Source organism: Amycolatopsis sp. NPDC051128, from assembly GCF_040682715.1.
Lineage (GTDB): Bacteria > Actinomycetota > Actinomycetes > Mycobacteriales > Pseudonocardiaceae > Amycolatopsis.
The window spans coordinates 1-55,955 of sequence record NZ_JBFBBN010000042.1 but is presented as its reverse complement, the minus strand read 5'-3'; the positions used below and the strand labels follow the sequence as shown (position 1 = coordinate 55,955).

53 protein-coding genes (1 of these 53 running past the window's edge) are annotated in these 55,955 nt (G+C 71.4%); 23 read left to right on the top strand and 30 right to left on the bottom strand.

What is annotated here, in order from left to right; genetic code table 11:
* The 3 genes in view from AB0M82_RS33315 to AB0M82_RS33305 are tightly spaced (at most 4 nt apart) and all read right to left on the bottom strand, a layout consistent with a single transcriptional unit that may run on beyond the window.
* Positions 1-498, bottom strand: partial view of an acetyl-CoA acetyltransferase gene (locus AB0M82_RS33315; RefSeq protein WP_364730523.1) — the start only. The gene continues 696 nt to the left of window position 1, outside the view; 498 of the gene's 1,194 nt are visible here — the first part of the coding sequence; the start codon lies at positions 496-498; the stop codon falls past the left edge of the window.
* A gap of 4 nt (positions 499-502) precedes the next feature.
* Positions 503-2,200 carry a class I adenylate-forming enzyme family protein gene (locus AB0M82_RS33310; protein WP_364730520.1) on the bottom strand — a complete coding sequence of 566 codons (1,698 nt, stop codon included), beginning with the start codon at positions 2,198-2,200 and terminating at the stop codon, positions 503-505.
* Positions 2,197-3,669: a carotenoid oxygenase family protein gene (locus tag AB0M82_RS33305; RefSeq protein WP_364730518.1), complete on the bottom strand. Its 1,473-nt coding sequence runs from the start codon at positions 3,667-3,669 to the stop codon at positions 2,197-2,199. Before AB0M82_RS33305 ends, AB0M82_RS33310 begins: the two co-directional genes overlap by 4 nt.
* Positions 3,670-3,806: 137 nt before the next feature.
* Between AB0M82_RS33305 and AB0M82_RS33300 the strand changes: the two genes are divergently transcribed.
* The gene (locus AB0M82_RS33300) at positions 3,807-4,763 is read left to right on the top strand and encodes a winged helix-turn-helix transcriptional regulator (RefSeq protein ID WP_364730516.1); all 957 of its coding nucleotides are present in this window, start codon (positions 3,807-3,809) and stop codon (positions 4,761-4,763) included.
* 82 nt (positions 4,764-4,845) lie between these two features.
* The gene (locus AB0M82_RS33295) at positions 4,846-5,031 is read left to right on the top strand and encodes a DUF5302 domain-containing protein (RefSeq protein ID WP_364730513.1); all 186 of its coding nucleotides are present in this window, start codon (positions 4,846-4,848) and stop codon (positions 5,029-5,031) included.
* Positions 5,032-5,089: 58 nt separating this feature from the next.
* Here the strand turns inward: AB0M82_RS33295 and AB0M82_RS33290 are convergent, their stop codons facing one another.
* Positions 5,090-6,016, bottom strand: coding sequence for an MBL fold metallo-hydrolase (locus AB0M82_RS33290; RefSeq protein ID WP_364730510.1), 927 nt, complete (start codon positions 6,014-6,016; stop codon positions 5,090-5,092).
* Between the two features lie 84 nt (positions 6,017-6,100).
* Between AB0M82_RS33290 and AB0M82_RS33285 the strand changes: the two genes are divergently transcribed.
* Complete coding sequence (locus tag AB0M82_RS33285; protein WP_364730507.1) at positions 6,101-7,048, top strand: LysR substrate-binding domain-containing protein; 948 nt, start codon at positions 6,101-6,103, stop codon at positions 7,046-7,048.
* Here AB0M82_RS33285 and AB0M82_RS33280 read toward each other — a convergent pair.
* From AB0M82_RS33280 to AB0M82_RS33260, 5 genes are all read right to left on the bottom strand, one after another.
* Positions 7,033-7,845: a serine hydrolase gene (locus tag AB0M82_RS33280; protein ID WP_364730505.1), complete on the bottom strand. Its 813-nt coding sequence runs from the start codon at positions 7,843-7,845 to the stop codon at positions 7,033-7,035. The two genes, AB0M82_RS33285 and AB0M82_RS33280, sit on opposite strands and share 16 nt — an antisense overlap.
* Positions 7,842-8,915 (bottom strand): Glu/Leu/Phe/Val dehydrogenase dimerization domain-containing protein, encoded by a 1,074-nt coding sequence (locus AB0M82_RS33275; protein WP_364730502.1) that lies wholly within the window; start codon positions 8,913-8,915, stop codon positions 7,842-7,844. The genes AB0M82_RS33280 and AB0M82_RS33275 overlap by 4 nt, the downstream gene beginning before the upstream one ends.
* Before the next feature lie 122 nt (positions 8,916-9,037).
* Positions 9,038-10,231, bottom strand: a complete 1,194-nt coding sequence (locus tag AB0M82_RS33270; RefSeq protein WP_364730499.1) for a kynureninase — start codon at positions 10,229-10,231, stop codon at positions 9,038-9,040.
* Complete coding sequence (locus AB0M82_RS33265; protein ID WP_364730496.1) at positions 10,228-11,022, bottom strand: tryptophan 2,3-dioxygenase family protein; 795 nt, start codon at positions 11,020-11,022, stop codon at positions 10,228-10,230. The genes AB0M82_RS33270 and AB0M82_RS33265 overlap by 4 nt, the downstream gene beginning before the upstream one ends.
* Positions 11,019-11,834: a PaaX family transcriptional regulator C-terminal domain-containing protein gene (locus AB0M82_RS33260; RefSeq protein WP_364730493.1), complete on the bottom strand. Its 816-nt coding sequence runs from the start codon at positions 11,832-11,834 to the stop codon at positions 11,019-11,021. Before AB0M82_RS33260 ends, AB0M82_RS33265 begins: the two co-directional genes overlap by 4 nt.
* 48 nt (positions 11,835-11,882) lie before the next feature.
* On the opposite strand from AB0M82_RS33260, the gene AB0M82_RS33255 reads away from it, so the two are divergent.
* Genes AB0M82_RS33255 through AB0M82_RS33240 form a run of 4 tightly spaced genes read left to right on the top strand, consistent with a single transcriptional unit; the run spans position 11,883 to position 15,652 of the window.
* Entirely contained in the window at positions 11,883-12,635 is a 753-nt protein-coding gene (locus tag AB0M82_RS33255; protein ID WP_364730490.1) for a creatininase family protein, read from the top strand.
* The gene (locus AB0M82_RS33250; protein WP_364730489.1) at positions 12,628-14,139 is read left to right on the top strand and encodes a benzoate-CoA ligase family protein; all 1,512 of its coding nucleotides are present in this window, start codon (positions 12,628-12,630) and stop codon (positions 14,137-14,139) included. The genes AB0M82_RS33255 and AB0M82_RS33250 overlap by 8 nt, the downstream gene beginning before the upstream one ends.
* On the top strand, positions 14,136-14,828 hold the full coding sequence (locus AB0M82_RS33245; protein WP_364730486.1) for an SDR family oxidoreductase: 693 nt from the start codon (positions 14,136-14,138) through the stop codon (positions 14,826-14,828). The genes AB0M82_RS33250 and AB0M82_RS33245 overlap by 4 nt, the downstream gene beginning before the upstream one ends.
* A complete protein-coding gene (locus tag AB0M82_RS33240) occupies positions 14,825-15,652 on the top strand; it encodes an enoyl-CoA hydratase family protein (protein WP_364730483.1) in 828 nt (275 codons plus the stop codon). Before AB0M82_RS33245 ends, AB0M82_RS33240 begins: the two co-directional genes overlap by 4 nt.
* Before the next feature lie 103 nt (positions 15,653-15,755).
* Here AB0M82_RS33240 and AB0M82_RS33235 read toward each other — a convergent pair whose 3' ends face one another.
* Genes AB0M82_RS33235 through AB0M82_RS33220 form a run of 4 tightly spaced genes read right to left on the bottom strand, consistent with a single transcriptional unit; the run spans position 15,756 to position 19,156 of the window.
* Entirely contained in the window at positions 15,756-16,667 is a 912-nt protein-coding gene (locus AB0M82_RS33235) for an SMP-30/gluconolactonase/LRE family protein (RefSeq protein WP_364730480.1), read from the bottom strand.
* A gap of 10 nt (positions 16,668-16,677) precedes the next feature.
* On the bottom strand, positions 16,678-17,334 hold the full coding sequence (locus AB0M82_RS33230; RefSeq protein ID WP_364730477.1) for a histidine phosphatase family protein: 657 nt from the start codon (positions 17,332-17,334) through the stop codon (positions 16,678-16,680).
* Positions 17,334-18,407, bottom strand: coding sequence for a phosphotransferase family protein (locus tag AB0M82_RS33225; RefSeq protein WP_364730474.1), 1,074 nt, complete (start codon positions 18,405-18,407; stop codon positions 17,334-17,336). Before AB0M82_RS33225 ends, AB0M82_RS33230 begins: the two co-directional genes overlap by 1 nt.
* Positions 18,404-19,156: an SDR family oxidoreductase gene (locus AB0M82_RS33220; protein WP_364730471.1), complete on the bottom strand. Its 753-nt coding sequence runs from the start codon at positions 19,154-19,156 to the stop codon at positions 18,404-18,406. The genes AB0M82_RS33225 and AB0M82_RS33220 overlap by 4 nt, the downstream gene beginning before the upstream one ends.
* A gap of 429 nt (positions 19,157-19,585) precedes the next feature.
* Here AB0M82_RS33220 and AB0M82_RS33215 point away from each other — a divergent pair, with 429 nt between their 5' ends.
* The 3 genes from AB0M82_RS33215 to AB0M82_RS33205 all read left to right on the top strand — a co-directional run bounded on the left by AB0M82_RS33215 (position 19,586) and on the right by AB0M82_RS33205 (position 21,778).
* Positions 19,586-20,515: a hypothetical protein gene (locus AB0M82_RS33215; protein WP_364730469.1), complete on the top strand. Its 930-nt coding sequence runs from the start codon at positions 19,586-19,588 to the stop codon at positions 20,513-20,515.
* Between the two features lie 62 nt (positions 20,516-20,577).
* Positions 20,578-20,904: a helix-turn-helix transcriptional regulator gene (locus AB0M82_RS33210; RefSeq protein ID WP_364730466.1), complete on the top strand. Its 327-nt coding sequence runs from the start codon at positions 20,578-20,580 to the stop codon at positions 20,902-20,904.
* A gap of 1 nt (position 20,905) precedes the next feature.
* On the top strand, positions 20,906-21,778 hold the full coding sequence (locus tag AB0M82_RS33205; RefSeq protein ID WP_364730464.1) for an HD domain-containing protein: 873 nt from the start codon (positions 20,906-20,908) through the stop codon (positions 21,776-21,778).
* Between the two features lie 6 nt (positions 21,779-21,784).
* Here AB0M82_RS33205 and AB0M82_RS33200 read toward each other — a convergent pair whose 3' ends face one another.
* Positions 21,785-23,419, bottom strand: coding sequence for an acyl-CoA synthetase (locus AB0M82_RS33200; RefSeq protein ID WP_364730462.1), 1,635 nt, complete (start codon positions 23,417-23,419; stop codon positions 21,785-21,787).
* A gap of 151 nt (positions 23,420-23,570) precedes the next feature.
* Between AB0M82_RS33200 and AB0M82_RS33195 the strand changes: the two genes are divergently transcribed.
* Positions 23,571-25,259 (top strand): bifunctional 3'-5' exonuclease/DNA polymerase, encoded by a 1,689-nt coding sequence (locus AB0M82_RS33195; protein ID WP_364730459.1) that lies wholly within the window; start codon positions 23,571-23,573, stop codon positions 25,257-25,259.
* Between the two features lie 185 nt (positions 25,260-25,444).
* On the opposite strand, the gene AB0M82_RS33190 is transcribed toward AB0M82_RS33195, so the two are convergent.
* The 6 genes from AB0M82_RS33190 to AB0M82_RS33165 all read right to left on the bottom strand — a co-directional run bounded on the left by AB0M82_RS33190 (position 25,445) and on the right by AB0M82_RS33165 (position 35,068).
* Entirely contained in the window at positions 25,445-27,226 is a 1,782-nt protein-coding gene (locus AB0M82_RS33190; RefSeq protein ID WP_364730456.1) for a sialidase family protein, read from the bottom strand.
* Between the two features lie 97 nt (positions 27,227-27,323).
* On the bottom strand, positions 27,324-31,211 hold the full coding sequence (gene hrpA, locus AB0M82_RS33185; protein ID WP_364730453.1) for an ATP-dependent RNA helicase HrpA: 3,888 nt from the start codon (positions 31,209-31,211) through the stop codon (positions 27,324-27,326).
* Between the two features lie 185 nt (positions 31,212-31,396).
* Positions 31,397-31,693 carry a hypothetical protein gene (locus tag AB0M82_RS33180; RefSeq protein ID WP_364730451.1) on the bottom strand — a complete coding sequence of 99 codons (297 nt, stop codon included), beginning with the start codon at positions 31,691-31,693 and terminating at the stop codon, positions 31,397-31,399.
* Between the two features lie 127 nt (positions 31,694-31,820).
* A complete protein-coding gene (locus tag AB0M82_RS33175; protein ID WP_364730448.1) occupies positions 31,821-32,984 on the bottom strand; it encodes a lactate 2-monooxygenase in 1,164 nt (387 codons plus the stop codon).
* A gap of 48 nt (positions 32,985-33,032) precedes the next feature.
* Complete coding sequence (locus AB0M82_RS33170) at positions 33,033-33,599, bottom strand: GNAT family N-acetyltransferase (protein ID WP_364730445.1); 567 nt, start codon at positions 33,597-33,599, stop codon at positions 33,033-33,035.
* Positions 33,596-35,068, bottom strand: a complete 1,473-nt coding sequence (locus tag AB0M82_RS33165; protein ID WP_364730442.1) for an APC family permease — start codon at positions 35,066-35,068, stop codon at positions 33,596-33,598. The genes AB0M82_RS33170 and AB0M82_RS33165 overlap by 4 nt, the downstream gene beginning before the upstream one ends.
* Positions 35,069-35,240: 172 nt before the next feature.
* Between AB0M82_RS33165 and AB0M82_RS33160 the strand changes: the two genes are divergently transcribed.
* The 4 genes from AB0M82_RS33160 (at position 35,241) to AB0M82_RS33145 (ending at position 39,050) form a co-directional block, all read left to right on the top strand.
* On the top strand, positions 35,241-35,882 hold the full coding sequence (locus tag AB0M82_RS33160; RefSeq protein ID WP_364730439.1) for a GPP34 family phosphoprotein: 642 nt from the start codon (positions 35,241-35,243) through the stop codon (positions 35,880-35,882).
* Positions 35,883-36,180: 298 nt separating this feature from the next.
* The gene (locus AB0M82_RS33155; RefSeq protein WP_364730436.1) at positions 36,181-37,350 is read left to right on the top strand and encodes a saccharopine dehydrogenase NADP-binding domain-containing protein; all 1,170 of its coding nucleotides are present in this window, start codon (positions 36,181-36,183) and stop codon (positions 37,348-37,350) included.
* Positions 37,351-37,450: 100 nt separating this feature from the next.
* Positions 37,451-38,041 (top strand): TetR family transcriptional regulator, encoded by a 591-nt coding sequence (locus AB0M82_RS33150; RefSeq protein ID WP_364730433.1) that lies wholly within the window; start codon positions 37,451-37,453, stop codon positions 38,039-38,041.
* A gap of 163 nt (positions 38,042-38,204) precedes the next feature.
* Positions 38,205-39,050 (top strand): chitosanase, encoded by an 846-nt coding sequence (locus AB0M82_RS33145; protein ID WP_364730430.1) that lies wholly within the window; start codon positions 38,205-38,207, stop codon positions 39,048-39,050.
* Between the two features lie 101 nt (positions 39,051-39,151).
* On the opposite strand, the gene AB0M82_RS33140 is transcribed toward AB0M82_RS33145, so the two are convergent.
* The 3 genes from AB0M82_RS33140 to AB0M82_RS33130 are packed head-to-tail and all read right to left on the bottom strand — an operon-like array spanning position 39,152 to position 41,301.
* Positions 39,152-40,138, bottom strand: coding sequence for a PHP domain-containing protein (locus tag AB0M82_RS33140; RefSeq protein ID WP_364730428.1), 987 nt, complete (start codon positions 40,136-40,138; stop codon positions 39,152-39,154).
* A 9-nt stretch (positions 40,139-40,147) separates the two neighbouring features.
* Positions 40,148-40,651, bottom strand: a complete 504-nt coding sequence (locus AB0M82_RS33135; RefSeq protein ID WP_364730425.1) for a metallophosphoesterase — start codon at positions 40,649-40,651, stop codon at positions 40,148-40,150.
* Positions 40,648-41,301 (bottom strand): GntR family transcriptional regulator, encoded by a 654-nt coding sequence (locus tag AB0M82_RS33130; RefSeq protein ID WP_364730422.1) that lies wholly within the window; start codon positions 41,299-41,301, stop codon positions 40,648-40,650. The genes AB0M82_RS33135 and AB0M82_RS33130 overlap by 4 nt, the downstream gene beginning before the upstream one ends.
* A 76-nt stretch (positions 41,302-41,377) precedes the next feature.
* On the opposite strand from AB0M82_RS33130, the gene araD reads away from it, so the two are divergent.
* The 3 genes from araD (at position 41,378) to AB0M82_RS33115 (ending at position 46,295) form a co-directional block, all read left to right on the top strand.
* The gene (gene araD / locus AB0M82_RS33125; protein WP_364730419.1) at positions 41,378-43,105 is read left to right on the top strand and encodes an L-arabinonate dehydratase; all 1,728 of its coding nucleotides are present in this window, start codon (positions 41,378-41,380) and stop codon (positions 43,103-43,105) included.
* 129 nt (positions 43,106-43,234) lie between these two features.
* Entirely contained in the window at positions 43,235-45,022 is a 1,788-nt protein-coding gene (locus AB0M82_RS33120) for a VanW family protein (RefSeq protein ID WP_364730416.1), read from the top strand.
* Positions 45,023-45,095: 73 nt separating this feature from the next.
* Positions 45,096-46,295 carry an MFS transporter gene (locus AB0M82_RS33115; protein WP_364730413.1) on the top strand — a complete coding sequence of 400 codons (1,200 nt, stop codon included), beginning with the start codon at positions 45,096-45,098 and terminating at the stop codon, positions 46,293-46,295.
* A 34-nt stretch (positions 46,296-46,329) separates the two neighbouring features.
* Here the strand turns inward: AB0M82_RS33115 and AB0M82_RS33110 are convergent, their stop codons facing one another.
* Positions 46,330-46,587 (bottom strand): hypothetical protein, encoded by a 258-nt coding sequence (locus AB0M82_RS33110; RefSeq protein WP_364730410.1) that lies wholly within the window; start codon positions 46,585-46,587, stop codon positions 46,330-46,332.
* A 208-nt stretch (positions 46,588-46,795) separates the two neighbouring features.
* On the opposite strand from AB0M82_RS33110, the gene AB0M82_RS33105 reads away from it, so the two are divergent.
* Positions 46,796-48,073, top strand: a complete 1,278-nt coding sequence (locus AB0M82_RS33105; protein ID WP_364730407.1) for a diguanylate cyclase — start codon at positions 46,796-46,798, stop codon at positions 48,071-48,073.
* A gap of 63 nt (positions 48,074-48,136) precedes the next feature.
* Here the strand turns inward: AB0M82_RS33105 and AB0M82_RS33100 are convergent, their stop codons facing one another.
* Complete coding sequence (locus tag AB0M82_RS33100; RefSeq protein ID WP_364730404.1) at positions 48,137-49,489, bottom strand: TrpB-like pyridoxal phosphate-dependent enzyme; 1,353 nt, start codon at positions 49,487-49,489, stop codon at positions 48,137-48,139.
* 74 nt (positions 49,490-49,563) lie between these two features.
* On the opposite strand from AB0M82_RS33100, the gene AB0M82_RS33095 reads away from it, so the two are divergent.
* Positions 49,564-50,259, top strand: coding sequence for a dienelactone hydrolase family protein (locus AB0M82_RS33095; RefSeq protein WP_364730402.1), 696 nt, complete (start codon positions 49,564-49,566; stop codon positions 50,257-50,259).
* 335 nt (positions 50,260-50,594) lie between these two features.
* Here AB0M82_RS33095 and AB0M82_RS33090 read toward each other — a convergent pair whose 3' ends face one another.
* The 5 genes from AB0M82_RS33090 to AB0M82_RS33070 form a co-directional block, all read right to left on the bottom strand.
* On the bottom strand, positions 50,595-51,092 hold the full coding sequence (locus AB0M82_RS33090) for a TetR/AcrR family transcriptional regulator (RefSeq protein WP_364730399.1): 498 nt from the start codon (positions 51,090-51,092) through the stop codon (positions 50,595-50,597).
* On the bottom strand, positions 51,085-51,480 hold the full coding sequence (locus AB0M82_RS33085) for a DUF4260 family protein (RefSeq protein ID WP_364730396.1): 396 nt from the start codon (positions 51,478-51,480) through the stop codon (positions 51,085-51,087). Before AB0M82_RS33085 ends, AB0M82_RS33090 begins: the two co-directional genes overlap by 8 nt.
* Positions 51,481-51,623: 143 nt before the next feature.
* Positions 51,624-51,848 carry a translation initiation factor IF-1 gene (gene infA, locus AB0M82_RS33080; protein ID WP_364730393.1) on the bottom strand — a complete coding sequence of 75 codons (225 nt, stop codon included), beginning with the start codon at positions 51,846-51,848 and terminating at the stop codon, positions 51,624-51,626.
* A complete protein-coding gene (locus tag AB0M82_RS33075; RefSeq protein ID WP_364730390.1) occupies positions 51,848-52,639 on the bottom strand; it encodes a GNAT family N-acetyltransferase in 792 nt (263 codons plus the stop codon). Before AB0M82_RS33075 ends, infA begins: the two co-directional genes overlap by 1 nt.
* A gap of 149 nt (positions 52,640-52,788) precedes the next feature.
* Positions 52,789-53,835 carry a GNAT family N-acetyltransferase gene (locus AB0M82_RS33070; protein WP_364730388.1) on the bottom strand — a complete coding sequence of 349 codons (1,047 nt, stop codon included), beginning with the start codon at positions 53,833-53,835 and terminating at the stop codon, positions 52,789-52,791.
* A 95-nt stretch (positions 53,836-53,930) separates the two neighbouring features.
* Between AB0M82_RS33070 and AB0M82_RS33065 the strand changes: the two genes are divergently transcribed.
* The 3 genes from AB0M82_RS33065 to AB0M82_RS33055 are packed head-to-tail and all read left to right on the top strand — an operon-like array spanning position 53,931 to position 55,838.
* Positions 53,931-54,557, top strand: coding sequence for a glyoxalase (locus tag AB0M82_RS33065; RefSeq protein ID WP_364730386.1), 627 nt, complete (start codon positions 53,931-53,933; stop codon positions 54,555-54,557).
* A gap of 31 nt (positions 54,558-54,588) precedes the next feature.
* On the top strand, positions 54,589-55,020 hold the full coding sequence (locus AB0M82_RS33060) for a DUF1801 domain-containing protein (protein ID WP_364730384.1): 432 nt from the start codon (positions 54,589-54,591) through the stop codon (positions 55,018-55,020).
* Positions 55,021-55,037: 17 nt separating this feature from the next.
* Positions 55,038-55,838: a DNA-formamidopyrimidine glycosylase family protein gene (locus tag AB0M82_RS33055; RefSeq protein ID WP_364730381.1), complete on the top strand. Its 801-nt coding sequence runs from the start codon at positions 55,038-55,040 to the stop codon at positions 55,836-55,838.
* Positions 55,839-55,955 lie beyond the last annotated feature (117 nt).

Here is a 55,955-nt window from a genome sequence, read left to right as displayed (position 1 = left end):
GTGCTCGAGGCCGTAGCGCGCGTCGTAGGCGTCGGCGACCTCCGCGAACAGCGCCGGCCACGGAAACTTCGCCTCGACCGCCTCGTGACCGGCCCACGCGGCGGACCCGAGGTGCTCGGCGGCGCGCTGCCCGTCGGTGTTGCGCATCAGCTCGACCCCGACGACCAGCGCCAGGTCGTAGCGGCCCGCCTCGAGGTCGGCGCACGCGGCGAGCACCGCGGTGCTGCCGGACGCGCACGCGGCTTCGTGCCGGGTGCTCGGCACGCCGTCGAGCTCGGGCACCGCGGCCACCAGCACCCCGCCCAGCTGGGCCTGGCCGGTGAACAGCTCCGCCGCGAGGTTCCCGACGTGTGCGACCTCGACGTCTTCGGCGCTCACGCCGGCGTCGGCCAAGGCATCGGGCACGACCTCGGCGAACAGCTCGAGGATCCCGCGCCCTTCCTTCGCGAAGTTACGCGCGAAGTCCGTCTGCGCTCCGCCCAGCACGAACACCGTCATGGCCTCACCCCAGGCTTTCCCGCAGCCGCCGCTTCAGGATCTTCCCCACCGGGTTGCGAGGCAAGGACTCCGCGTACTCGAGCCGTTCCGGCAGCTTGAACGCGGCCACCTGGCGCTCGCGCAGGTACGCGACCAGTTCTTCGAGCGACGGCTTGCGCGCGCCGGGCACGACGACCGCGCACACCCGCTCCCCCATGACCTCGTCGGGCACGCCGACCACCCCGACGTCGGCGACGTCCGGGTGCCCGGCCAGCAGACCCTCGACCTCGGCGGGCGAAATGTTCATCCCGCCGCGGATGACGAGGTCCTTGGCCCGGTCGACGTACCGCAGGAACTCCCCGCGCCGCCCGGCGATCTCGAAGACGTCGCCGGTGCGGAAGTGCCCGTCTTCGTCGAACGCCGACGTGTCCAGGGGCTCCCCCACCGAGGTCAGGTACCCGGCGAACACCGTCGGCCCGGCGATGCGCAGCTCACCGGGGCGCCCGGGTCCGGTCACCTGCTCGCCGGTGACCGGGTCGTGCAGCCGCACCGACGTCCATCCGGCGACCGGGGTCGACCAGGTGACGTCGGAGGCGTAGTTCGGGAAGTAGCTCGCCCGCTGCTCCGGGTCCGGGATGTCCACCGGGCCGGACAGCAGCGCGGTGCCTTCGTTGGAGCCGAAGAAGTTGATGATGTCGATGCCGTGGCGCTCGGCCCAGGTGCGCACCAGCCACGGCGAGAGCGGCGCCGACCCGGACCCGATCTTCCGCAGGGCCGCGATGTCCACTCCGGACAGGATCTTTTCGTTGTGCAGCAACATGGTCAGCAGTGCCGGCGGCGCGAGGGTGTACGTCACGCGCTCGGCCGCGAGCTGGCCCAGGAACACCGGCAGGTCGAACGGGTGGTGCGGGACGAACACGGCGCCGGTCAGCAGCCACGGCAGGAACATCCCGCCGATGCCGGCCATGTTCGTCATCGGGAACGGGGAAAGCAGGACGTCGTCGCGGGTGATCCCCGCGGCTTGGACGCAGCCCGCGGCCGTCGCCAGCCAGTCGCCGTGACAGCGCGGAACGGCTTTCGGCTCGGCTTCGGTACCGGACGTCCAGCAGATCGTCACGCAGTCGTTCACGTCGGTTTCGAGCGTCCCGAGATATTCGTCCAAAGTGGATCGCCCGGCCGCGTCCAGCGGGTCTTCGGGCCAGGCCAGGGCGCCGGCCGGTTCGTCGTCCCCCCTCGCGACGACGAACCGGACCGACAGCGCCGAAGCGCCTATTAGCCCAAGGGCCGCCCCGGCGAGCGGGTGCTCGCCGTATCTGGATGCGGTGATCACCCCGACGGCCCCGGTGCGCCGGCACATCGGAACCATCTCGTGTTCCCGGTAGGACACCGGGAACGGGGTGACGACCGCGCCGATCCGCACGATCGCGAGGAACGCCTGAACCAGGGCCGAGCAGTTCGGCAGCTGCACAGCCACTACGTCGCCTGCTCGCACCCCTCTGGCGAGCAGGAACGCGGCCAGGACGTCGACGCGTTCGTCGAGCCGGCTCCAGGTCCACCGCACCGGGTCGCGTCCGACCAGTGCGGTGGTGTTCGGTGGATCGACCAGCGCGAGCCCCTCCGGGTCGGCACCTACCCGCTCCTTCACGAGCCGGTCGATCGTCTCCGCACTCCACCATCCCCGCGCCCGGAAGTCCCGGGCGCGACCCTCTCGATGGCATCTCATGCGCGGAGAGTGTCCAGCTGGTCCGCCCGGACCCACGTCGCGTGGAAACCGAGCGGGACACGCTGGGGAAGCAGGACCCTGGCCACGGGTCCGGCAGCGAGATCGGCGGCGTCGAAGATGTCCAGTTCCGAGCGTCCCTCGCGCTCGTCCTGCACGAACGTCACCAGATAACCGTCCGCCGAATCGACGGATGCTCCTTCGCGGGGTGCGAACGGAGCCTCACTGCCCCACCGGCCGGGACCGAACCGGTATTCGGTCTTGGAGCCGGCAAGATTGTCGTGGCGCACGAGCCCGTCGAACTTCAGCGTCGACTCGGGCGAGATGTGCACCGTGTAGGAGTACCGGTTCCGCCGTCCGACGCCGCGGGCGTCGACGGTCGGGAACTCGGTGTTGCCGTCGTCGAGCGGCGCCTCGCGGCACCCGCCGGTCCGCAGGTCGAAGCGGTAGCGGTGCAGTGACGCGTCCAGCCGCAGGTAGGACAGCATCTTCGCGAGCGGGGTGTGCGCGTCCGGCCGCGGCGCCGGTTTCTGCACGCGGCAGACGTCGAGGACGACCTCTTCGCCGTCCTCCCAGGCGTTGACGACGTGGTAGATGTAGCACGGGCTCGCTTCGAACCACCGGATCTGGCTACCGTCTCCGTAGCGTGGCAGGACGCCGAAGCGGCTCGGCATCGAGCGGTCGAAGTGCAGCTTGTGGCGGCCCAGCTTCGCCGCTTCCAGGTCCTGGACCAGCGGCAGGTCCATCAGCACCGCGTAGTGCTCGGTGATGGCCATGTCGTGCGGCAGGCGCGGGCCCGGCAGGTCGATCGCCGTGGTGTTCACGACCTTGCCGTCCGCGCTGATCACGCCGTAGCGCAGGTAGGGCGGGCGCGGGCCGTAGTCGAACCAGAACAGCTCACCGGTCGCCTCGTCCACCTTGGGGTGGGCCATCATGTCGCCGACCAGCGTGCCGAGGAAGTCTTCGGCGCCCAGCGTCTCCAGCGAAAGCGGGTCGACCGAGTACGGCGAGCCGCACAGGTACCAGGTGGCGAGGACGCGGCCGCGGTGGAAGATCACGTCGGTGTTGGCGTTGTCCTTGAGCCCGAGGCCGTGCGTGTTGCCGAACGGGTTGTCCTTCGGGTTCTCCATGACGCCGGTCCAGAGCCCCTTGCCCGCCTCGGACTCGGCCTCGAAGGCCTTCGTGCGGATCCAGCGGTTGCGGTATCGGGCCTTGCCGTTCTCCAGGTGGACGGCGTGGATCATGCCGTCGCCGTCGAACCAGTGGTAGCGGCCTTCCGGGGCGAACCGCGGGTTCGGGCCGTTGCGCAGGTAGACGCCGTTGAGGTCCTTCGGGATTTCGCCGATGACCCGCAGGTCTGCGGCGTCGATCTCGGTGCTGACCGGGGCGTAGACGCCCAGCAGGTAGGGGTTGGCCTCGCCGGTGCCCGCCGTCCGGGCCACCATCAGCGGCTGTTCGGAGGTCCTGCTCATCGGGCTGCTCCCTGGGTCTTCGGGCTCACCGCGCTGGCTGATGGGGATGAGACTATGATTTGTGTACCCAGGTGTCAATAGGCTTCTTTTGGTGTAGTCAGGTATACGCTGAGGCCGCACGCAACGAGGGGGAACCGGTGACCGAAGCGACCGCACACCGCATCCGGCCGGCGGGTGATCCGCTCCGGAGAGCACTCGAACTGGTCGGCGACCAGTGGACGCTGCTCATCCTGCAGAGCCTGTTCCTGCGGTTCCGCCGCTACGAGGAACTGCGGCTGCGGCTGGGCATCTCGCCGACCGCGTTGTCCGGGCGGCTGCGGGACATGGTGGACGCGGGCATGCTCACGCGCGTGCCGTACCGGGACGCGCGCCGCACCCGCCACGAGTACCGGCTCACCGAGCGCGGCCTGGAGCTGTGGCCGCTGCTGATCTCGATCTGGGCGTGGGAACGCGAGTGGGTCGATGGCCGCCGCGAGGTGCTGCCGACGCTGATCCACCTCGACTGTGAGCTGGCTACATCAGCACCCCTCGGCTGCGCCGCCTGCGGGCGCCGGGTCGACGCGCGTGACGTCCGCGCCGAACGCCTCGACAGCACCGGCGTCGCCGCCGCGACCGCGTCCAAGCGCTTCCGCCGCAAGGACGCCGAGTCGCTGGCCGGCGACCCGCTGATGTTCTTCCCCGACACGATGGAGCTGCTCGGCGACCGGTGGTCGACCGGCCTGCTGGTGTCGGCGCTGCTCGGCTGCCGGCACTTCTCCGAGTTCGAACGCGAGCTGGGCATCGGGCCGAGCGTGCTGTCGGGCCGGCTGACCAAGCTGGTCGAGGTCGGCGTGCTGCGCACCGGCACGGCGGCCACGCGGACGGACGCGCGCGACTACCGGATGACGGCGAAGGGGCTGGCGTTCTTCCCGGCGCTGGCGTTCATCGCCGAGTGGTCGCGCGGCTTCGAGGTGGTGGGCCAGGAGCCGGACATCACGCTGCACCACGTCGAATGCGGCAACCGGCTGCGGCCGATGCTGCTGTGCGACCACTGCGGCCGCCCGCTGACCCGGAAGTCGGTACAGTTCGGCGGCGTGCCGTCGCCCAAACGCTGACAACGTGAGCAAATCGACTCGCCAAGCGCTCCGGCCGATGCCAGGCTGGAGCAGTCACACGTCGTCATCTTCGGAGGTAAGAATGAGTGAACCGGATTCGTCGCCCAGCGGCGAGGAGGACGACGTCAAACGCAAGTTCCGGGAAGCGCTGGAGCGCAAGCAGGCCCACGCGCGGTCCGGTGCGTCCCACGAGAACGCCGGTGGCAAGAACCAGCACGCCCACGGCCCCGCGGCGAACAAGCGGACGTTCCGCCGCAAGAGCGGCTGAGGATCGACTCTCGAAGGCCACCGTCAGGGCACTGCCCTGACGGTGGCCTTCAGAGCGTTCACGGTACGAACGAACCCAGGTGGTCCAGCACCACGAACTCGCTGCCCGGGCTCGCCGCGGCGACCGCTTTGCGGAGGATTTCCAGGCCACCGTTGGGGTCCTTCGCCTGTCCCAGCGGCAGGTCGAAGTCGTCCCAGTGCGTGGCGGCCACGTACCGCGGGTGGCCGAGCGTGCGCAGCAGCCGCGGCACGTACTGCGTCACCTTGGTTCCGCCGGGCGGCAGCAGCACCACGTCCGGGCGGAGCCCCGCCAGCTCCGACTCGATGTAGTTCGACCCGCCGAAGTCCAGGACGCTCGCCCCGCCGCCGGTCACCTGGTAAGCCAGCGTGCCCCCCTCGACCAGGTCTTCGATGACGCACGGCCGGTCGCGGCGGGACAGCGGCCGCGAGCCGGGGAACGCCACCTGCGCCCGGTCGCCGGTCGCCGAGTGCAGCGACCGGAGGATCCGGATCGAGTAGCCGTCGAACGTCAGGTCCTCCCCGCCGCTCGCGACCGCCAGCTGATCTTCCGGCGCCCCCAGCGCCGCCATGAGACTCAAATGCGTCTCGGTGCCGAACACCGTCGCTCCGGTGCGTTTGGCCAGGTAGGGGACGTCGGTGAGGTGGTCGTAGTGGCCGTGGGTGACGAGGATGTGGTCCGCCCGCAAACCTCGGTCGAGGTACCCGTCGATCAACGCGCGGTTCACCGAGAGCGGCGTGCGCGGGTCCGCGCCCGCCGGGGTGTACGTCCCCGTCTTGAACCTCGTCAGCCACGGGTCGATGAGGATCGTCTTCGTCCCCACGCGGATCTCCCAGCTGTTGTTTCCCCACCACCGCAACGTCATCCCCGATGCCTCCCGGGCGGCTGCCACCGGAGCGCCCGCCAGGATGGCCGCGGCCGCGGCGCTCGCCCCGAAGAGCCCCCGTCTGCTGAATCCGTTGTTCATACCGGGCACCAGACCACGAACCGCGCGGCGCTGTCCAAGATCGAGACGTCGGCATGTCGATACGCGAGCGGCTATCGTCGCTGCGTGGACCACCTCCGTTCGCTCCGGTACTTCCTCGTCGTCGCCGAAGAACTGCACTTCGGGCGCGCCGCCGACCGGCTCGGCATCGCGCAGCCGCCGTTGAGCCAGCGCGTCAAGCGGCTCGAAGCCGAGCTGGGCGCGAAGCTGTTCGACCGCGGCCGCCGCGTCACGCTGACCGAAGCCGGCGAAGTGCTCCGCGCCGAAGCGCGGGACCTGCTCGCCCGCTGGGACCGGATGACGGCACTGGTCGCGAAGGCCGACCGCGGCGAGCTGGACGCGCTGCGCGCGGGCGTGCCACCGGAGCTGCCCGGCCGGGTGCTCGCCGCGCTGCTGACGAGGTTCGCGGAGCAGCACCCTGCCGTCCGGCTCGACCTGCAGGAGCTGACCACCGCCGAACAGGCGCGGCTGCTCGCCGGCCGCGAACTGGACGCGGGTCTGCTGCAGTTGCCGGTGGACGTCGTCGGGCTCGACCTCGGCCCGGCCGTCGATACTCCGCTCGGCGTCGTCCTCCCCCGCGACTCGCCGCTCGCCCGCCGGGCGTCGCCGGCGCTGGCCGACCTCGCGGGCGAAGGACTGGTTCATTCCCCGCGCGCCGCCGCGCCCGGAAGCTACGACGCGCTGCTGCGCACGTGCTGGGACCACGGCTTCCGGCCGGCGTCCATCCGCCACGCCCGCAACCCCGAGTTCGTGCTCGGCCTGGTCCTGGCCGGTCACGGCGTCGCGTTCGAACCCCGCGCCCGCAAGGAACCCCGGGTGGTCTGGCGGCCGCTCGCGGACGACGTCCTGCGGTCGCGGATGGCGTTCGCGTGGCCGTCGTCGAGCCCGCACCCCCAGGCCGCGAAGCTGGCGGAGATCGCGGCGGAGGTGCTCCGCGACGACGGGGTGTCGCGGCTCGTGCCGCCGGACCCGGGTGGGGCGCGGCCGTGGGACGTCTTCTACGAGCGCAGCTGATCGACCGCCGCGCGGGCCGCCTCCCCGATCGCGCGGTCGATGTCCGGCCGCCTCAGCGTTTCCGCGCCGCCGACCGTGAACACCGCGACCGCGTACGACGTCCCATCGGGGTAGCTCGCGACGCCGATTTCGTTGCGGATCCCGGGCATCGTGCCCGTCTTGCCCGCCACCGCCACCTCCGGCGGGAACGCCGCGGTCAGCCGGTGCCAGCTGACCTGGGCCGCCATCAGCTCCCGCACCTGGGCGCACGCCGCGGCGCCGACCTCGTCGAGCCAGATCGCCGACAGCAACCGGGTCATTTCGCGCGGCGTACTCGCGGAAGTCCGCACCGGATCGAAGGCCCGGAGCGGCCGCCCGGCCTCGTCGTCCTCGATGATCGTGCGCAGCAGGTCCCGCGGCGCGCCGATCACCGTCGTGCGCGTCAGGCCCAGCTCGGCCAGCAGGGACCGCACGTTCTCGACGCCGACGCGGTCGAACAGCAGGTCCGCGGCCGTGTTGTCGGACACCGAAAGGGCCAGCAGCGCCGCGTCCCGCAGGCTGTACTCGGCGTCGTCGGCGAACCCCGCCGAACCGCTGCCGCCGAGGCGGTCGGCGGCCGTGGCCCGCACCCGGTCCGCCGGGTCGAGCAGGCCGTCGGCGACCTGCCGGGCGAACTCCAGCACCAGCGGCACCTTCACCACCGACGCCAGCACGACGAGCGAGTCGGCGTCGACACCGACGGAAGCCTCGGAATCGAGACGGCGGGCGTGCAGGAAGCCCCGCACACCCGCCGCCGCGAAGATCTCTTCGGGACTCACCCGGTCATGATGGACCGCAGCCGCCCGACCTCCGCCATCCGCCGCTCGGCGAGCCGGTCGGCCGCCGTCGCCGGCGGCACGCCGTCGGCCTCGGCCAGCGCGAACACGGCCTTTGTGGTGTCGTAGATGGCTGTCGTCTTCCGCTTCGCGCGGTCGAAGTCGAAGCCGTGGCGCTCGTCGTCGACCTGGATCACGCCCCCGGCGTTCACCAGGTAGTCCGGCGCGAACAGGACGCCGCGGTCGGCGAGCTGCTTGTCGATGCCCGCGTGCGCGAGCTGGTTGTTCGCCGCGCCGCAGACGATCCGGGCGCCGAGCACCGGCACGGTCTCGTCGTTCAAGACGCCACCCAGAGCACAGGGCGCGAAGACGTCCAGCTCGGTGCGCAGCAGGGTGTCCACATCGGACACGACCTGGACGGTCGGGTACGCCGACCGGGTCCGCTCGATGGCGGGCGACCAGACGTCGGTGATCGTCACCCGCGCGCCGGCCTCGACGAGATGCCCGACGAGGATGTGCCCGACCTTGCCGACACCGGCCACGCCGACGCGCCTGCCGGCCAGGTCCGGGCTGCCCCAGACGTGTTCGGCCGACGCGCGCATGCCCTGGAAGACGCCGAACGCGGTGAGCACGGACGAGTCGCCGGCCCCGCCGTCCTCGGGCGAGCGGCCGGTGACGTACCGGCATTCGCGGGCCACGACGTCCATGTCCCGCACGAACGTGCCCACGTCGCACGCCGTGATGTAGCGGCCGCCCAGGGACTGCACGAAGCGTCCGTACGCGCGCAGCAGCGCTTCGGACTTGAGCGTCTTCGGGTCGCCGATGATGACGGCCTTGCCGCCGCCGAGGTCGAGCCCGGCCAGCGCGTTCTTGTACGCCATGCCCTTGGACAGCGCGAGCACGTCGTCGAGCGCGTCCGCTTCGGTGGCGTAGGGATGGAAGCGCGTCCCGCCCAGTGCGGGACCGAGCGCGGTGGAGTAGATGCCGATGATCGCCTTCAGGCCACTGGCCTGGTCGTGGCAGTACACGACTTGTTCGTGCCCGGTGCCCCGGGCGAACACTCCTTCGGTCACGGTGGTGACTCCTTTGTCTCCCGCGCCCGGTTCGTGGCCGGGACGCGCTTCGGGGTGGTCGGGACCCGGCGTGCGGAGGTCGTCCGCCCGGTGGGTGCCCGGCACCAACCTAGTGGCGTGGCTCAGCCACGCACAACGCGGCCGAGCGCGCTCATCGCCGTCTCCAGCTGGGTGTCGGAGAGGTATGGCGCCGGGCCGAACCGCAGGTAGGAGCCCCGGCTGTCGGTGCGGACGCCGTCGGCGGCCAGCGCCGCCTGAAGCCCGGCGGCGTCGGCGCACCGCAGGGAGAGGAACCCGCCGAGCCGGCCGAGCGGCGTCTCGCGGTCGCGGGTGACGACGTCCTCGGGCAGACCGAGCTTGTCGAACACCGACGCGAGCAGGCCGACCTGGTGCTGCGAAACCTCGCGCAGGAACTCCGGGGTGAGCCCCTGCTCGACGAAGAACCGCTGGACGCGAACGCCGCGGTAGTGGCTGGCCGGGTCGTACGTGGCGCCGGCGAACCGGTCGCCGCCGGTGGCGTAGGCGACCTTGCCGGGGTCGCGTTCGTCGGCGAGCGCGCCGAACTCGGCGTACCAGCCGGTGATCACCGGCCGCAGCTCCTGGGCGTGCGCGGGCAGCCGCAGGAAGCAGTTGCCCTCGCCCAGCTGGAGGTACTTGTAACCGCCGCCGAGCACCCAGGCGTTGGTGAGCCCGAGGTCGTGCAGCGCGAACGGCACGGCGCCGAGCGCGTGGTAGGCGTCGACGAGGAGCTCGATCGAGCGGTCGCGGCAGACGTCGGCGAGGTGCGCGAGCCCGGGCACGAGCCTCGACGTCTCGAACAGCACGGCCGACACCAGCACCGCGGCGGTGTCGCCGTCGACCTCGCCGGCGACGCGCTCGGCGAGCGTGGTCACCGGATCGAGCGGCACCCGCACGACCTCGACGCCCTCCTCTTCGAGGCGGGCGAGCTGACGGCGCAGCGTGTGGAACTCGCCGTCGGTGGTGACGAGCCGTGGCCTCCGCGGCAGCTCCATCGCCGACAGGAAGCGGAGCACCAGGTCGTGCGTGCTCGCGCCGAGCGCGTACTCCCCGTGCGGGTCGCCGAGCAGCAGGCGGAAGCCCGCGCGCAGCTCACCGGCCTTCGCGAACGCGCGCTCCCACTTGGCGTCTACGTCACGCGCGGCGTCGGCGAAGGACTCCAGCAGCCCCTCCTCCGCGACGTCCGGCCACGCCTGGTGCGAGTGCCCGGACAGCAGCAGCCGCTCCCGGACCGCGAAGCGCGAGTAGTGCGGGGCGAGCGCGTTGTCGTCCGCGCGCAGATCGTCCAAGGTGGTCACAGTCGGCTCCGTACTGCCCAGAGATCCGGGAACATCGGCTGGAAAAGCGTGGTACGCAGGTAGGTCGCGCCGGATGATCCTCCCGTCCCGGTCTTGTCGCCGATGGTGCGTTCGACCATCTTCACGTGCCGGTAGCGCCACTCCTGCATCCCTTCGTCGAGATCGACCAGACATTCCGCGACGACCGACGGTCCGCCGTCGTCGCTGTACACGTCCAGCAATATCGCCTGCAGGGCCGGGGACGGCTCCACCGGTCGAGTGACGTCTCGCTCACAGTCGACCGCGTAGCCAGAAGCCTTGAGGTACGCGAGAAAAGAGTCGAACAACGACGGCCGCGCCATCGCTTCGGAGATGCGTTTCCGCTGCTCGCCGCCTTCGGGATAATGCGCGAACACCCGCTCGTCACGACGCCCGAGCACGGCTTCCAGCTCGCGGAACTGGGCCGACTGGAAGCCGCTCGAAGCGTCCAAACGGGCGCGGAAACTCGTGAACTGGCTGGGCGTCATGGTTTCCAGCACGTCGATCTGCGCGACGGCCACCTTCAGGATCGTCAGGATGCGGCGCAGGACGCGGATCGAGTGCGCGGTGTTGCCCTCGGTCAGGTTCTCCTGGAGAAACGCGGCCTCGTGCAGGATCTGCTTGAACCACAGCTCGTACACCTGGTGGATCACGATGAACAACAGCTCGTCGTGCTCGTCGGACCGGGTGCGCTGGGCGTTGAGCACTTCGTCCAGCGCGAGGTACGAGGTGTAGCTCAGCGCCTCCTGGGTCGCTTGGCTGGTTTCGTTCATCCTTGGGTCACCTCGTCGAAATGGCGCTGCGCCGGACCGGCGAGCGCGGTGTACAGATCGTGGAACAACTCGACGGCGGCCGCCCGGTGGTCCGGCGCGGGCACCAGGTCGGCGGGCAGTTCGGGGTCGAGCGACGGGAACGCGCGGAAGGTGTGCACCAGCCGGGTGCGGACCTCGAACGCCTCGGCGTCCGCCAGGTTCCGTCCCGCGCACCCGCCGAACTGGTCGACGAACGCGGTGTACCGCGCGGCCAGGTCGTCGAGGTCCCAGGCCCGGCCGGCGAACCGGCGGACGTCCAAGGCGGCCGACGGCCGGCCGAGCAGCAGCCCGGCGTGCTCGGTGACGTCGAGTTCACCGAGCAGCGCGACGACTTCGGCTTCGCGGTCGTGCGGGGCGATCCACGTGCCGTCCTGGTACGGCCCGAACCCGAGGAACCGCAGCCGCCGCACCAGGCGTTCCCTGGCCTGACGACGGCTCTCCGGGATGCTCTGCCACAGCACGGTCCACTCGCCGGCCACGCGCTCGCGGCGGCCGAGGGAGAAGATCCGGTGGTCGCCGTCGGCGAGCAGCGCGACGGTGCGCCGGGTCAGCGAGTAGTGCACGGTGCGGCCTTCGCGGTGCCGCGCGAGGAGGCCGCGGCGCACCAGGCGGGTCAGCGCGATCCGGGCCGCGCCGTCGGAGAAGCCCAGCTCGGCGAGCACCGCGACCAGGCCACCCGACCACACCCGGCGGCTGTCGCGCGGGTGGACGTAGCTGCCCAGCAACGTCACGACCAGCTCTTGAGGGCTGGCTTCGAAGGCGGCGGCAGGCATGCCGGCAACTCTATACACCTCAGGCCGCTGCGGTGTAGCTTGATTTGCGTGACGTACTTCGCGGACCTCAGCTCGCGGCAGGTCGCTGCGTTGGCTTCGGCTGATCGCGTCCCGGTGCTGCTGCTCCCGCTGGGCGCGATCGAGCCGCACGGCCCGCACGCGCCGCTGGGCACGGACCCGCTGATCTCGCGCGGGATGTGCGAGCGCGCGGCCGACCGGCTGGCCGCCGACGAGGACGTCCACGTGCTGGTCCTGCCCGAGGTGCAATACGGCGTGACGCGGTTCGCGGCCGGGTTCGCCGGCGGCATCCACATCGGCGAGGAGACACTGCACTCGCTGCTCGTCGACATCGGAGCGTCGCTCATCGGCCAGCGCCTGCGCCGGATCCTGCTGGTCAACAACCACTTCGAACCCGCGCACCTGGTGACGCTGCGGCGAGCGGCGGAGACGCTGAACTTCGCCTACGACGGGCGCGTCACCCTGCTCGACCTGGTCCGGCGGCGGCACGCGCGGCGGCTGACCGAGGAGTTCCGGTCCGGTGAGTGTCACGCCGGGCGCTACGAGACGTCGCTGGTGCTGGCCGACCGGCCCGAACTGGTCGACCAGCCGCTGATGCGGACGCTGCCGCACGTTCCGGTCAGTCTCGCTTCGGCGCCGTCCGACGGAGGTTTCCTGGCGATGGGGATGACCGACGCGTACTGCGGCGCCCCGGCCGAGGCGACCGCGGAAGAGGGCGAGACGACGTTCTCGACGTTGACCGACCTGCTGGTGGAAGCGATCCGGGAGCTGGCCCGTGAGTGAGCCGTTCAACCTCGCCACGCACTTCCTCGACCGGCACGTGGCCGAGGGCCGCGGCGACCGGACCGCGCTGCTCGCCGGGGACCGCGCGGTCAGCTACGCGGCGCTGGCGCGGCTGGCCAACCGGATCGGGAACGTGTTTCTCGACGCCGGTGTCCGAAAAGGACAGCGAGTGCTGCTGGCGTTGAGCGACGGCGACGAGTTCGTCGCGGCCTGGTACGGCGCGCAGAAGATCGGCGCGGTGACGGCCGAGGTCTACCCGTTCCTGCAGCCCAAGGACTACGCGTACTACCTCGGCTACACCGAGGCCGTCGCGGTGCTCGCGGACGCCGTCACGCTCCCCGCGCTGCGCTCGGCGGGGGCGCGGAACCTGCTGGTCACCGGGGTACCGGCCGATGAGCTGCTGCCGGGCGAGCGTCCCTTCCGGACACTGGTCGACGCGGCGCCGGACTCGCTGGAGGCCGCGCCGACGACGCTCGACGACGTCGGCATCTGGAAGTTCACCACCGGCAGCACCGGCGCGCCCAAGGCGTGCGTGCATCCGTTGCGCAGTCCGCTCGAGAGCTTCGAGCGGTACGCCGCCGGAGTGCTCGGCCTGCGGGAGGACGACCGGGTCCTCGCCGTGCCCAAGCTGTTCTTCGGGTACGCGCGCGACCTGGTGGCGCTGTTCCCGTTCGGCGTCGGCGCGGCCGGGATCGTGTTCCCCGAGCGCAGCACGGCGGACCTGATCTTCGAGCTGATCGCCCGGTACCGGCCGACCGTGCTGGTCAACGTGCCGACCATGATGAGCGCGATGGTCGCGCACCCCGCCGCGGCGGAACAGGACCTGAGCTGCCTGCGCATGACGACGTCCGCGGGTGAGGCGCTGCCCTCCGAGTTGCACCGGAAGTGGGACGCGACCTTCGGCGTGCCGGTGGTGGACGGGATCGGCTCGTCCGAGGCGTACCACATCTACCTCTCGAACCGGCCGGGCGCCGCGCGCGTCGGCACGCTCGGCACCGAGGTGCCCGGCTACACCGCGCAGGTCGTCGACGAGCTGGGGAACCCGTTGCCGGACGGCGAAATCGGCCCGCTGCGCGTGACCGGGCCGACCATCGCGCTGGAGTACTTCGGCGACCCGGAGAAGTCGGCGCGGACGTTCGACGGCGACACGCTGACGTCGAGCGACCTGTTCAGCCGTTCCGGGGGTTTCTTCCGCCACCACGGCCGGGCCGACGCGCTGCTGAAAGTCGGCGGCGTGTTCGTCGCGCCCGGCGAGATCGAGGACTGCCTGCTCGGCCACCCGGACGTCACCGACTGCGCGGTGGTCGGCCACGAGGTCGGCGGCCTGGTCGTCCCCCGCGCGTACGTCGTGGTGCGGGCTTCGGTATCCGCGGAAGAGCTGAAAGAGCACGCGAAAGCCCATCTGGCCAAGCACAAGTACCCTCGCGAAGTGGTGTTCATGACGGAACTTCCCCGTACCGCCAACGGCAAGCTCGACCGCCGCGCGCTGGCGGACCGCCCGTGAGCCGCCTGGTCGTCGTCACCGGCGGCACCCGCGGCATCGGCGCGGCGATCACGGCCCGGTTCCGCGCGGCCGGCGACACGGTGCTCGCGCCGGGCCGGGCCGACTGCGACGTCACCGACGAGGACGCTGTCACGGCGTTCTTCGCCGATGCGGGTCCGGTGGACGTGCTGGTCAACAACGCCGGGATCTCTTCCAGCGCACCGGTTTCGCGCACTTCGCTGGACGACTGGCGTGCGCAGATCGAGGTCAACGCGACCGGCGCGTTCCTCTGCACCCGCGCGGTGCTGGACGGAATGCGCTCGCGAGACAGCGGCCGGATCGTCACGGTGGCGTCGACGGCGTCGCACGTCGGATACCGCTACACGGCGGGGTACACCGCGTCGAAGCACGCGGCCGTCGGGCTGATGCGGGCGGTCGCGGCGGAACTGGCCGGCACCGGCGTCACGGCGAACGCGGTGTGCCCGGCGTTCGTGCGCACCGACATGACGGCGACCTCGGTGGCCCGCATCGCCTCGCGGACGGGACGTGACTCCGCTTCGGCGGAATCGGCGCTGGCGGCGGCGTCCCCGCTGGGCAGGCTGCTGGAGCCTTCGGAGGTGGCGTTCGCTGTCTCCTTTTTGGCGGCACCCGAAGCCGCCGCGATCAACGGCCAGACCCTCGTACTCGACGGCGGAGGAATCCAGTCATGAGCCCGTTCCGCGCGACCGCACCGCTGACGAAGGAGTGGGAGCACTTCGAGTTCACCGTGGCCGACGGCGTCGCCACGGTCACCCTCGACCGGCCCGAGAAGCTGAACGCGCTGACCTTCGACGTCTACGCGGACCTGCGGGACCTGATCATCGAGCTGCCCCAGCACGAGGACGTCCGGGTCCTGGTGATCACCGGGCGGGGCCGCGGGTTCTGCTCCGGCGGCGACGTCGAAGAGATCATCGGCGAGCTGCGGAAGTTCGAGACGGCGGAGCTGCTGGAGTTCACGCGCATGACGGGCGCGGTGGTGAAGGCGCTGCGCGAATGCCCGCTGCCGGTGATCGCGGCGGTCAACGGAGTGGCCGCGGGAGCGGGCTCGGTGATCGCGCTGGCGAGCGACTTCCGGCTGCTGGCGGAGTCGGCGAAGTTCGCGTTCCTGTTCACGAAGGTCGGCCTGGCGGGGGCGGACATGGGCTCGGCTTATCTCTTGCCTCGCCTGGTGGGCCTCGGCCGGGCGACGGAGCTGCTCATCCTGGGAGACAAGGTCACGGCGGAGCGCGCCGCGGAAATCGGGTTGGCCACGCAGGTGGTCCCCGACTCGGAACTGCCGGCGGCCGCTTCGGCTTTGGCACGACGTCTCGCGGACGGCCCGGCGCTGGCGTACGCGACGACGAAGGTGCTGCTGACGCGTGAGCTGGACATGGACCTGGGCAGCGCGATCGAGCTGGAGGCGATCACGCAGGCATTGCTGATGACGACCAAGGACCACAAGGAGTTCTACGCGGCCTGGTCCGCCGGTCGGGATCCGCGCTGGACGGGTCGCTGAGCCAAGCGCCCCAATGTGGCATTGGTTGCGTCCAGCGCACCCAATGTGGCGTTCGGTGCGTCCAGCGCACCCAACGCCACATTGGGGCGCATGAGAGCCAGCGTCAGCGGGTCGTCACCGCGATCGCCGACTCCTCCAGCGAGCCGAAGTACAGCTTCCCCCGCCACTCCCGGACCCCCACCAGCATGTGGAACCCGGGAATCTCCCCGCGCAGCTCGCGTTCCACCGTGCCGTCCGCCGCGACGCCGAGGACCCCGACCTCACGACCCGGCCGAGGCTGCAACTTCGTCGGCAGCTTGCGCACGCCCGCCCGTAGCGGCGCCGGCAGGCGACGCACGACGTCCAAGGCCGGCACGCGAGGCGACGCCTGGGTGATCCAGATCAGCCCGTCCGAGCCGGTCGAGATGTTGTCCGGGAAGCCCCCCAAGCCGTCGACGAAGACGTCCGAACGGCCGTCGTCCAGCCACACCCGGGAAACGCGGCACGCACCGGTTTCCGCCACCGCCACGAACGACTCGTCCGGGGCGAGCGCGACGCCGTTCGCGAACTGGAGGCCGGCCAGGAGCAGGTCGATCGAGCCGTCCGGAGAGCGGCGCAGCAGCCGCCCGCCCGCCGTCTGCTCGATCAGGTCGTCGCGCCAGTTGTCGATGCCGAAGCGGCGGGAGGAGTCCGTGAAGTAGATCGTGCCGTCGGACGCCACCGCCGCGTTGTTGCAGAACACGAAGTCCAGTCCCTGTGCCGACGTCGCCAAGGTCGAAACCCCGCCGCCGGCCAGCGGCACGACCAGCAGCCCCGCCCGCGCGTCGCAGATCAGCAGCTCGGCTTCGCCGTACAGCTCCAGCCCGAGCGGGCGGCCGCCCGTGTCGGCGATGACGTCGATGCGCTGTCCGTCCGGCGACAGGCGCAGGATCCGGCCGTCGTCGACGCCGGTGTAGATCCGGCCCTCGGCGTCGACGACGACGTCCTCCGGGCCGTGGCCGTTCACCGGGTACAGCGTGACCTCGCCGAACCGCATCGGGTGCCTCCTAGCGATAGGTGAGCAACGAAGCCGCGTCCGCCTCGAAGTGCGGATGCTCGTTGAAGGACAGCAGGGTGACGCCGCCGCGGCCGGACACCAGTTTCGTGATCCCGCCGTTGACCGTGACGCGGTTGAGCTTGAGCAGCCCGGCTTCGGGCGCTCCCATCAAGAGCCCGCAGATCGTGGCGATCACGCCGCCGGAGGTGAACACGACCGCGTGCTCCCCCTTGCCCAGCGACGCCACCAGGTCCGCGAGCGCGTCCCGGCACCGCGCGCGGAACGCGGGCCAGGTCTCGGCGCACGGCCCGGAAGCGCCGGCCGACGTCCACGCGGTCAGCGCGGCATCCAGCAGTCCCTGGTAGGCGCGGGAATCCTCCTGCGGCGCCCCGCCGGCGTGGTGCAGTGCGATGTCGACGTGGTCGTACTCGTTCCACCGCGGGTCCTCGACCACCGGGACGTCGCTGCCGAGCACCTTCAAGGCCGTGGCCGCGGTGTCCCGCTGGCGCGCCAGCGTTCCGGACCGGACCTGGCCGAAGACCACCCCACGCCGCAGCAGTTCCGCACCGACCACAGTGGACTGTTCGAAGCCGCGCGGAGAAAGCGCGTCGTAGTCCGCCGCCCCGAACGACGCCTGCCCGTGCCGGATCAGGTAGATCGCGCCCACTAACCATTCCCCTTCGCGATGATCTCCCGGCAGCGCCGGTCCAGGTAGCCGACGAACTGCCAGAAGTCCTTGAACGCCGGGTTGCGGGTGGCGCCCTCGCGGTACCGGCGGTACAGCTGCTGCAGCACCGCGGCGAGCCGGAACAGGCCGTAGACCTCGTAGAACCGCCAGTCGCCCACGGAAAGCCCGGTCCGTTCCAGGTACCTAGCGACGAACTCCTCGCGCGTGAACATGCCGGGCAGGTGCGTCGGCTGCCGCCGGCTGGCCTGCATGACGTCGTCGTCGCCGGCCTGCACCCAGTAGGCCAGCATGCTGCCCAGCTCCATCAGCGGGTCGCCGAGCGTGGCCATTTCCCAGTCGAGCACGCCGACGATGTTCAGCGTGCCCGGACCGTCGAGCACCAGGTTGTCGAGCCGGTAGTCGTTGTGGATCAGGCAGATCTTCACCTCGCCGGGCCGGTTCGCAGCCAGCCACGAGCGCACCTCGGCGAAGTCGCCGACATTGTCCGTGCGGGCCGCGACGTACCGGTCCGACCAGCCGCGGATCTGCCGCTCGACGTAGCCCGCGCCCTTGCCGAGGTCGGCCAGCCCGGCCGTTCCGACGTCGACGGCGTGCAGGTCGACCAGCCGGTCGACGACCTTGCCGGACAGCTCGCGCGCCCGCTCCGCGGTCAGCTCCAGACCGGCGGGCAGGTTGCCGCGCAGGATCAGGCCGTCGAGCTTCTCCATGACGTAGAAGTCGCCGCCGAGCACGCCCGGGTCGTCCCCGAACGCCAGCATCCGCGGCACGTACGGGAACACCGGCTTCAGCGCGTGCTGCACGCGGTACTCGCGCCGCATGTCGTGCGCCGACGCGGCCTTGTGCCCGGCCGGCGGGCGGCGCAGGATCAGCTCGCGGTCCGGGTAGGTCAGCAGGTACGTCAGGTTCGACGCGCCGCCGGGGAACTGCCGGACGCGCGGTGGCTCAGGCCCGAGGCCCTCGACCTTCGCGGCCAGCCATTCGTGCACCGCGACGGCGTCGAAGGCGTCCTCCGCGCGGACCTCGACGGTCGTGTCGGCGCTGCCGGTGGTCACAGGACCCTCCGCAGCACCGAAGCCGGCACCACGCGCATCGCGAGGCTCAGCGGCACCCACGGCCACGCCGGGACGTAGGCCCGCGCCGGCTCCGCCTCGATCGCCTTGGCCAGCGCCTTGGCGCCGCGCTCGGCCTTGGCCAGCAACGGGTTCCGGCCGATCCGGTCGTTCATCTCGGACTCGATGTAGCCGGGCCGGACGTCGGTGACCGCGATGCCCTTGCGCTTCAACTCGATGCGGGTGCCGTCGACGAACGCCGAGATCCCGGCCTTCGAAGCGGCGTACGCGGTGAGGGTGCCCGGCAGGCCGCGGATCGCGCTGAACGACGAGATCACCGCCAGGTGCCCGGCGCCCTGCGCGCGGAAGATCCCGGCGGCGGCCTCGATCTGGGCGGCGGCCGCGACGAAGTTGACCTCGATGGTCTGGCGGTTGGCGTCGAACCGGCCCTTGCCGACCGGCTGCCCCTTCCCGAGCCCGGCGTTCACGATCACCCGGTCGAGGGAACCGAGCTCGGCGCGGAACTCCTCGAAGACGGCGAACACGCGGTCGTGGTCGGTGACGTCGAGCGTGCGCGTGACGACCTTGATCCCGGGATGCGTGGCCGTGAGCTCGGCGGCCAGCTTCTCCAGCCGCTCGGTGCGTCGCGCGCACAGCGCCAGGTCGCGCCCCTTCGCCGCGAACTGGCGGGCCATGCCTTCGCCCAGCCCGCTGCTGGCACCCGTGATCAGGATGTTCTTCCGGAGGACCATGCCCGGAAAACTACAGCCTCCGTTGAGGGTGGTGGTGGGGAGGAAGGCGGAGCCGTTGGTAATAAGACCGGTGGCCCGGCGCTGGGGGCGTCGCCGGGCCACCGGTCATCGCGCGGCCACACCGGCCGGTCGCACAACGCGGCCGGGGTGAACCGGAGCCGGAACCGTTTTCACGGCCGGTTCGCCGCACCCGGGGGGCCGTGAGGGGGGAGGCGGAGCCACCGGTGCGGGCAAGTCATACAAGCGCGTCCGCCCAGGCCGGGGCAATGGTTCACAGTTGCCAGTACTAGCCCGTTCGCCCGAGCGGCCGAGCCTCGCCGGGCGACGACGGCCCCGGCGAAGAGGGGCGCGGGTGGTCCGGTGAATCCTGCTAACGTGCTTCGTGTCGGGGAGCGTCGGGGGACGGCACGGGGCGGGTCGGTTTCAACAATGGCGAGCAGCACGGCGGGCGACGGCCACGACTGCGGGCGCACCGCGTTCGCCACCCAGCTGCGCGCGGCCATCGCCACCAGCGGGCTGTCGCTCGACCGGATCCAGGCCCGGCTGCGGGCCCGCGGCGTCGTCGTCAGCGTCACCGCGCTCAGCTACTGGCAGTCCGGCAAACGCCAGCCGGAGCGGCAGAGCTCGCTCTCGGCCGTCCACACGCTCGAAGAAATCCTCGACGTCCCCGCCGGGGCCCTGCTGGGACTGCTGCCCCCGCCCCGGCCGCGCGGCGGCGCCGGGAAGCGCCAGGCCGGTGGCGAGCCCATGTCGTTCCCGCGGGAGGTGCTGCAGCCCCTGCTGGACAAGGTCGGCGCCCCGAACGCGCTCGAGCGCCAGCACCCGCTGAAGCTGGTCGGGCTGCACGACCTGTGCGAGATCGCCGCCGACGGCGGCCAGCGCGCGGTGACCGCGCGGGCGGTGTTCCAGGCGGCCGCGGACGGCCAGGACCGCTGGCTGCTGGTGTACACCCAGGACGACCCGGCGGCCGGCGCGCCGGAGCTGCACGCCGTGCGCAACTGCCGGATCGGCCGCGCCGAGGTCGACGAGGCACACGGACTCATCGTCGCCGAACTGCTCTTCGATCAGCCGATCAACCGGGGCGAGACACACCTGATCGAGTACACGCTGACCAACAGCGGGCCGCCGTACCCGGAGTGCCGCAACACCCACTACCGCGAGTTCCGCCGCCCGGTGCCGGAGTACCTCCTCGAGGTCCGCTTCGCGCCGGGCACCGCGCCGGACCGGTGCTGGCAGTACTCCCGCAACGGCTCGACCGGCATGCTCACCCGGCGCCCCCTCAAGCTCGACGGCGCCGACGGCGTGCACGCGGTGGCACTGGACTTCGGCCCCGGCGTCTTCGGCATCGACTGGGACTGAGGCGCTGCGCTGACCGAGTGAAGCTCGTTTCCGCACTTCACGGGCTAGGTAATATAAGACCTATGCCGAGGATGACACTGCAGACCGGGCTGATCCTCGATGAGCTGGTCAAGAGCCCCGCGGAGCCCAGGTACGGGCTGGACCTGATGCACGCCGTCGGCCTGAAATCCGGCACGGTCTACCAGATCCTGGCGCGCCTGGAGAAAGCCGGGTGGTTGACGAGCGAGTGGGAAGACCCGGCCGTCCACGAGGCGGAAGGGCGCCCGCGACGGCGGATGTACCGCCTCACCCCGGAAGGCGCCGAGCAGGCACGGCGCGTGGTGTCCCAGCCCGGCTACCGGCACCAGAGTGTCCGCGCCCGCCGGCTGCTGACCGAAGGCGGGTTCTGACATGACGATGCCCGATCCTCTTGCCGCGGCCGTATCGTCCTATCTGCCGGCCGAAGATGTGCGCTTCCTCGAACAGGCTTACCGGTTCGCCGCCGAAAGCCACCAAGGGCAGGTGCGCAAGAGCGGCGACCCGTACATCACGCACCCCGTCGCCGTCGCCACGATCCTGGCCGAGCAGCGCTGCGGCAAAGACCTTGTCGGTGCGGGGCTCCTGCACGACACCGCGGGCCCGGTCCCCGAGCGGTTCGGCGCCCCGATCGCCGATCTCGTCGCCGGCCTGGTCCGGCTGGAAGACAGCCACGACATCGAGTCGGCGTCCGACGGAGTCCTTCGGCTCAAGCTGGCCGACCGGCTCCACAACCTGCGCACCATCGCCCACGTGCTCCCGGCCAGGCAACGCGCCAAATCCGCCGAGACACTGCGGATACTGGTCCCCGTGGCCGAACGGCTCGACCTCACCGACGTCAGCCGGGAACTGTCGGCACTGGCGTCCGGAGTTCTGCGTCGCACTCCCCGGGTGCTGGCCGCCGCGGCGATTCTGCTGCCCAAGTCCGTGCGTTCCCGGTGGGTCGCCGAGTGGACGGGCGAACTCGCCGCGTTGCCCACCCGGCGCGGCCGAGCGGGTTTCGTGGCCGGCCTGACCATCGCGATGCCCGGTCTGGCTCGGACGCTCAGGAGAACCGAACGGTCCGGCGGGAATTACGTCCTCTCCGCGGGCGCGATCGCCGCGACCTTCCTCAACACCGGCCTCACCTGGCCGGCCGCGGTCGTCGCCGTGGCCGCCCTCGCGGGGCTCGCGGCCGTGCTCTTCGCCGGCGACGGTACCGCCGCGAAGCGCCTCCGCGCCCTGATCGAAGCTTGGCGCCGTCGCTGACTCGCCTCACGACAGCTTGGTGCGCAATACCTTCCCGGTCGCGTTGCGGGGCAGCTCGTCCAGGAACTCGACGTCGCGCGGCACCTTGTAGCGCGCCAGGTTCGCCTTGACGTAGTCGCGGACGCCCTCGACGTCGAGGCCGGAGCCCTCGGCCCGCACCACGAACGCCTTGAGCCGCTGCCCGAACTCCGGGTCGTCGACCCCGATCACCGCCGCTTCGATCACGTCTTCGCGCTCGACCAAAAGGTTCTCCACCTCGATCGGGAAAACGTTCTCGCCGCCGGAGACGATCATTTCGTCGTCGCGGCCGTCGATGAACAACAGGCCGTCGGCGTCGAAGTGGCCGACGTCGCCGCTGGAGAGCAGGCCGTCGATGACCTCCTTGTGGCGGCCGTCGGTGTAGCCGCCGAAGCTGAGGCCGCTGCCGACGAACACCCGGCCGGTCACCTCGGGCTCGGTGATCTTCCGGCCTTTTTCGTCGTACAGCGCCACCTTGCAGCCGACCGGCGCGCGGCCTACCGTGCCGGGGGCCTTCGCCCAGTCCTCCGGCGTCGCGACCGTCGCCACCGCGACCTCGGTCGAGCCGTAAAGGTTGTGCACGACCGGGCCGAAGGCCTCGTTCGCCCGGTTGCCGAGGTCCGGCGACAGCGCCGAGCCGGCGACGAAGATGATCCGCAACGACGACGTGTCGTACTTCTCGCGGACGTCCTTCGGCAGGTCGACGATGCGCTGCAGCATGGTCGGCACCAGCACGAGGGCCGTGCACCGGTGTTCGGCGACGCCGCGCAGCGCCTCCTCGGGGTTGAACTTGCGCCGCATCACGACCTTCGAGCCGAGCGCGAAGGACAGGATGAACTGCGACAGGCCGGTGCCGTGGAACAGCGGCGCACCCATGTAGGTGGCCTCGTTCGACCGCAGCGGGATCCGGTCGAGGAACTGCGCCGACGCCAGCGCCGAGGTGTGCGGCCGCGGCGCGCCCTTCGGCGTGCCGGTGGTCCCGCTGGTCAGCAGCACGAAGCCACCCGGCTTGGCCGGCGCGGGCCACGGCCGGTCGTCGGTGCTGGCGATGATCTCGTCGAGCACCGGGACGGTCCGGCCGGTCAGGTCGCTGCCGGGCTCGACCCACGCGAGGTAGCGGTCCACGCCGTCCGGGATGGCGTCGAGCAGGCCGGTGAACTCCTGGTCGTACACCAGCGCGGTGACGCCCTCGCGCTTCGCGACGTCGGTCAGCTGCGGCTTCGCGAAGCCGGTGTTCATCAGCAGCAGTCGGACGCCGAGCTTGCCCGCCGCGGCCATCGTGAGCACCAGGCCGCGGTGGTCGCGGCACAGCGCGGCGACGACCTGGCCAGGCCGGATCCCGCGCTCCGACCACGCCCTGGCCAGGGCGTTCGACTGGTCGTCCAGCTGCTTGTAGGTGAGCGGGCCGAGTTCGTCGACGATGCCGACGGCGGTCGGGTCGCGGCGCGCGGAGATGTGGTTGGCGCCGGCGAACGGGCCGAACTTCCGGAGCGCGACGAGCGAGCGGACACCCTCGTCCACCCGGGGGAAGGGCACGAGGCCCGCCCGCCGCATCACGTCGACACTGCGCGCCGTCTCGGCCACCTTGTCCGCCACCTGCGTTGCGAGCGCGACCAAGCTCATCCGGGCACCTCCGTTGCTGCGGGACGAGAACCCATGCCGACGGCGGGCGTACCGGCGGTATGGGGCTACTGGAGAGTAAACCAAGCGGACCCCGACCACGCCAGACGTGCGCCCGGTGCTTTTTGTCGGTGGTGGTCGGCATGATGTCTTCGTGCAGGTGATCGCCGGGCGGGAGGAGGACGGGAGCTTCACCGTGCACACGCCGTCCTCGACGGCGACGGGCCTGGACGAGGCGGGTTTCGCGGCGTCGGCCCGGGAGATCGAGGCGTCGGCCGAGCCCCGGTGGGTGTTCCCCTCGGTGGAGCTGGTGTACCCCGTGCTGGTGGCGGCCGGGCTGCGGGTGCGCCGGTGCTACGACCTGGCGCTGGCGGAGGGGCTGCTGCTGGCGTACGAAGGCGCGGAGACGCAGTCGCGGAGCCTGCGCGCGGCCTGGGCCAGGGCGAACGGCGAAGAACCGCCCGCGGATTCGGCCGACGTCGAGCTGGCGCAGCCGACGCTGTTCGAGACTCGCGCGCCCACCCTGCCCGAGGGCGTGACGGTCGTCACGGCGGCCCGGCGCGTGCTCGCCGAGCAGGAGCGGCGGGTCGCCGCCACCGAGCACCCGGACCGGATGCGGCTGCTGCTGGCCGCGGAGTCGGCGAGTGCGCTGGCCGCGGTGGAGATGTCGGCCGACGGGCTGCCGTGGCGGGCCGACGTGCACGAGGCGCTGCTGGCTTCCCGGCTGGGGCCGCGCGTGCCGGCCGGGCAGCGGCCGAAGGCGCTGGTGGAGCTGGCGGCGAAGATCAGCGAGGCGTTCGGCGGGCGGCCGGTCAACCCGGACTCGCCGCCGAGCGTGGTCCGGGCGCTGGCGCGCGCCGGGATCGACGTGCCGGCGGCGCGGAAGTACCTCCTCAAGGGGATCGACCATCCCGCGGTGGGGCCGTTGCTGGAGTACAAGGAGCTGTCGCGGCTGTACACGGCGAACGGCTGGGCGTGGCTCGACGAGTGGGTCGCCGACGGGCGATTCCGGCCGCACTACGTCGTCGGCGGCGTGGTGTCCGGGCGCTGGGCCAGCCGCGGCGGCGGGGCGTTGCAGATCCCGAAGGTCCTGCGGACGTGCGTCCGGGCGGACCCGGGCTGGAAGCTGGTGGTGGCCGACGCCGCCCAGCTGGAGCCCCGGGTGCTCACGGCGTTGTCGGGCGACCGGCGGCTGGCCGACGTCGCGGCGGCGACGGACCTGTACGCGCAGCTCGGCGAGGCGCTGTTCTCGGGCGCCCGCTGGGTCCCGGCAGCGGACGACGACCGCGACGACCGCGCGCGGGCGAAGATCGCGATGCTCTCGGCGATGTACGGCGGCACGTCCGGCGAGGCGGGGCCGCTGCTGGCCCTCCTGCGGCAGCGGTTCCCGGACGCGGTGTCCTACGTGGAGCACGCGGCGCAGGCGGGTGAGCGCGGCGAGCGGGTCCGGTCACGGCTGGGCCGCACTTCGCCCGCCCCGTCGGCGGCCTGGCGGGCTTTGACCGGCGGCTTGGCTTCGGACGAAGCCGCGGAACTGAAGGCCCGCCAGGCGTCGCGCGGCTGGGGCCGCTTCACGCGGAACTTCGTGGTCCAGGCGAGCGCGGCCGACATGACGGCGGTGATGCTGGCGACGCTGCGCCGTCGCCTCCCGCCCCCGGCCCACCTGGTCTTCTTCCAGCACGACGAAGTCATCGTCCACACCCCGGCCGCCCTGGCCGACGTCGTGTCGACGTCCATTGTGGACTCGATCACCGAGGCAGCCAGAATGCTGTTCGGCCCGGCCTGCCCGGTGAGATTCCCGATGCAGATCGCGGCGGTCGACACCTACGCCGACGCGAAATGACCGTGATGCCCCGCCAATCACGCACTCAATCACGCGAGTCACGCGCTCAATCACGCGAGTTCCGGCTCCGATCACGCGAATGACGGCCCGGATCACGCCAACCGACCCTCCAGGTACGCGAACCGACCCTCCAGGTACGCCGTGCCGGCCGCCCCTGGCGGGAACGGCCGGCACAGGCCTAGTCACTACGGGAACATCGGCAGGCTCTGCGTCGCGACGTCCTGGTTCGGCAGGGTCCGGCCCGGGTTGCCGCGGAAGTCGGTCCAGCACGGGTGCAGCCGGAAGTCGGCGCCGACCGCCGCCGCGGTGTAGTCGCCGATGAACACGCCCTGCAGTTCCTTGCCGGTCACCGCGCCGGTCGAGACGAACTGCACCTGCGGGTTCGCCGTCTGCGTCGTGATCCGGCGGATCGGTGCCGCACCCGCTCCGTCGCCCCAGCCGGTGGCGTAGGCGTAGTCGAGCCCGATGCCGCGGGGGTCGTAGGCGCGGGTGTAGAAGGTCACCGCGACCCGCCCGGCCAGCCCCGCGACCGCGGGGAACACCTCGTCGGCCCGCGTCCCGACCTTCACGGGCTTCGACCAGCCGTGCCGCCCGTCGGAGCCGCTCAGGAACGCGTCACCGTTCGTCTTGACCGACTCGCCGTCGCGGTAGGTGCCGTTGCGGTCGTCGGCCCAGGTCACCCAGAGCCGGTCGGCCACCCGGTCGTAGGTCAGCTGCGGGAAGCTGTTGACGCGGAAGTTCTCCCCGGTCAGCGCGTTGTTGGCGACGTCTTCGTCGACCGGGAAGTCGAAGTCGAGCGCCACCTCGGTGTGCCCGAAGGTGCGGCCGCCGTCGCGCGAGGTCGCCACGACGACGGCGTCGTGGTCGGCCGCCTGGTCGCACGCGGCCGTCGCGCACACCGCCGTCTCGTAGGCGACCTGCAGCGTCCCGTCGCGGGTGACCACCGGGTTCGAGCCGCTGCCGTACGGCGTGATTCCGCCGCCGAAGCCGGTCAACGACGGCGAAATCCGGCGTATCGGCGACCACGTCCGGCCGAAGTCGCGGGACTTCGAGAGCACGATCGGCGACTCGGCGAACGCGCCGTCGGCGTCGTAGGTGAACTGCGTCCAGGTCACGTAGACGTCGCCGGAGACCGGGTCGGCGGCGATCCACTCCTTGTCGTTGAAGATGTTCGTCGGCGTCGGCGTGCCCGCCGGGGTGACGCCGTCGAGGTGCAGGATCGCCGGGTCGCCGAAGCTGCGCCCGCCGTCGTGGGACACGGACACCGCGATACCGCTGGCGAGCTGCTGGTCGTCGGGCACCTCCGCCCGGCTGAAGACGAGAGTCGCGTAGTAGACGGTGTTGTGCGGCCCGAAGGCGATGGCCGGGTCGCCCGCGGCGTCCATGTAGGACAGTGGTGCGGCCGCTCCGGTCGGGAAGTCGAGATGCGGCAGCTGGACGTTGGCCCAGGTCCGGCCGCCGTCGAAGGAGGTGTAGGCGAAGCCGCCGGAGTCGTTGCGGGCCTCGCGGGTGTTGTAGAGCCGGTAGTCGTTGGCCCCGGCGACGATGTTGCGCGGATTCTCCGGGTTGACGGCGACGGTCGTCTCGTTCTGGGCGGTGCTGCAGCCGGTCTGGCTGCCGGTCGGCACGATGGTGTCGCCGTCGATGACGTCGGTGTTCGGCGCGAGCGGCCGGTAGGGGTTCGGCTTGCCGAGGTAGGTCTGGCAGAGCGCGGACAGCGCGGGGTCGTCGCCGTCCTCCTCTTCCTCCTCGGCGAACCGCTCCTTGAGCAGCGGATTCGGCACGTCGTGCCGCGGCTCGGCGGCCGCCGCGGCGATCTTGTGCTTGCCGTGCGCGGGATCCACGGGCAGCGGCGCGGCCCCGGTCGCGGCCTGGGCGGCCGGCGCGAACACAACGGCGAGCGGCAAAACGAGCACGGTCAGGGCAACGAGAATTCTTCGCTTCGTGGACGAATCACCCAAGGACATCGGAAGGTCCTTCCCAGGAGGGTCTTCAGCCGTCCCAGGCTTGACGCCCGCCCGTCCCCGGTCAACCGCCGGAAGTGGGGAGCCGGACATTCCCGGCTCACGCCATCGCGTCGTCCAGCGCCTTCGTGATCCTCTTCAGTGACACCGGATGCGCGGTCCCCAACGTCTGGGCGAAGAACGAAACCCGCAGTTCCTCGATCATCCACCGCACTTCACGCAACGCCGGGGACGACGTTCCCGGCGGCAGCGAAGCCAGCGCGTCGGAGTACTCGCGGGTGATCCACGCGATGTCCGCTGTCCGCTGAAGATCGCGCGTCGGTTCGGAGACCAGCTTCTCCAGCCGTCGCAGGATTCCCCGCAGGTAGCGGACCACGTGACGCAGCCGCGAAGCCCCGGTCTCCGTCACGAAACCCGGGTACACCAAACCGGCCAGCTGGGTGCGGATGTCGGAAAGGGACTCCGCGGCGCCACGCGACGAAGGCAGCATGACCTCGACGTCGTTCGCCGCGCGGAGGATCTTCTCCACGTCCGCCAGCACGTCCAGCACCGCCGGGTGCAGCCCGGCCCGGACCTGCTCCAGCAGCACCTTGAAGCCGGTTTCGTCCCACTTCGGGCCGCCCGCCGCCGTCATCAGGGCGTCCACCGCGCAGTCGACGCAGTCCTCCAGCACCGCCGCGACGCTGCCGTGCGGGTTCCGGTTCAGTGCCAGCTTCGAGGAGTTCGACAGCGACCGCGTGATGAACTTCATCGGCGAGTTCAGGTTCAGCCGCAGCATCCGCCGGGTGCCCGCCCACATCGCGTGTTCCTGCTGGCCCGGCGTGTCCAGCAGGCGCACCGCCACCGACGCGCCCTCGTCCACCAGCGCCGGGTACGCCTTGACGTCGTGGCCGCGCTGCGTGGATTCGAACACCTGCGGCAGCGAGCCGAACGCGGGTTTCGTCAGCCCGGCCTTTTCGAGGCTGTTGGCCGCCTTGGAGATCGTCTCCCGGACCTTCGGCGCCAGCCGGCGTTGCAGCGCCTCGATGTCCTTGCCTTCGGCGACGCGCTTGCCGCGCTCGTCGACCACCCGGAACGTCATCTTCAGGTGTTCCGGCACCGAAGAAAGGTCCCAGTCGGCGTAGGGCACCGTCACCCCACGCAACGACCGCAGCTCGCGGGCCAGCACCTCCAGCAGCGGACCGTCCGAAGGGGACACTCGCGAAAGGACGTACTTCGCCGTGTCCGGCGCCGGGACGAAGTTGCGCCGCACCGCCTTCGGCAGCGACTTGATCAGCTGTGTCACCAGTTCCGGACGCAGGCCCGGCACCTGCCAGTCGAACCCGTCCGGCGTCACCTGGTTCAGCACCGGCAGCGGGACGTGCACGGTGACGCCGTCGGCGTCCGCGCCCGGCTCGAACTGGTAGGTCAGCTTGAAGACCTGCGTGCCCTGCGTCCACGAGTCGGGGTAGTCCGACTCCCGCACGCCGCCCGCGGTCTCGTTGATGAGCATGGACTTCTCGAACGACAGCAGGTCCGGCTGCTCGTGCCGGGCCTTCTTCCACCAGCTGTCGAAGTGCCGCACCGAGACGACGTCCGCGGGCACGCGGGAATCGTAGAACTCGTAGAGCGTCTGGTCGTCGACCAGGATGTCGCGCCGCCGCGCCCGGTTCTCGAGGTCCTCGACCTCCTCCAGCAGCGCCCGGTTCTCGGCGAAGAAGTGGTGCCGCGTCTGCCAGTCACCCTCGACCAGCGCGTGCCGGATGAACAGCGCCCGCGACAGCTCCGGGTCGATCCGGCCGTAGTTGACGCGGCGGTCGGCGACGAGCGGGACGCCGTACAGCGTCACCTTCTCGGTCGCCATCACCGCGCCCTGCTTGCGTTCCCAGTGCGGCTCGGAGTAGTTCCGCTTCACGACGTGCCCCGCCAGCGGCTCGACCCACTCGGGCTCGATCCGGGCGTTCACCCGCGCCCACAGCCGCGACGTCTCGACCAGCTCGGCCGACATCACGAACCGCGGCTGCTTCTTGAACAACGCCGACCCGGGGAAGATGCCGAACCGTGCGCCGCGCGCGCCTAGGTAGTCGCCCTTGGCCGGGTCCTTGAGCCCGATGTGCGAGAGCAGCCCGGCGATCAGGGCCGTGTGCACGCGCTGCGGGTCGACCGGCATCGTGTTCGTGTTCAACGAGATGCCGAGCGGCTTCGCCAGCTGACGCAGCTGGCTGAAGATGTCCTGCCACTCGCGCAGGCGCAGGTAGTTCAGGTACTCGGTGCGGCACATGCGGCGGAACTGGTTGCCGGACAACGCCTTCTGCTGCTCCGAGACATATTCCCAGAGATTCAGGTACGCCAGGAAGTCCGACGTCGGATCGGCGAACCGAGCGTGCTGCGCGTCCGCCGCCTGCTGCTTCTCCGCCGGCCGCTCGCGTGGGTCCTGAATGGACAGTGCGGCGGCGATGATCATGACTTCGCGGACACAGCCGTTCTTCGCGGCCTCCAGGACCATCCGGCCCATCCGCGGGTCGACGGGCAGCTGCGCGAGCTTGCGGCCGATGTCGGTGAGCCGCCGGTCGGCCGTGTTCACGGAATCGAACGCGCCCAGCTCCTGCAGCAGCCCGACGCCGTCGCTGATCTGACGGCGATCCGGCGGCTCGACGAACGGGAACGCCGCGATGTCACCGAGTCCCAGCGAGGTCATCTGCAGGATGACCGAGGCCAGGTTGGTCCGCAGGATCTCGGGGTCGGTGAACTCGGGCCGCGCCTCGAAGTCCTCTTCGGAGTAGAGCCGGACGCAGATGCCGTCGGACGTCCGGCCGCAGCGGCCCTTGCGCTGGTTCGCCGACGCCTGCGACACCGGCTCGATCGGCAGCCGCTGCACCTTGGTGCGGTGGCTGTAGCGGGAGATCCGCGCCGTGCCCGGGTCGACGACGTACTTGATGCCGGGCACGGTCAGTGACGTCTCGGCGACGTTGGTCGCGAGCACCACGCGCCGCCCGGTGTGCTGCTGGAACACCCGGTGCTGGTCGGCCGCCGACAGCCGCGCGTACAGCGGCAGGACCTCGGTGTTGCGCAGGTTCGCGCGGTTGAGCGCGTCGGCGGTGTCGCGGATCTCGCGCTCGCCGGAGAGGAACACCAGGATGTCCCCCGGCCCTTCGGCGCACAGCTCCTCGACGGCGTCGAGGATGCCCTGCGTCTGGTCGCGCTCCGGGTCCCCTTCGGGGTCTTCGGGGTCGACCAGCGGCCGGTAGCGCACCTCGACCGGGTACGTCCGGCCGGAGACCTCGACGATCGGCGCGTCGTCGAAGTGCTTCGAGAACCGCTCCGGATCGATCGTCGCCGAGGTGATGATCACCTTGAGATCGGGCCGGCGCGGCAGCAGCTGCTTGAGGTAGCCGAGGATGAAGTCGATGTTGAGGCTGCGCTCGTGGGCCTCGTCGATGATCAGCGTGTCGTACTGCCGCAGCGACCGGTCGGTCTGGATCTCGGCCAGCAGGATGCCGTCGGTCATCAGCTTGACCAGCGTGTCCTGCCCGGACTGGTCGGTGAACCGCACCTTGTAGCCGACGGTCTCGCCGAGCTCGGTCTTCAGCTCGCTCGCGATCCGGTCGGCGACCGTGCGCGCCGCGAGCCGCCGCGGCTGGGTGTGCCCGATCTGGCCGCGGATGCCGCGGCCGAGCTCGAGGCAGATCTTCGGCAGCTGCGTGGTCTTGCCCGAGCCGGTCTCCCCCGCGACGATCACGACCTGGTGCCGGTCGATCGCCGCCCCGATCTCGTCCTTGAGCTTGCTGACCGGCAGCTCTTCCGGGTACTCGATCTTGGGCACGCTCTCGCGCCGCGACTGGACGCGCAGCTCGGCCGCGTCGACGTCGGCGGCGATCCTGGCGAGCGCGGTGTCACGGTCGCGGGACTTGCGGGCGCCGTCGAGCCGCCGGCGCAGCCGCTGCTCGTCGCGCGGCATCAGCTCGGGCAGGCGCGCACGCAGCGCTTCGAAGAGGGGTGGCGTGGACATACTCGGGCCAAGGATAGCCGTGCGTGACGAACCGGGCTTCCGAATATCCCCGCCGCGTGACCGGGCGCACCTTCAGCCGGTGCCCAAGCGCCCCAATGTGGCGTTCGGTGCGTCCAACGCACCCAATGTGGCGTTCGGTGCGTCCAACGCACCCAACGCCACATTGGGGCGCATGAGGCCAGGGCTCAGCTGGGCTGGCCCGGCTGCTGCGGCGCCTGGGCCGGGTACTGCTGCTGGCCCGGGTGACCCTGCGGGGCGCCCGGCGCGGGCGGCTGCTGGGCGAACTGCTGCTGCGGTGCGGCCTTGGCCCGGCTCATCGCCACCGAACCGCCGATCAGGGCGAGGCCGACCAGGCCGAGCACGATGCCGAAGCCGGGCTGCATGTCGGTGGCCCAGGAGAGCAGCCTGAACTCGTAGTCGAACTGCTCCAGCACGAGCGAGCCGAAGCCGAGAACGGCGAACAGGACGCCGATCCGCATCATGATCGAAGACAAGGAAACCCCCAACGGGAAAGAAAACCGGGAAGCAGGCCACCCCGACGGCCCGCAATGAGCCTCGTACAATAGCCGCCGGTTCCCGAACTGTCCCCGGTTTTCCCGTTTTGTTACCTCACGTCCGCTGGAGCGAGTCCGGGCCCAGGTCGGCGAGGGTGCGGTGGCCGGACAGGCCCATGGTCAGGTCGAAGTCCGCCAGCAGGCTCCGCAGCACGTGGCGCACGCCGTCCTCGCCCGCGTGCGCCAGGCCGTAGACCCACGGGCGGCCGACCAGCACCGCCCGCGCGCCCAGCGCGACGGCCTTGAGCACGTCCGCGCCGGTGCGGACGCCCGAGTCGAAGAGCACCTCCAGCCGGTCGCCGACCGCCGCGACGATGCCCGGCAACGCTTCCAGGGCGCCGATCGCGCCGTCGACCTGGCGGCCGCCGTGGTTCGAGACCACGATGCCGTCCATCCCGGCCTCGGCCGCGCGGCGCGCGTCGGCGACGTGCTGGATGCCCTTGAGCACGATCGGGCCGTCCCAGTGCTCGCGCAGGAACGGCAGCTGGTCCCAGGTCCGGTCGGTGCCGGTGATCATGGCGAGCCAGTGCAGGCTCGCCACGCCCCGGTCCTCTTCCGGCGTCTTCTCCAGCTGGGAGAGGAACACCGGGTCGCTGAACGGGACGGCCAGGCCTTCGCCGTTCAGGAACGGCAGGTACCCCTGGTCCAGATCGGACGGTCGCCAGGCCAGGCTCCACGTGTCCAGCGTGACGACCAGCGCCGTGTAACCGGCGTTCTTCGCCCGGGACAGCAGGCTCGCGCAGACGTCGGCGTCGCCGGGCCAGTACAGCTGGAACCAGCGCGGGCCGTCGCCGTTGGCCGCGGCGACGTCCTCGATGGAGGTCGACGAAGCCGTGGAGAGGATGAACGGCAGCCCGGCCGAGGCGGCGGCCCGCGCCGTCGCGGACTCGGCGTCCGGGTGGACGATCGACTGGACGCCGACGGGCGCGACGGCCACCGGTGCGGGCAGCCGGGTGCCGAGCACCGTCGTCGACAGGTCGCGGTCGGTGGCGCCGGTCAGCATCCGCGGCACGACGCGCCAGCGGTCGAACGCCTCGCGGTTGGCGCGCGCGGTCGCGCCGGAGCCGGCCGCGCCCGCGACGTAGGAGAACGGCCCGGGCGCCATGACCTCGCGGGCCGACGCTTCGAGCTTCGTCGCGTCGGTCGAGCACGGCGGCCGCAGGCCACCGAGTCCCTGCAGGTAGAGCTCGTTCTGATAGCTGCCGAAGCGTTCGGTCACGGGCTGCCTCCTCGTGTTCGAGGGGGCACTGTACTCGCCGGTAACGACTCAGGCCGGGGCACGCCGCATCGGCTGCATCGACGGCCCGCCGGGCGGGGCGAACGCGGGCCCGTGGTCGCGGAACCCGAGCCGCCGGTAGAGCCGCGCGCTGTCCGGCGAGCTGGCCTCCAGGTAGGTCGGCACCCCCTCGGCGTCGAACCGGTCGAGGCCGTGCCGGAGCAGCCGCCCGCCGACGCCCTGGCGCTGCCGTCCGGGCACCACACCGAGGAACTGCGCGTGCCAGTGGCGCTCCGGTGGCTCGCGGTCGGCCATCATGCCGAGGAGGACACCCAGCCGGCCGGCTTCGGCCACCTTCAGCCCGGCGATCGAGCCGTCGCCGCCGTCCTCGCCGCCGGGCAGCCAGACGATCGCCGCCGAACCGTCCGCCGTCACTTCGACGCGCCCGGCCGCGAACCCGGCCTCGGCGATCGCGCGGAAGAACACGGGGTGGGCGCCGGTGCGGCGCTCGTCGCCCGGGAACACCCAGCGGCTCACCGGGTCGTCCTGGAACGCGGCGGCCAGAATTCCCGCCACGGTGTCCACTTCGGACGGATCGGCGGCGCGGACGTCGCTCATCGCGCTTCCTGCGGCTGAGCGTCTTCGTCCCGCAGCGGGCCGCCGATCCCCGCGTAGACCTCCGGGTCCCGGGTGCGCAGCGCTTCGGCACGCAGGAAGCCCACCAGGCCGGCCACCACCAGCGCCCCCGGCATACCCCAGCGCAGCAGCGGGATCGCGCCGGCCGGGCCGACCAGCACGTCGAGGCTGGCGACGATCAGCACCAGCACCGCGGTCAGCGTCACCACCGCGAGCGCGGGGGCGCCCCAGCGCCGCCACCACGTCTCCCGGTCGGGGAACCGGCGGAAGAACCCGATGACCGACAACGAAACCGCGATCATGATGATCGTGACCCCGGTCGAGGCGGTGACCCCGCCCCAGGTGAACAGGTCGGCGAACGGGTCCCGGCCGGCCAGCGCGAACACCGAGACGACGACCGCGCTGATCGTCGTCTGGGCCAGCGAACCGCCGATCGGCGCGCCGGTGCGCTTGCTCGTGCGGCCGACGACCTCGGGCAGCAGCCCGTCCCGCCCGAGCGCGAAGAGGTACCGGGCGACGGCGTTGTGGAAGCTCAGCAGCGCGGCGCACTGGCCCGTCAGGAACAGCAGGTACGCCGTGTCGGCGAACGCTTGGCCCACGTGCCGCGCGCCGAGCCCGAACAGCAGGCCCGGTCCTTCGGCCGCGGCCCGTTCGACGATGTGGTCCGGACCGGTCGCGACCGCCATCGCGAGCGACGAAGCGATGTACAGCACCGCGGTGAGGCCGATCGCGACGTACGTCGCGCGGCCCACCGTCCGGCGCGGGTCCCGGCACTCCTCGCCGTACGTCGCGGCGCCTTCGAAACCGAGGAAAACCGCGATGGAAAAAGCGAAAACCGCGCCGGCGCCCGCGGAGAAAAGGCTCGACCACGAAAGCGGCGCCAGCGAAACGGCGCCCCCGGCGGGGTGGGCGAACAGCGCGGCGTCCACCACCACGAGCACCGCGACCTCGAGGCCGAGCGCGACACCGAGCACCTTCGCGTTGAAGTCGATCCGCAGCACCCCGCACGCCCCGACGACGAGCACCATCAGCAGCGCGGCCGCCCACCACGGCACGGTCAGCCCGAACACCGCGCCCAGCCAGGTGGAGACGGAAAGCCCGAACAGGCCGTAGATCGCGAACTGGATCGCGCTGTAAGCGAGCACCGTCACGTAGGAGACGCCGGCGCCCGCCGATCGCCCGATCCCGTGTGACACATAGGGATAGAACGCACCGGCGTTCGTGACGTACCGGCTCATCGCGGCGTACCCGACGGTGAACAGCCCGAGCACCGGAGCCAGCAGCACGAAGGACAACGGCACGCCGGCACTGCCCGTCGACGCGTAGGTCGCCGACACCCCGCCGGCGACCCCGAGCAGCGGCCCCGCCGCCGCGACGACGAAGAAGACGACCTGAACGGCACCGAGCCGCCTGCTACCAAGGCCGGGACGCTCCGGCGTCCGGATTCCCATGAACTTTCCCCCACGCCATTCGTGATCTTGGCGGTGCCCCAGAGTAGGGCCACGCACCCGGCGGCGATACGTCCGTTCGGGGTAAAACGTGATGGCACCGAAAGCCCGCCGACGCCGGACCGCTATCTTCGACAGCCCTGCACCGCGATCTCCCAGGGGGCCCATTTCCGTCATGCGCCGGTTCACCCTGGTCGATGCGATCTTCCTCTTCGGGCACGACGAATTCACCGGGCGCGCGGTGCTCAGCCGGACGTCGCTGGGCATCGGCCTCGCCGGCGCGGCGTTGTGCGACCTGCTGTTCGCCGAACGGATCACGGTGGAAGACCGGAAAGTCCGCGCGATCGCCGGTCGGCCGCCGGGAATTCCGACGGCCGACCGCGTGTTTTCCGAAATCGCCGCGGAACCGGCGTCGTACCGGGTGCGCGACTGGGTCGACCACCTGCGCGGGGAACTGCCGTCGCGCGCCGCCGACGACCTCGTCGCGCTCGGGCTTGTCCGGCGGGTACCCGATCGGGTGCTCCTGCGCCGGAAGTATCGCTACCCGCCCGCGGACCTGTTCGTGTCGACGGCGGCGCGCAGCAAGGCGCGGGCCGCCGTGTTCGACATCGACCGGCCCGACCCGCACGCGGCGTGCCTGGCGCTGCTGGCGTGGACCGCGGGCGTCGACGATCTGCACGAACCGGAACTCGCCCGTGCGGACGTGCGCGCCTGGATGGCCGAAACCCACGAGGCGCTGCCGCGCCGCATCGCCGACGTCATCAGCGGGGTCGCCGAGGTGGCGGCGGCCGTCGTCTACACCGGCGACCGCAGATGATTCTTTCGGCTCCGGGACTCCGCCCCACCCGGGGCGGGGTCGGGCCCAAACGCCCCAATGTGGCGTTCGGTGCGTCCAGCGCACCCAATGTGGCGTTCGGTGCATCCAACGCACCCAATGTGGCGTTCGGTGCATCCAACGCACCCAATGTGGCGTTCGGTGCGTCCAACGCACCCAATGTGGCGTTCGGTGCGTCCAACGCACCCAACGCCACATTGGGGCGCATCAGAGCCGCGGTATCGAAGTGACCGGCGGGTAACCTGAGCGCGTCCGCCGTCGACGCCCGCCAGGAGGAAAGATGCCCGAGGAGCGCGAGTACGCCGTGGTCCTGTTCGGCGCCACCGGGTTCACCGGCGGCCTGACCGCCGAATATCTGGCCCGCCACGCGCCCGCGGACCTGCGCTGGGCGCTGGCCGGGCGCAACCGCGGCAAGCTCGAAGCCGTCCGGGCGCGGCTCGCGGAGATCGACGAGCGGTTCGCCTCGCTCGATCTGCTCGTCGCCGACTCGGGCGATCCCGCGTCGCTGCGGGCCGTCGCCGAAGCGGCGAAGGTGGTGATCACGACCGTCGGCCCGTACCTGGCCCAGGGCGAGCCGCTGGTGGCGGCGTGCGCCGAAGCGGGCACCGACTACGTCGACCTCACCGGCGAGTCCGAGTTCGTCGACCGGATGTACCTGGCGCACGACCGGCGCGCCCGCGAGACGGGGGCGCGGCTGGTGCACGCGTGCGGGTTCGACTCGATCCCGCACGACCTCGGCGTGTGGTTCACCGTGCGGCAGCTGCCCGAAGGCGTGCCGCTGCGGGTCGACGGCTACGTCCGCGCGAGCGGGATGCCCTCGGGTGGCACGGTCCTCAGCGCGCTGACCATCATGTCGCGGCTGCCGGCCGGCGCCCGCGTGGCTCGCGAGCGAGCGGCGGCCGAGCCGCGGCCGGCCGGGCGGTTCGCGCGCGCCGCGCTCGGGCGGCCGCACCGGGTCCCCGGCCCCGGCTGGTGGGCGGTGCCGCTGCCGACGATCGACCCCGAGATCGTCCGGCGGTCCGCGGCCGCCTCCGAGCGGTACGGGCCGGACTTCACCTACCGCCACTTCGCCGCGGTCAGGCACCTGCCGGTGCTGGTGGGCGGCGTGGCCGGGGCGGGCGCGCTGCTGGCCGCGGCGCAGCTCCCGCCGGCCCGGCGAGCGCTTTCGCGGCGGCTCGCGCCCGGCGACGGCCCGAGCTTCGAGCGACGCGCGCGTTCGTGGTTTTCGGTGCGGTTCCTCGGCGAAGGCGGCGGCTCGCGGGTGGTGACGGAGGTGTCGGGCGGCGACCCCGGCTACGACGAGACGGCGAAGATGCTGGCGGAGTCGGCGTTGTGCCTGGCGACCGACGACCTCCCGGAGACGTCGGGCCAGGTGACCACGGCGACGGCGATGGGCGGCGCGCTCGTCGACCGGCTCACGAAGGCGGGCCTGCGCTTCGCGACGCTGTGAGTCACCCCCGTCGCGTGGGCGTCCACTGTGGACCTGCTCAGCGCGGCCTAGCAGCATCTCAATACCGTCGATATCCCGATGCCTCGCTAGAGTGCACCCCATGGCCCGACTCACCCGCGCGGAAAGCCAGGCGCGCACCCGCGAGCAGCTGATCGAGACCGCCAGGCCGCTCTTCCTGCGCGACGGCTACTCGGTGACGTCGCTGGAGAAGGTCGCCGACGAGGCCGGGTACTCGAAGGGCGCGGTGTACTCGAACTTCCGCAACAAGGACGAGCTCTGCCTCGCCGTGCTCGACCGGATCCACGACGAGCAGGTCGCCCTGGTCGCCGAGGCCCTGTCCGGCGACGAAGGGGTCGAGGGACTGCTGATGGCGTTCCAGGCCTGGGCCGAACGCAGCATCGGCGACGAGGCGTGGACCGCGCTGGAGGTCGAGTTCGCCACGAACGCCCGGCGCGACCCGCACGTGCGCGCCGAACTGGCCGCGCGGGACAAGACGATCCGCGCCACCATCGCCGGCCTGCTCACCGGCTACGCCGAGCGGTTCGACATCACGCTCCCGATGCCGGCCGACGACGCCGCGACGGCGTTGCTCGGCCTCGGCATCGGGCTCGGCGTCCAGCGCGCGATCGACCCGACGGTCCCGGTGAACGTGCTGCCGGACGTCATCCGCCTCTTCGCCGGGGTGCGCTGACCGTCCACAGAGGACCGCCGGGCATGGTCCAGACCGTTCACGAACATGAACGACTTCCGCCTCTTGTGGAGCCCTTCACCCTTCGCTACCGTGGCGCTACGCCGCAGCACCACCCATACCCGAGCCGTGCCTCCGCACGGCGAGTTCCGCGGAAAGGGTTTCCATGAGCAAGAAGTTGCGGCCGGTCCTGATCGGCGCGCTCGGCGCGGCCTCCGTCGCCGCCCTCGTGATCACCACCCCGGCCCTGTCTTCGGCGGCACCCGCGCCACTGGCCGCGAACAGCGCGTCCGCGCGCGCCGTCGGGGACCTTTCGGCCCCGGCCAAGAAGGAGATCGCGATGAAGCTGGTCTCCAGCGCGGAAAACTCCTCCCTGGACTGGAAAGCGCAGTACAAGTACATCGAGGACATCGGTGACGGCCGCGGGTACACCGCGGGCATCATCGGCTTCTGCTCCGGCACCGGCGACATGCTCGAGCTCGTCGAGGCGTACACCGACGCCGTCCCGGACAACCCGCTCGCGAAGTTCCTCCCCGCGCTGCGGAAGGTGAACGGCACCGACTCGCACAGCGGGCTCGGCTCGGCGTTCGAAAGCGCGTGGAAGCAGGCCGCGGCCACCACCGCGTTCCAGAAAGCGCAGAACAGCGAGCGCGACCGCGTCTACTTCAACCCGTCGGTGAACCAGGGGAAGTCGGACGGCCTGAGCAACCTCGGCCAGTTCGCCTACTACGACGCCATCGTCATGCACGGCCCCGGCAACAGCTCCGACAGCTTCGGCGGCATCCGCAAGGCGGCGATGAAGAAGGCGAAGACGCCGGCGCAGGGCGGCGACGAGACGACCTACCTCAAGGCGTTCTTCGCCGCCCGCAAGGTGATCATGAAGCAGGAGGAGGCGCACGCCGACACCTCCCGCGTCGACACCGAGCAGCTGGTGTTCCTCAACGCGGGCAACTTCGACCTGCACACCCCGCTGAAGTGGAAGGTCTACGGGGACTCGTACACCATCAACTGACCCGGCTCATGCGCCCCAATGTGGCGTTCGGTGCGCTGGACGCACCCAACGCCACATTGGGTGCGTCAGACGCACCCAATGCCACATTGGGGCGTTTGGGGTCAGCGGGCCAGGAGCTCGTCGACCGTGCGGGTGTTGATGATCCGCTCCGGGCCGATGCCGGCCTTGATCGCGCGCTCGCAGCCGTACCCCTGCCAGTCGAGCTGGCCGGGGGCGTGCGCGTCGCTGTCGATGGCGAACTCGCAACCGATCTCCGCGGCCAGGCGCAGCAACCGCATCGGCGGGTCGAGCCGCTCCGGCCGCGCGTTGATCTCCACCGCCACGCCGTTCTCCCGGCACGCGGTGAACACGGCTTCGGCGTCGAACTCCGACTCGGGACGGCCGCGGCCGACGACCAGCCGGCCGGTGCAGTGCCCCAGTACCCGGACGTGCGGGTTCCGGACCGCCGCGAGCATCCGCCGCGTCATGTCCCGGGACGGCATCCGCAGCTTCGAGTGCACGCTCGCGACGACGAAGTCCAGCTCCCCGAGCAGGTCCTCTTCCTGGTCGAGGGAGCCGTCGTCGAGGATGTCGACCTCGATGCCCTGCAGCAGCCGGAACGGTGCCATCAGCTCGTTGGCCTTCGCGACGATCTGTATCTGGGTCCGCAGCCGGTCCGGGGAGAGCCCGTTCGCGACGGTCAGCCGCGGCGAATGGTCGGTCAGCACCATCCACTCGTGCCCGACCTCGCGGCCCGCGACGGCCATTTCGCCGATCGAGCTGCCGCCGTCGGACCAGTCGGAGTGGGTGTGGCAGTCGCCGCGCAGCGCCGACCGCAGCGGTTCGCCGTCCGGCAGCTTCTTCTCGACGATCTTCGACCGGTAGGCCGGGTCCCGGCCGGCCAGCGCGTCCTCGATGACACCGGCGGTGGCCTTCCCGACGCCGGGCAACGAGGTGAGCGTGCCGTTCTCGGCCATCTGCGCCAGCTGCTCGGGGGCGGTCTTGTCGACGGTCGCGGCCGCGTTCCGGAACGCGCGCACGCGGTACGTCGGCTCACCAGCGCGTTCGAGCTGGAACGCGATCTCCCGCAACGCCCATGCCGGATCCATAAGCCTTGTCTACCCCCTCCGGGGCAGTTCGTGCAGCTCGACGTCCGTCAGCGCACCCTCCGAGATCCGCGCCGTCTGGTAGGTGCAGAACGGCTGACGCCGCCGGTCCGTCGGCGAACCCGGGTTGAGCAACCGCAGCCCCGCCGGGGTCACCGTGTCCCACGGGATGTGGCTGTGCCCGAAGACCAGCACGTCCGTGTCCGGGAACAGCGCGTCGCACCGCTGCTCGCGGCCCTGCTTCGCGCCGGTCTCGTGGATCACGGCCAGGCGCACGCCGCCGAGGTCGGCCCGGGCGATCTCCGGCAGCCGCGCCCGCAGCGCGGGGCCGTCGTTGTTGCCGTAGACCCCGATCAGCCGCTTGCCGCGCTCTTCCAGTTCGTCCAGGAGGGTGACGTCGACCCAGTCGCCGGCGTGCACGACGACGTCCGCGGCCTCGACCTCGGCCCACACCTGCTCCGGCAGCGCGCGGGCCCGCGCCGGGAGGTGGGTGTCCGAGATGAGCAGCAGCTTCATCCGATGGCCTTCAGCACCCGTTCCAGGAACCCGCCGATGTGGTCGCGCAGCAGCGACGCGGCGCCGACGGCGTCACCCTTCTTGGCCGCCGCGAGCACCGCCTTGTGCTCGTTCCACTCCTTCTTCCAGCTGGGGTTGGCCTCCCAGCCGACGACGCTGATCAGCGCCGCGCGGTCCTTGAGGTCGTCGAGGATGCTGACCAGCAGGGGGTTGCCGCAGCCGCGGTAGAGGGCGCGGTGGAACCGGCGGTTCAGCAGGCTGAGCGCGGCCTGGTCCTTGTCCGCGATCGCCACGGACGCCTCCTTCAGCGCCTCCGCCGCGTCGTCGAGCAGCTCGGGGTCGCGCAGCTCGACGGTCCGCCGGACGGCCTCGGGTTCCAGGATCATCCGCACGTCGTAGACGGACTTCGCGAGCTCGGCGTCGACCCTGACCACGGAGGCGCCCTTGTACGGGCTGAACGTCACCAGTCCCGAGTTGGACAGCACCTTGAGCGCCTCGCGCACGGGCGTCTTCGACACGCCCAGCCGCGCGGCCAGCTCCGCTTCGACGAGGGGCTGGCCGGGGACGAGCTCCCGGGTCAGGATGCCGCGGCGGATCTCCTCCAGGACCACTTCGGTCCGGGAGGCGGGCAGGCTGAACGTCCCGGTCATGGCGCACTCCCTCGGTCGTGTCGGAGCCATTCAACCAGGCCCGCGAGATCATATATCAGATGCCATACTGGATCGCATGGAACTGGGTCCCCGCAAGAAGCCCGAGGAGCTCCGCAGCCACCGGTGGTTCGGCGGCGACGAGCTGCGCAACTTCAGCCACCGAGCCCGCAGCCGTCAGCTGGGCTACAACCCGGAAGAGCACCTCGGCAAGCCGGTCATCGGCATCCTCAACACCTGGTCGGACATCAACCCCTGCCACATGCACCTGCGGGAACGCGCCGAGCAGGTCAAGCGCGGCGTCTGGCAGGCCGGCGGCTTCCCGCTGGAGTTCCCGGTGGCCACGCTGTCGGAGACCTACCAGAAACCGACCCCGATGCTCTACCGCAACCTGCTGGCGATGGAGACCGAGGAGATCCTGCGGTCCTACCCGATCGACGGCGCCGTCCTGATGGGCGGTTGCGACAAGACCACCCCCGCGCTGCTGATGGGCGCGGCCAGCGCGGGCCTGCCCGCCATCTTCGTGCCGGCCGGGCCGATGCTGCGCGGGCACTGGCGCGACGAGGTCCTCGGCAGCGGCACCGACATGTGGAAGTACTGGGACGACCGGCGCGCCGGGCTGATCGGCGACGCCGAACTGTCCGAACTGGAGCGTGGGCTGGCCCGCTCCCCCGGCCACTGCATGACGATGGGGACGGCGTCGACGATGACGTCGGCCGCCGAGGTGCTCGGCATGACCCTGCCGGGCGCCGCGTCGATCCCCGCCGTCGACTCGGCGCACCACCGGATGGCCGCGGCGAGCGGCGCCCGGATCGTCGGGATGGTCTGGGAGGACCTCACCGTCGCGCGGGTGCTCGACAAGCGGGCCTACGCCGACGCGATCACCACCGTGCTCGCCCTCGGCGGCTCGACCAACGCCGTCATCCACCTGATCGCGATGGCCGGGCGCAGCGGGATCCCGGTGAGCCTCGCCGACTTCGACGCGATCGCGCGGCGCGTGCCGGTGCTGGCGAACCTCCGCCCCGGCGGCGACTGGCTGATGGAGGACTTCTACTACGCCGGCGGCCTGCCCGGGCTGCTGTCGCGGCTGACCGACCTGCTGCACACCGAGCGGCTCACGGTCACCGGCCGCACCCTCGGCGAGAACCTCGAAACGGCGCTGGTGCACAACGACGACGTCATCCGGCCGCGGGACAACCCGCTCGCCGCCGAGGGCGGGGTCGCCGTGCTGCGGGGAAACCTGGCGCCGTCGGGCGCGGTGATCAAGCACATCGCCGCCGAGCCGCACCTGCTCACGCACACCGGCCCGGCCGTGGTCTTCGAGAACTACTCGGATCTCAAGAAGCGGATCGACGATCCCGCGATCACCGCGGACTCGGTCCTGGTGCTGCGCGGCTCCGGCCCGCTCGGCGGCCCCGGCATGCCCGAGTACGGGATGCTGCCGATCCCGGACCACCTCGTGAAGCAGGGCGTCCGGGACATGGTCCGGATCTCCGACGCGCGGATGAGCGGCACCAGCTACGGCGCGTGCGTGCTGCACGTGGCGCCGGAATCGCACGTGGGCGGCCCGCTGGCGCTCGTCCGCGACGGCGACCTGATCACCCTGGACGTGCCTCGCCGGGCGTTGCACCTCGATGTGTCCGATGAGGAGCTGGAGTGCCGCCGTGCGGAGTGGACGCCGCCCGCGCCGCGGTTCGAGCGGGGTTACGGCGCGCTCTACAGCGATCACATCACGCAGGCGGACGAAGGCTGCGACTTCGATTTCCTGGCCCGGGCGGGCCACAACCCGGAGCCCGACGCCGGCTGAGGTTGCCCCGATCGACCGTTCCATGCCCGATTGATCCCCCGTTAGGGCGAGTCGTACGGCTTGTCCGGGTGCCCCGTACGCTGGGCCCGTCACCGGCGCGATCCGGTGCCGCGTTGAAGGGGTGGAGAGTTGCCGTACGAACCGCGCTGGCCCGAGTCACACGGTGAGCAGACCGACGTCCTGCCGGTCGTCCGGCCCGAGCCGGACCCGGGCACCCCTCCCGGAAAGAAGCCGAACCTGCGCAAGGCCGGCATGGTCGCGGGCGGCGTCTTCGGCCTGCTCGTCGCGGTCTACGGGATCGACCTGCTGGTCAGCCAGGGCAGTGTCCCGCGCGGCGTGACCGTGGCCGGCGTCGACGTCGGCGGGATGGACCGCAACGCCGCCGAGCAGGAGCTGCGCGGGCAGATCGAGCCGCGGCTGACGCGCCCGCTGGCCGTGACCGCGGGCGACGTCCGGGGCACGCTGTCGCCGACGGTCGCCGGGCTGCACCTCGACTGGGCGCAGACCCTCGACCAGGCCGGCGAGCAGCCGATCAACCCGTTCACCCGGCTCTCGTCGGTGTTTTCCAGCCGCGAGGTCGGCGTCGTCAGCCACGCCGAGGACGCGAAGCTCGCCGCCGCGCTGGAGTCGCTGCGCGGCCAGGTCGACCGCGACCCGGTCGAGGGCACCGTGAAGTTCGAGGGCGCGAACCCGGTCGCCGTGCCGCCGAAGGCCGGGCAGAAGCTCGACGTCCCGGGCGCGATCGCCGCCGTCGTCGAGCACTGGGCGCGCGGCGAAACCCTGGCGCTGCCGGTGACCAGCACGCCGGTCCGCACCACGCCCGAAAGCGTCCAGACCGCGCTGGAGCAGTTCGCGCGGCCCGCCGTTTCGGGCCCGCTGCTGATCAAGGGCGAGGGCAAGGACGCCACGGTGAAGCCGGAAGCGATCGCCGCGGCGATCACGTTCGAGCCCGCCGACGGCGGCGGGCTGACGCCGAAGATCGACAACGCCAAGATCGCCGAGGCCGCCAAGCCGCAGCTGAAGTCCACCGAAAAGGAGGGCAAGGAGGCGACCGTCGTCTTCGAAGGCGGCAAGCCCACGGTCGACCCGTCCACCGACGGCCGCACGATCGACTGGGACCCGAGCCTCAAGCCGCTGCCCGACGTGCTGAAGAAGACCGACGGCCGCGAAGTTCCGGCCGTCTACAAGGTCAGTCCGGCCAAGGTGACCACCGAGCAGGCGAACCAGCTCGGCGTCAAGGAGGTCGTCGGCGAGTTCACCACCGGCGGCTTCGCGCCCGAATCCGGTGTCAACATCCGCGTCGTCGCGCAGAAGGTGAACGGCGCGATCGTCAAGCCGGGCGAAACCTTCAGCCTCAACGGGTTCACCGGCCCGCGCGGCACCGCGCAGGGCTACGTCGAGGCGGGCGTGATCAAGGACGGCGCCCCCGGGCGCGAAGTCGGCGGCGGCATCTCGCAGTTCGCGACGACGCTGTACAACGCGTCGTACTTCGCGGGCATGAAGGACGCCGGGCACAAGGAACACAGCTACTACATCAGCCGCTACCCCGCCGCGCGCGAGGCGACGGTGTTCCAGAACCCCAACGGCTCCAGCGTGATCGACCTCAAGTTCACCAACGACTCGCCGACCGGCATCGCGATCCAGGCGATCTGGTCGCCGTCGTCGATCACCGTGAAGCTGTGGGGCACCAAGCGGTACACCGTCGAGTCGATCCCCGGCGGCCGCTCGAACCCGAGCGACCCGCAGGCCAAGCCGGGCCCCGCCGAGAACTGCCACGCCTCGAACGGCGCACCCGGGTTCACGACCACCGACACCCGTGTGCTCAAGGACGTCGCGACCGGCCGCGAGGTCAGCCGCTCGACCCGGACCGTCCACTACAACCCGCAGCCGAAAATCACCTGCGGCGAAGGCCAGTGACCTCCTAACGGGCGTTCACGCAGCGCGTCCGTCGCGGTACCCTGAGTGCTTCCGGCGAGTCACCGGAGGCGGCATGACGGCACGTGCGGCAGGGTTCCGGGACGTCCTCGCGGTGACCGAGTTCCGGGCCCTGTTCTCGGCCCAGCTCGTGTCGGTCACCGGTGACCAGCTGGCCCGGGTCGCGTTGTCGATCCTGGTCTACGACCGCACGAACTCACCGGCCTGGGCGGCGTTGACGTACGCGCTGACCTTCCTCCCGGACCTCGTCGGCGGGCCGCTGCTGTCCGGCCTGGCCGACCGGTACCCGCCGCGGACGGTGATGGTCACGGCGGACGTCCTGCGCGCGCTGGGCGTGACGGCGATGGCCGCCCCCGGCCTGCCGCTGCCGGCGGTGGCCGCGCTGCTGATCGGTGTCCAGCTGTTCAACCCGGTGTGGAGCTCGGCGCGGGCCGCGCTGCTGCCGCAGGTCCTGCCGGGCGAGGCGTTCGTGCCGGGGTTGGGCCTCCTGATGATGCTCGTGCAGGTGGGCCAGGTCGCCGGGTTCGCGCTCGGCGGGCTGCTCGTGGCGACCCTCGGCACCGGTGGCGCCCTGCTCGCGGACGCGGCCAGCTTCGCGGTGTCCGCGCTGTTCCTGCTCGTCGGCGTGCAGGCCTGGGCGCCGCGGGCGGAACCGGGGATCCGGTGGTGGCGGCACGTGCGGGCGGGCTGGACCGTGGTCGTCGGCGACCGGCGACGGCTCGCGCTGGTCGCGCTCGGCTGCGTGTCCGGCATCTACATCGCGGGCGAGGCGATCGCCGCGCCGTACGCGGCCGAACTCGGCGGTGGCGCGGTGGTGGTCGGGCTGCTGCTCGGGGCGTACGCGCTGGGCAGCGTGCTGGGCATGGTCGCGCTGTCGCGGATCCCGCCGTCGCGGCGCGGCCGGTTGCTGGGGCCACTCGCGATGCTGGCGTGCGCGGCCCTGCTGGGTTGTGCACTGCGGCCCAACCTCGAAGGCACGCTCGCGCTGCTCACGCTGTCCGGCGTCGCGAGCTCGTACAACCTGATCGCCAACACGACGTTCGTCCAGCTGACGCCGGACGCCCAGCGCGCGCAGGCGTTCGGTTTCGCGCTGACCGCCCTGCGGGTGTCGCAGGGCCTCGGCGTGGTGCTGGCCGGGTTGGCGGCCGAACGCGCCGCCCCGCACGTCGTCGTCGCCGCGGCCGGGGCGCTGGGCGTGCCGGCCGCTTGGGGCGCGGCGAGGCTGTGGCGGCGAGCGCAGCCGGACTCCCGGTGACCGGTCCCCCCGGGTACCGGTCACCGGGGGTCGGTCAGAACCGGGTCCAATCGGTCGGGCACGCGGGCAGCGGTGACGAGACGCCGGGGCGGGTCCAGTCGGTCGGCATCTCACGTGGCGTCCAGTCGGTCGGCATCTGACGCGTCGTCCAGTCGGTCGGCAGCTGCCGCGTGGTCCAGTCGGTCGGGATCGCGCGGGTCCAGTCGGTCGGGAGCTGACGGGTCCAGTCGGTCGGCCGCTGCGCGCGGCGGCGGGACGGGACGATGTTGGCGTTGGGCAGGAAGTGCGACATGATTTCTCCTGATTTGTGAGGGATTGTGCACAGCGCGTGACCGAACGGTAGCCTGACCGGCCTAGTGACACACTGCGGTCATTCGATTACAGTGACGATCTCCGCGAAGAGTTCCGTCCTGACAGAAGGGCGTTTCGTGGGATTGTCCGGGTCCCAAGGGCGAAAGCCCAGCTCAGAACGTCCACGATCGGGTCTCCGTACGTGGGCGATGTGGAAGCTGGCCACTCCGGTGCTCGGCTATGTCCTCGTCGTCGACGCGCTGGCCCTGATCGCGGTCCTCGCGACGACCGCGCTGGTGCCGATCACGACCCAGTCGCTGCTGTGGTGCGGCCTGCTCCTGGCCGGCGAGATCGTGCACCTCGAAGCGGCGCAACGCATCGAGCGGATCCGGGAGCTGGCCGCCGACGGCAGGCCGCACATGCACCTGCAGTCGATCTGGATCTTCGCCGGTCTGCTCCTGCTGCCCCCGCCGCTGGCCACTCTCGTCATCGTCGTCAGTTACGCCCATTCGTGGGTCCGCGTGTACAAGCGGCGTGGCGTGGTTCACCGGAAAGTGTTCTCCGGCGCCACCGTGATCCTGGCCGGCACCGCGGCCGGCGTCGTGCTGTCCTTCGGCACCGGCGGCCAGGTCGCGCCGTACGTGCCCTACCTGGACGGGTTCGGCGGGATGACCGCGCTGCTGGTGTCCGGGATCGTCTACTTCGGACTCAACTACGTGCTGGTGATCCTGGCGATCCTGATGAGCAACCCGGGCAAGCCGCCGCGGCAGGCGTTCGGCAACCCGTCCGACGTGCTGATCGTGCTGGCCGCGGTCGGCGTCGGCTGCGGTATCGCGCTGGTGATGACGGTCCGGCCGTGGCTGCTGCCGGTGCTCATGGTGACGCCGGTGGCGCTGCACATCGGCCTGCTGCTGCCGCAGTTCCAGGCCGCCGCGCGCACGGACTCCAAGACCGCGCTGCTCGCTCCGGAGTTCTGGGTCCAGCTGGCCCGCAGCGAACTGGCCCGCGCGGCGGAACTGTCGTCGACCGCGGGCGTGCTGATGATCGACATCGACCACTTCAAGGCCATCGACGACGGCAACGGCCACCTGGCCGGCGACGAGGTGCTGCGCGCGGTCGCCACCGCGATCCAGAGTTCGGTGCGCGGCGGCGACTACGTCGGCCGCTTCGGCGGCGACGAGTTCGTGGTGCTGCTCCCGGGCACGACCAGCACGGAGATCGCGTCCGTCGCGGACCGGATCCGGACGGCGATCGCCCGGATCGAGGTGCCGGTGCCGGTGATCCGCCCGGGCAAACCCGAGGTGATCAGCGGCCTGACGGCGTCCATCGGCGCGGCGGTGTACCCGGAAACGGCGACGGAGTACACGATCCTGTTGCAGGCGGCCGACGATGCGGCGTTCGCGGCGAAGGCGGCGGGCCGGGACCGCGTGGTCCTGGCGGAGACGCGCGCCGAACTGACCCGCCCGGAGGTCCCCGACGTGCTGTGAGCGCCCCAAGTCCGTGAATGTCGCATTGAGGGACTTGAAGTCCCTCAATGCGACATTCACGGCTTATGGCAGCGTGGCCAGGGATTGCTCGAGCGTGGCCGCGGACAGCTCGTTGTCCACCATGTCGCCGGCGAGGTACGCGCCGTAGGCGGGCAGGTCGAGGTGGGCGTGCCCGCACAGTGCCGTGAGGATCACCTTCTCCTCGCCGGTCTCCTTGCACCGCAACGCTTCCTGGACGCACGCGGCGAGCGCGTGCGCCGGCTCCGGCGCGGGGATGATGCCTTCCGCGCGGGCGAACCGGACGCCCGCCGAGAAGCATTCCTGCTGCCCGACGGCCATCGCCTCGATCAGGCCGAGCTCGTAGATGTGCGAAATCAGCGGCGACATCCCGTGGTAGCGCAGGCCGCCCGCGTGGATCGGGTCGGGGATGAAGTCGTGGCCGAGCGTGTGCATCTTCAGCAACGGCGTGAGCCCGGCGGTGTCACCGAAGTCGTAGGCGTACTTCCCGCGCGTCAGCGACGGGCACGCGGCCGGCTCGACCGCGCGGATCACCGGGTCCATCCGGCCGGCCAGCTTCTCCCGCAGGAACGGGAAGGCGAGCCCGCCGAAGTTCGAGCCGCCGCCGGTGCAGCCGACCAGCAGGTCGGGGGTGTCGCCGGCCAGCTCGAACTGCTTCAGCGCCTCCTCGCCGATGATCGTCTGGTGCAGCAGCACGTGGTTGAGGACGCTGCCGAGCGCGTACCGCGTGTCCGGGTCCTGCGCCGCCTGCTCGACGGCCTCGCTGATCGCGATGCCGAGGCTGCCCGTCGAGTCGGGGTGCTCGGCGAGGATGGCCTTGCCGGACTCGGTCAGCTCGGACGGGCTGGGGTGCACGGTCGCGCCGAACACCTCCATCATGAGCTTGCGGTAGGGCTTCTGGTCGTAGGACGCCCGCACCTGCCAGACCTCGCACTCGAGCCCGAACTGGGCGCAGGCGAAGGCGAGGGCGCTGCCCCACTGGCCGGCGCCGGTCTCGGTGGTCAGGCGGGTGACACCCTCCTGCGCGTTGTAGAACGCCTGTGGCACGGCGGTGTTCGGCTTGTGGGAACCGACCGGGCTGACGCCCTCGTACTTGTAGTAGATCCGCGCGGGGGTGCCCAGCGCCTTCTCCAGCCGGCGCGCGCGGAACAGCGGCGACGGGCGCCAGAGCCGGTAGACCTCCAGGACCTCCGCCGGGATGTCGACATAGCGATCCGTCGTCACCTCCTGCGCGATGAGCGCCTGCGGGAACAGCGGGGCCAGGTCGTCCGGACCGACCGGCTCGCGGGTGCCGGGGTGCAGCGGCGGGGGCGGCGGCTCGGGCAGATCGGGGATGACGTTGTACCACCGGGTGGGGAGATCGGCTTCGTCCAGGATGTACTTGGTCCGTTCAGCCATCGCGCCTCCTTGGTCGGTCTCCAACCTAGGACGCGCCCGGTCGCGGAGCCAGCCGAAGTGGCTACGGTGAGGCCATGACGACGAACCGACTCTCCCTGGCGGACGGCACGGTGGACCTGCCGGTGTGGCTCCCCCCGTCCGGCCGCGGCCCGGGCCTGGTGCTGATCCAGGAGATCTTCGGCTTGGACGACTACCTGCGCTCGGTCGCCGAGGACCTGGCGTCGTCGGGTTACGTGGTGGCCGTGCCGGAGCTGTTCTGGCGGACGTCGCCGGGCTGGTCGTCCACACACGACGAAGCGGGCGTCGCGGCGTCGGTGGAAGTCGTAGGTTCGTTCGATCCGGCTCTGGGGCTTTCGGATGTCCTGGCGACGGTGTCCCACCTCCGCACCTCGCCCTCGGTGACCGGCGGCGTCGGGGTGCTGGGGTTTTGCCTGGGCGGATCGCTGGCCTTCGCGGCGGCGGCCGCGGGTGATCCGGACGTGGCGGTTTCGTTCTACGGCTCGACGGTGCCCGCCCAGGTCGGCGAACTGGCGACGATCACGTGCCCCATTCAGTTCCACTTCGGCGGGCAGGACCCGTACATCCCGCGTTCGGACGTGGCTGTGGTCGAGGCCGCGGTGGCCGCGCACGCCGGGGCGGAGATCCACGTGCAGGAGGAGGCGGGGCACGCGTTCCACAACAACGTGGCCCCGATGTTCCACCACCCGGAGGCGGCAGCCAGGGCGTGGGACCTCACGACGGCCTTCCTGCGGGTGCACCTACCTGCGTGAAGGCGGCGGCTCCGGCGGCCCCCATACCTTCGGAGCCGGCCACGGGACCGGGTCGCGGCCGGCCCACCAGCCAGGAACAAGCCGAGCAGCAGCCCGAGCGCCGGCGGGGTCACCACCAGTCCGGCCACGTCACTGAGCTTGCCGGTGACGAGTCCCGGCCACGCCTGTTTGAACACGTGGTCGTTGAGCAGCAGCACCGCGGTGGCACCGACCGTCAGCGGATGCGCCAGCCAGCGCGGAAAGACCCCAGTTCGCATGGGGACAGCCTGCGGTGCGGTGATCACGGCCGTGACACGGCCCAGCCCCGGATCGGCGCCCGCCCGGGTCGGTTCCGGTCACCGATCGGCGAACGCCGCCAGTCCGGTGCGCCACGCGCTGTCGAGATCGGCGTCGGGCGGGAACCGGCCGTCGAGTTCGAGGATGACCATGCCGTGCGCGAACGCCCAGACGGCGCGCGCCCGGTCCAGCTCGCCGCCGACAGCGCGCACCAGCGGCAGCGCGGTCGCTTCCTCGACGCCGGGCGGCAGCAGGTGACGAGGGAGCGGTCCGGAGTTCATCAGCCGGTAGAGATGGGGATGCGCGAGCGCGTAGGCACGATAGGTCGCCGCGAGCTCGGCCAACGAGCCGGCTTGTTCCAGCGCGCTCGCCAGCTCCCGCATGGCGAACGTGATCACCTGTGCTTCGACCGCACCCTTGTCCGGGAAGTGCTTGTAGAGAGACGGCGCGCGGATGCCCAGCCGTTCGCCGAGCGCCCGCATGGTCAGCGCCGCGGAGCCGCCTTCGTCGATCAGCACGCGTGCCGCGTCGACGATCTGGCCGGTCCGTTCAGACACGCCTGCTCCCGTCGCGCGCACGCAGGCCGTAGCCGAAGGCCCGATCCAGCGCGATGTGCGCGAGCCAGCCGAGGCCCGCCGTGAACAGCGGTACCCAGTCCCCCAGGCCGCCGGCGCTGTAGCCGGCCAGGACGGCCAGCGGGATCCACGGACGGTGCATGAAGTTGTACCAGGGCACGGCTTTCGGCGACAGCTTGCCGTCGCCGGCCGCGCCGGCGCCGATGAACATCGTCAGGTCGGGCGCGATCAGCAACAGGAGCGCGGCGACCAGTGCCGGGCCGCCGTGGTTGATCACCTCGAGCACGATGAATGCCAGCAAGAACACCGCCAAGGCGGCCCAGGCCACCCGCTTGGCGATCTGGCGAGCGGGCGCTTCGACGACGGACACGGGGACCCCCGGTTGTGGCTAACAGCGTTAGCCTGACCCTACGGCTAACAGCATTAGCCGTCAAGTCGGGTTACTCCCGCCGGCCAAACCCCGCGGTGCCGCCGCCAGGCCCGGTGGCCCTGGCGACGGCGCGGAGGCAAGCACTACGTGCGGTAGCGGAAGAGGATCCGGCCACGAGACAGGTCGTACGGGCTGAGCTCCACCAGCACCCGGTCGAACGGCAGGATCTTGATGTAGTTCTTCCGGATCTTCCCGCTGATGTGCGCGAGCACCTTGTGCCCGTTCTCGAGCTCCACCCGGAACGTGGCGTTGCGAAGGCACTCGGTCACGGTGCCCTCCACCTCGATACCCCCCGCGCTCGTGGCCATCAGCGCACCACCAGTTCGAGGTTGCTGCCCGCACGCCGGGCGCCGACGCGGTCGAACAGCGCGAGGGCCGCACCGTTCGCCTCGTTCACTTCGGCCGACGCCGTTCCGGTTCCGTTGCGGTGCAACGAACCCAGCGCCTCGGCCAGCAGCGCGCGAGCGATGCCGCGGCGGCGGACGCCGTCCCGGACGGCGATCAGCCCGATCCGCGGCTGGCGGATCACCTGCGCGAGCCGGACGTACCCGACGTAGTGCCCGGCCTCGACCGCCGCCGCGTACTTCGACGGGTCCAGCACCGTCACGCCGTCCGGGCGAGGCACCACCTCCGCCGGCATCTCCTGCCATCCGACGGTGGCCTCGACCTCGTCGCGAATCACGCGGTCCAGTTCGCGCAAGAGGCCGTCGTCGGCCTCGCCGACCGGCACGATCGTCACGCCAGGAGGCGGGAGGACAGCACCGAGTCCGGTGGTCCGCGGGTCGGTGGGGACGAGGTATTCCCACTCGCGGCGCCGGGTCGCGAAGCCGGCTCGCCGCCACTGGGACGTCAGCTCGACGTCCTCCTCGTCGACCACTGTGTACAGCGGCCTCGGCAGCGCGGGCAGCATCGCCTCGGCGAGGCGTTCGAACACCACGTCGTGCCAGGCGTCGATGCTGAGGAAGATCCGGCCGTCGGGCCGGGGGGAGGCTTCGCCGCGGCCGACCACGCGGTCGTCTTCCAGAGCGTGCCAGTGCAGCTCCGCCACCCGCGTGATCACCACCGCCCGCTCGGCCGGGGTGTAATGCACAGAATCCATGAGTGTCGCCTTTCGGGATTGCCTGCTCGAGGCGCTCCCGGCGACCGCTACGTCAGACGCCCGACCGTGACGACAAGGGGGAGCACCCACCTCGATACAACGTTCATGGGTCTCACCTCCACCAGCCGGTCACGATCTTCGGCAAGCTATCAGGGCGAACGCCGCCCCGTCCAAGTCTTTTCCGCGAGCCGGGCTTCCAGCGCGGCGAGATCCTCCTGGACGGCGATCATGCTTCGCTGCGTCGTGTAGCCGACCGCGTGGTTGACGCGGATCATGTGCGTGTTCTCGGCACCGGTCGTCGTGCTGATCCGCTGCAGCGCGGGCCGCTCCGCGACCAGCCACCGCGCCATGTGCGCCTTGACGCAACGGCCCAGACCGTGGCCCCGGTGCGCGGCGAGCACCGCGGTGTCCCGCTGGTAAGCCCAGTCCGGCCGGCGCGGGTGCACGCACACCTCGGTGAACCCGGCGACGTCGCCGCTCGCCTCGTGGATCGCGACGACGACCTGCTGTTCGATCCCCTGCTCCCGGAAGCCGGCCTCGGCGGCGCGCACCCGGTCCACCGTCCACTCCGGCCACCGGTAGCCCGACTGTCCCAGTGGAGCGTCGTGGATCGCGCCGCGCGCACGGGCGTAGGACGCGACGACGTCGTCCGGCGCGGCACCGGACCACCGGCGTGGCCGGTAGCCCGCTGGCACCGCGACGTCCCACGCCGACCGGTCGGCCTCCGCGACGACGAGGGCCTGCCTGGCGATCGTGCGGACCGGCCGGAAACCCCACGCCTCGGCCCACCGCTGGCCGGCGGAGCCGGCGACCACCTGCCAGCCTTCGACGACCTCGCGGCTCCTCGCCCTCAGCTCCGGCACCACCGCGCGGAGCATCGCCGTGCCGATCCCCACGCAACGATGCCCGGGGTGGACGCTGATCTCGGTGAGGCCGATCCCGCTGTTCTCGTCCTCGAGGAAGCGCGCCTCGGCGACCGCGACGAATTCGTGCTCGCGGTACCCCACCCAGTGCGCCGCCGGGCCCAGGCCGGGCAGCGGTCTGGTCAGCCGGCCGGCCAGCTCCTCGAACGGCAGCCCCGGCTCCCCCGGCCGATCGGTCGCCTCGCTCGCCGCCACCACGTCGTGGTAGCCCGCGAGATCCGCCTCCGTGGCTCGCCGCGGGTCGAACCGCTCGATCACCAGACCCCTCGTCACGCGCCTTCCTCCCCTCCCCGGTCACGAACATACCGGGGGCAGACCGATCAGGAATCGAGAAGCGCCGGTCAGGGGCCGGATCTAGCGTTACCGCCATGACCTCAATCGAAAGCATCACCCTCGAGGTGGCCGACCCCGCCGCCGCCGAACGCTTCTACTCCGCCGCCTTCGGGCTGGACACCCAGCTGCGTTTCCGCGCCTCGCAGGAGCCGAGCACCGGCTTCCGCGGGTTCACCCTCTCCCTCACGGTCGCCCAGCCGGCCGACGTCGATTCGCTGATCGGCACCGCCCTCGACGCCGGGGCCACCACGCTCAAGCCCGTCACGAAGTCCCTGTGGGGCTACGGCGGCAGCGTGCGGGCTCCGGACGGGACGATCTGGAAGATCGCGACCTCGGCCAAGAAGAACACGGGCCCGGTCACCCGGAAGTTCGACGCCCTCGTGCTCCTGCTGGGCGTCGCCGACGTGGCCGCGAGCAAGAAGTTCTACCTCGACCACGGCCTGACCGTCGGGAAGAGCTTCGGGCGCGTGTACGTCGAGTTCGAAGCCGGGTCGAGCCCGGTCAAGCTGGCGCTGTACCGGCGCCGCGCCCTCGCCAAGGACGCCGGCGTCGCCCCCGACGGCACCGGTTCGCACCGGATCGCGGTCGGCGGCGCGGCCGAGCCGTTCACCGACCCGGACGGTTTCGCCTGGGAGACCACCGCGTCGGCGCACCTGTCCTGATCGTTCTCCAGCCACCGCGAAGGACCATGTCATGACCAGCACGTACGAAGGATTCACGGCCGAGGAACGGGCCGCGATGAAGGACCACGCCCGGGAAGTGAAGAAGGCGGCGCGGCGGGGGAACGACGCCGCCGAAGCGGAGCGGGACGTCCTCGCCAAGATCGCCGAGATGCCGGACACCGACCGGGTCATGGCCGAACGCGTCCACGCGATCGTCAAGGCCAACGCCCCGGTGCTCGCGCCGAAGCTCTGGTACGGGATGCCCGCCTACGCGCTGAACGGCAAGAACGTCTGCTTCTTCCAGCCCCGGTCCAAGTTCAAGGCCCGCTACGCCACGCTCGGGTTCAACGACCCGGCCGGCCTGGACGAAGGCTCGATGTGGGCGACGAGCTACGCCCTGACCGAAGTCACGCCCGAGGTCGAGGCGCGCATCGCCGCACTCGTCCGGCAAGCGGTGAGCTGAGTCGGCAGACTGGTTCCGTGCCGGAACTCCCCGAAGTGGAACTCGCCCGCCAGGTGCTCGCCGGCGCCCTCGGCCGGAAGATCCGGGACGTCGACGACCACGACGACTGGGTCTGCCGTCCGCACGCGCCCGAGGACATCGGCGCCGCGCTGCGGGGCGGGCGGCTCACCGAAGCGCACCGGCGGGGCAAGACACTGTGGTGCGAAACCGAAGGCGGTGACGGCCGGCCCGGGCCGCACCTCGGCCTGCACCTCGGGATGGCCGGGCAGCTGCGGTTCGGGGGCGAGAGCGGACCGCCCGGGCCGCGGCGGTTCCGCGGGCGCGAAGAGAAACCCGAATGGTTCCGGTTCGGGATCACCTTCGCCGACGGCGAACGGCTGCGGCTCTTCGACACGCGGCGGCTCAGCCGGGTGCGGCTCGACCCCGATCTCGACGCGCTCGGCCCGGACGCCGGGGAGGTGTCGCGCCGGGACTTCCGCGCCCGCGTCGGCCGCGGGCGGGCGCCGGTGAAGGCGCGGCTGCTGGACCAGTCCGTGCTGGCCGGGATCGGGAACCTGCTGGCCGACGAAACCCTGTGGCAGGCCGCGATCAGCCCGGCCCGCCCGGTGAACGAACTGGACGACGACAACCTCGCGCACCTCCACCGGTCGCTCCGGAAAGCCCTGCGCGCCGCGATCAAGCACGGCGGCGTGCACACGGGCGAGATCATCGGGCACCGCCGCGCCGGCGACCACTGCCCGCGCTGCGGCGCGGAAATGGTCCACGGCACCGTCGGCGGCCGGTCGACCTGGTGGTGCACGAAGGAGCAGGCCGGATAGCGCGACCGCGCCTCTCGGCGAAGGGTGGCTGCTGCCCGATTGACCCGTTTCAGGTCCTCGCCCACGGCCGTGAATGGCACATTGAGGAAGTTCTGAGCCGCCACCGCGCGTAGCGAA

Excerpts from the sequence above, each read along its gene's own strand:
- AB0M82_RS33260 (WP_364730493.1), bottom strand. The coding sequence starts at position 11,834 with ATGCCTGCCGCCGCCTTCGAAGCCAGCCCTCAAGAGCTGGTCGTGACG.
- AB0M82_RS33165 (WP_364730442.1), bottom strand. The coding sequence starts at position 35,068 with ATGGGAATCCGGACGCCGGAGCGTCCCGGCCTTGGTAGCAGGCGGCTC.
- AB0M82_RS33160 (WP_364730439.1), top strand. The coding sequence starts at position 35,241 with ATGCGCCGGTTCACCCTGGTCGATGCGATCTTCCTCTTCGGGCACGAC.
- AB0M82_RS33295 (WP_364730513.1), top strand. The coding sequence starts at position 4,846 with ATGAGTGAACCGGATTCGTCGCCCAGCGGCGAGGAGGACGACGTCAAA.
- AB0M82_RS33240 (WP_364730483.1), top strand. The coding sequence starts at position 14,825 with ATGAGCCCGTTCCGCGCGACCGCACCGCTGACGAAGGAGTGGGAGCAC.
- AB0M82_RS33110 (WP_364730410.1), bottom strand. The coding sequence starts at position 46,587 with ATGTCGCACTTCCTGCCCAACGCCAACATCGTCCCGTCCCGCCGCCGC.
- araD (WP_364730419.1), top strand. The coding sequence starts at position 41,378 with ATGGAACTGGGTCCCCGCAAGAAGCCCGAGGAGCTCCGCAGCCACCGG.
- AB0M82_RS33145 (WP_364730430.1), top strand. The coding sequence starts at position 38,205 with ATGAGCAAGAAGTTGCGGCCGGTCCTGATCGGCGCGCTCGGCGCGGCC.
- infA (WP_364730393.1), bottom strand. The coding sequence starts at position 51,848 with ATGGCCACGAGCGCGGGGGGTATCGAGGTGGAGGGCACCGTGACCGAG.
- AB0M82_RS33095 (WP_364730402.1), top strand. The coding sequence starts at position 49,564 with ATGACGACGAACCGACTCTCCCTGGCGGACGGCACGGTGGACCTGCCG.
- AB0M82_RS33130 (WP_364730422.1), bottom strand. The coding sequence starts at position 41,301 with ATGACCGGGACGTTCAGCCTGCCCGCCTCCCGGACCGAAGTGGTCCTG.
- AB0M82_RS33265 (WP_364730496.1), bottom strand. The coding sequence starts at position 11,022 with ATGAACGAAACCAGCCAAGCGACCCAGGAGGCGCTGAGCTACACCTCG.
- AB0M82_RS33220 (WP_364730471.1), bottom strand. The coding sequence starts at position 19,156 with ATGGTCCTCCGGAAGAACATCCTGATCACGGGTGCCAGCAGCGGGCTG.
- AB0M82_RS33310 (WP_364730520.1), bottom strand. The coding sequence starts at position 2,200 with ATGAGATGCCATCGAGAGGGTCGCGCCCGGGACTTCCGGGCGCGGGGA.
- AB0M82_RS33205 (WP_364730464.1), top strand. The coding sequence starts at position 20,906 with ATGACGATGCCCGATCCTCTTGCCGCGGCCGTATCGTCCTATCTGCCG.
- AB0M82_RS33155 (WP_364730436.1), top strand. The coding sequence starts at position 36,181 with ATGCCCGAGGAGCGCGAGTACGCCGTGGTCCTGTTCGGCGCCACCGGG.
- AB0M82_RS33190 (WP_364730456.1), bottom strand. The coding sequence starts at position 27,226 with ATGTCCTTGGGTGATTCGTCCACGAAGCGAAGAATTCTCGTTGCCCTG.
- hrpA (WP_364730453.1), bottom strand. The coding sequence starts at position 31,211 with ATGTCCACGCCACCCCTCTTCGAAGCGCTGCGTGCGCGCCTGCCCGAG.
- AB0M82_RS33290 (WP_364730510.1), bottom strand. The coding sequence starts at position 6,016 with ATGAACAACGGATTCAGCAGACGGGGGCTCTTCGGGGCGAGCGCCGCG.
- AB0M82_RS33150 (WP_364730433.1), top strand. The coding sequence starts at position 37,451 with ATGGCCCGACTCACCCGCGCGGAAAGCCAGGCGCGCACCCGCGAGCAG.
- AB0M82_RS33235 (WP_364730480.1), bottom strand. The coding sequence starts at position 16,667 with ATGCGGTTCGGCGAGGTCACGCTGTACCCGGTGAACGGCCACGGCCCG.
- AB0M82_RS33210 (WP_364730466.1), top strand. The coding sequence starts at position 20,578 with ATGCCGAGGATGACACTGCAGACCGGGCTGATCCTCGATGAGCTGGTC.
- AB0M82_RS33140 (WP_364730428.1), bottom strand. The coding sequence starts at position 40,138 with ATGGATCCGGCATGGGCGTTGCGGGAGATCGCGTTCCAGCTCGAACGC.
- AB0M82_RS33100 (WP_364730404.1), bottom strand. The coding sequence starts at position 49,489 with ATGGCTGAACGGACCAAGTACATCCTGGACGAAGCCGATCTCCCCACC.
- AB0M82_RS33180 (WP_364730451.1), bottom strand. The coding sequence starts at position 31,693 with ATGATGCGGATCGGCGTCCTGTTCGCCGTTCTCGGCTTCGGCTCGCTC.
- AB0M82_RS33135 (WP_364730425.1), bottom strand. The coding sequence starts at position 40,651 with ATGAAGCTGCTGCTCATCTCGGACACCCACCTCCCGGCGCGGGCCCGC.
- AB0M82_RS33105 (WP_364730407.1), top strand. The coding sequence starts at position 46,796 with ATGTGGAAGCTGGCCACTCCGGTGCTCGGCTATGTCCTCGTCGTCGAC.
- AB0M82_RS33170 (WP_364730445.1), bottom strand. The coding sequence starts at position 33,599 with ATGAGCGACGTCCGCGCCGCCGATCCGTCCGAAGTGGACACCGTGGCG.
- AB0M82_RS33115 (WP_364730413.1), top strand. The coding sequence starts at position 45,096 with ATGACGGCACGTGCGGCAGGGTTCCGGGACGTCCTCGCGGTGACCGAG.
- AB0M82_RS33200 (WP_364730462.1), bottom strand. The coding sequence starts at position 23,419 with ATGAGCTTGGTCGCGCTCGCAACGCAGGTGGCGGACAAGGTGGCCGAG.
- AB0M82_RS33065 (WP_364730386.1), top strand. The coding sequence starts at position 53,931 with ATGACCTCAATCGAAAGCATCACCCTCGAGGTGGCCGACCCCGCCGCC.
- AB0M82_RS33215 (WP_364730469.1), top strand. The coding sequence starts at position 19,586 with ATGGCGAGCAGCACGGCGGGCGACGGCCACGACTGCGGGCGCACCGCG.
- AB0M82_RS33075 (WP_364730390.1), bottom strand. The coding sequence starts at position 52,639 with ATGGATTCTGTGCATTACACCCCGGCCGAGCGGGCGGTGGTGATCACG.
- AB0M82_RS33060 (WP_364730384.1), top strand. The coding sequence starts at position 54,589 with ATGACCAGCACGTACGAAGGATTCACGGCCGAGGAACGGGCCGCGATG.
- AB0M82_RS33305 (WP_364730518.1), bottom strand. The coding sequence starts at position 3,669 with ATGAGCAGGACCTCCGAACAGCCGCTGATGGTGGCCCGGACGGCGGGC.